The 54,569-nt window shown below is 65.4% G+C and carries 45 protein-coding genes, 11 tRNA genes and 1 other RNA gene; 42 read left to right on the plus strand and 15 right to left on the minus strand.

Features of this window, described 5'->3' with window-relative positions; all coding sequences use genetic code 11:
* Positions 1-303: 303 nt before the first annotated feature.
* From ABE423_RS10775 to ABE423_RS10795, 5 genes are all read left to right on the plus strand, one after another.
* Entirely contained in the window at positions 304-1,308 is a 1,005-nt protein-coding gene (locus ABE423_RS10775; RefSeq protein ID WP_032129081.1) for an isocitrate dehydrogenase, read from the plus strand.
* A 131-nt stretch (positions 1,309-1,439) separates the two neighbouring features.
* Positions 1,440-1,850: a hypothetical protein gene (locus ABE423_RS10780; protein WP_049400918.1), complete on the plus strand. Its 411-nt coding sequence runs from the start codon at positions 1,440-1,442 to the stop codon at positions 1,848-1,850.
* A 161-nt stretch (positions 1,851-2,011) separates the two neighbouring features.
* Positions 2,012-2,755 (plus strand): cysteine hydrolase, encoded by a 744-nt coding sequence (locus ABE423_RS10785; protein WP_110711216.1) that lies wholly within the window; start codon positions 2,012-2,014, stop codon positions 2,753-2,755.
* Between the two features lie 53 nt (positions 2,756-2,808).
* Positions 2,809-3,717 carry a LysR family transcriptional regulator gene (locus ABE423_RS10790; RefSeq protein WP_346485997.1) on the plus strand — a complete coding sequence of 303 codons (909 nt, stop codon included), beginning with the start codon at positions 2,809-2,811 and terminating at the stop codon, positions 3,715-3,717.
* A 25-nt stretch (positions 3,718-3,742) separates the two neighbouring features.
* Entirely contained in the window at positions 3,743-4,492 is a 750-nt protein-coding gene (locus ABE423_RS10795; protein WP_346485999.1) for a sulfite exporter TauE/SafE family protein, read from the plus strand.
* A gap of 60 nt (positions 4,493-4,552) precedes the next feature.
* Here ABE423_RS10795 and ABE423_RS10800 read toward each other — a convergent pair whose 3' ends face one another.
* The gene (locus ABE423_RS10800) at positions 4,553-5,311 is read right to left on the minus strand and encodes a Bax inhibitor-1/YccA family protein (RefSeq protein WP_049461430.1); all 759 of its coding nucleotides are present in this window, start codon (positions 5,309-5,311) and stop codon (positions 4,553-4,555) included.
* A 180-nt stretch (positions 5,312-5,491) separates the two neighbouring features.
* Here ABE423_RS10800 and ABE423_RS10805 point away from each other — a divergent pair.
* The 4 genes from ABE423_RS10805 to ABE423_RS10820 all read left to right on the plus strand — a co-directional run bounded on the left by ABE423_RS10805 (position 5,492) and on the right by ABE423_RS10820 (position 7,428).
* Positions 5,492-5,568 (plus strand) — tRNA-Pro (locus ABE423_RS10805).
* Positions 5,569-5,607: 39 nt separating this feature from the next.
* Positions 5,608-5,684, plus strand: a tRNA-Arg gene (locus tag ABE423_RS10810).
* Between the two features lie 217 nt (positions 5,685-5,901).
* On the plus strand, positions 5,902-6,855 hold the full coding sequence (locus ABE423_RS10815) for a hypothetical protein (RefSeq protein ID WP_346486001.1): 954 nt from the start codon (positions 5,902-5,904) through the stop codon (positions 6,853-6,855).
* 144 nt (positions 6,856-6,999) lie between these two features.
* Complete coding sequence (locus ABE423_RS10820) at positions 7,000-7,428, plus strand: hypothetical protein (protein WP_346486002.1); 429 nt, start codon at positions 7,000-7,002, stop codon at positions 7,426-7,428.
* 8 nt (positions 7,429-7,436) lie between these two features.
* On the opposite strand, the gene ABE423_RS10825 is transcribed toward ABE423_RS10820, so the two are convergent.
* The gene (locus ABE423_RS10825; protein ID WP_346486004.1) at positions 7,437-7,859 is read right to left on the minus strand and encodes a hypothetical protein; all 423 of its coding nucleotides are present in this window, start codon (positions 7,857-7,859) and stop codon (positions 7,437-7,439) included.
* On the opposite strand from ABE423_RS10825, the gene ABE423_RS10830 reads away from it, so the two are divergent.
* Both ABE423_RS10830 and ABE423_RS10835 read left to right on the plus strand, forming a co-directional pair.
* Positions 7,860-8,030, plus strand: coding sequence for a hypothetical protein (locus ABE423_RS10830; protein WP_346486006.1), 171 nt, complete (start codon positions 7,860-7,862; stop codon positions 8,028-8,030). It abuts the gene before it with no gap.
* Positions 8,031-8,759: a hypothetical protein gene (locus tag ABE423_RS10835; protein WP_346486008.1), complete on the plus strand. Its 729-nt coding sequence runs from the start codon at positions 8,031-8,033 to the stop codon at positions 8,757-8,759.
* 393 nt (positions 8,760-9,152) lie between these two features.
* Here ABE423_RS10835 and ABE423_RS10840 read toward each other — a convergent pair whose 3' ends face one another.
* Both ABE423_RS10840 and ABE423_RS10845 read right to left on the minus strand, forming a co-directional pair.
* Positions 9,153-9,581: a hypothetical protein gene (locus ABE423_RS10840; RefSeq protein WP_049400913.1), complete on the minus strand. Its 429-nt coding sequence runs from the start codon at positions 9,579-9,581 to the stop codon at positions 9,153-9,155.
* A 75-nt stretch (positions 9,582-9,656) separates the two neighbouring features.
* A complete protein-coding gene (locus tag ABE423_RS10845; RefSeq protein WP_071228867.1) occupies positions 9,657-10,577 on the minus strand; it encodes a hypothetical protein in 921 nt (306 codons plus the stop codon).
* Between the two features lie 435 nt (positions 10,578-11,012).
* Here ABE423_RS10845 and ABE423_RS10850 point away from each other — a divergent pair, with 435 nt between their 5' ends.
* From ABE423_RS10850 to ABE423_RS10920, 15 genes are all read left to right on the plus strand, one after another.
* Positions 11,013-11,237, plus strand: a complete 225-nt coding sequence (locus ABE423_RS10850) for a hypothetical protein (protein WP_149908921.1) — start codon at positions 11,013-11,015, stop codon at positions 11,235-11,237.
* A 168-nt stretch (positions 11,238-11,405) separates the two neighbouring features.
* Positions 11,406-11,482: transfer RNA gene (locus ABE423_RS10855), tRNA-His, on the plus strand.
* Between the two features lie 79 nt (positions 11,483-11,561).
* A tRNA-Lys gene (locus ABE423_RS10860) sits at positions 11,562-11,637 on the plus strand.
* A gap of 198 nt (positions 11,638-11,835) precedes the next feature.
* Positions 11,836-11,911, plus strand: a tRNA-Lys gene (locus ABE423_RS10865).
* 246 nt (positions 11,912-12,157) lie between these two features.
* Positions 12,158-12,646 (plus strand): hypothetical protein, encoded by a 489-nt coding sequence (locus ABE423_RS10870; protein ID WP_346486011.1) that lies wholly within the window; start codon positions 12,158-12,160, stop codon positions 12,644-12,646.
* Positions 12,647-12,663: 17 nt separating this feature from the next.
* A tRNA-Leu gene (locus ABE423_RS10875) sits at positions 12,664-12,748 on the plus strand.
* Positions 12,749-12,937: 189 nt separating this feature from the next.
* Complete coding sequence (gene tig / locus ABE423_RS10880) at positions 12,938-14,233, plus strand: trigger factor (protein WP_049400909.1); 1,296 nt, start codon at positions 12,938-12,940, stop codon at positions 14,231-14,233.
* 76 nt (positions 14,234-14,309) lie between these two features.
* On the plus strand, positions 14,310-14,936 hold the full coding sequence (clpP, locus tag ABE423_RS10885) for an ATP-dependent Clp endopeptidase proteolytic subunit ClpP (RefSeq protein ID WP_004146318.1): 627 nt from the start codon (positions 14,310-14,312) through the stop codon (positions 14,934-14,936).
* Between the two features lie 126 nt (positions 14,937-15,062).
* On the plus strand, positions 15,063-16,352 hold the full coding sequence (gene clpX / locus ABE423_RS10890; protein WP_032129320.1) for an ATP-dependent Clp protease ATP-binding subunit ClpX: 1,290 nt from the start codon (positions 15,063-15,065) through the stop codon (positions 16,350-16,352).
* Between the two features lie 142 nt (positions 16,353-16,494).
* Positions 16,495-18,945, plus strand: a complete 2,451-nt coding sequence (gene lon, locus ABE423_RS10895; RefSeq protein WP_049422624.1) for an endopeptidase La — start codon at positions 16,495-16,497, stop codon at positions 18,943-18,945.
* A gap of 217 nt (positions 18,946-19,162) precedes the next feature.
* Positions 19,163-19,435, plus strand: a complete 273-nt coding sequence (locus ABE423_RS10900) for an HU family DNA-binding protein (RefSeq protein ID WP_004146343.1) — start codon at positions 19,163-19,165, stop codon at positions 19,433-19,435.
* 11 nt (positions 19,436-19,446) lie between these two features.
* Positions 19,447-19,521, plus strand: a tRNA-Val gene (locus ABE423_RS10905).
* 26 nt (positions 19,522-19,547) lie between these two features.
* Positions 19,548-19,624, plus strand: a tRNA-Asp gene (locus tag ABE423_RS10910).
* A 106-nt stretch (positions 19,625-19,730) separates the two neighbouring features.
* Positions 19,731-19,807 (plus strand) — tRNA-Asp (locus ABE423_RS10915).
* 182 nt (positions 19,808-19,989) lie between these two features.
* Positions 19,990-21,945 (plus strand): peptidyl-prolyl cis-trans isomerase, encoded by a 1,956-nt coding sequence (locus ABE423_RS10920; protein WP_346486014.1) that lies wholly within the window; start codon positions 19,990-19,992, stop codon positions 21,943-21,945.
* A gap of 173 nt (positions 21,946-22,118) precedes the next feature.
* On the opposite strand, the gene ABE423_RS10925 is transcribed toward ABE423_RS10920, so the two are convergent.
* Positions 22,119-23,318 (minus strand): lytic transglycosylase domain-containing protein, encoded by a 1,200-nt coding sequence (locus ABE423_RS10925; protein WP_253143535.1) that lies wholly within the window; start codon positions 23,316-23,318, stop codon positions 22,119-22,121.
* Positions 23,315-24,079, minus strand: a complete 765-nt coding sequence (gloB, locus tag ABE423_RS10930) for a hydroxyacylglutathione hydrolase (protein ID WP_032129324.1) — start codon at positions 24,077-24,079, stop codon at positions 23,315-23,317. The genes ABE423_RS10925 and gloB overlap by 4 nt, the downstream gene beginning before the upstream one ends.
* A gap of 11 nt (positions 24,080-24,090) precedes the next feature.
* On the opposite strand from gloB, the gene ABE423_RS10935 reads away from it, so the two are divergent.
* From ABE423_RS10935 to dnaQ, 3 genes are read left to right on the plus strand one after another with little or no spacing between them, the layout of a single operon-like run.
* Complete coding sequence (locus tag ABE423_RS10935; protein ID WP_049400387.1) at positions 24,091-24,735, plus strand: methyltransferase domain-containing protein; 645 nt, start codon at positions 24,091-24,093, stop codon at positions 24,733-24,735.
* Positions 24,736-24,748: 13 nt separating this feature from the next.
* The gene (rnhA, locus tag ABE423_RS10940; RefSeq protein ID WP_032129326.1) at positions 24,749-25,201 is read left to right on the plus strand and encodes a ribonuclease HI; all 453 of its coding nucleotides are present in this window, start codon (positions 24,749-24,751) and stop codon (positions 25,199-25,201) included.
* 4 nt (positions 25,202-25,205) lie between these two features.
* Entirely contained in the window at positions 25,206-25,937 is a 732-nt protein-coding gene (gene dnaQ / locus ABE423_RS10945) for a DNA polymerase III subunit epsilon (RefSeq protein ID WP_049420978.1), read from the plus strand.
* A 69-nt stretch (positions 25,938-26,006) separates the two neighbouring features.
* Here dnaQ and ABE423_RS10950 read toward each other — a convergent pair whose 3' ends face one another.
* On the minus strand, positions 26,007-26,711 hold the full coding sequence (locus tag ABE423_RS10950; protein ID WP_032129328.1) for a PP2C family serine/threonine-protein phosphatase: 705 nt from the start codon (positions 26,709-26,711) through the stop codon (positions 26,007-26,009).
* Positions 26,712-26,875: 164 nt separating this feature from the next.
* Between ABE423_RS10950 and ABE423_RS10955 the strand changes: the two genes are divergently transcribed.
* Together ABE423_RS10955 and ABE423_RS10960 are read left to right on the plus strand one after the other, a co-directional pair.
* Positions 26,876-26,966, plus strand: a tRNA-Ser gene (locus ABE423_RS10955).
* A 278-nt stretch (positions 26,967-27,244) separates the two neighbouring features.
* Positions 27,245-27,649, plus strand: a complete 405-nt coding sequence (locus ABE423_RS10960) for a DUF6165 family protein (RefSeq protein WP_046982834.1) — start codon at positions 27,245-27,247, stop codon at positions 27,647-27,649.
* A gap of 18 nt (positions 27,650-27,667) precedes the next feature.
* Here the strand turns inward: ABE423_RS10960 and ABE423_RS10965 are convergent, their stop codons facing one another.
* Entirely contained in the window at positions 27,668-28,714 is a 1,047-nt protein-coding gene (locus tag ABE423_RS10965) for a glycosyltransferase family 9 protein (protein WP_049421589.1), read from the minus strand.
* A gap of 20 nt (positions 28,715-28,734) precedes the next feature.
* On the opposite strand from ABE423_RS10965, the gene ABE423_RS10970 reads away from it, so the two are divergent.
* The 3 genes from ABE423_RS10970 to ABE423_RS10980 are packed head-to-tail and all read left to right on the plus strand — an operon-like array spanning position 28,735 to position 30,637.
* Entirely contained in the window at positions 28,735-29,484 is a 750-nt protein-coding gene (locus ABE423_RS10970; protein WP_049400634.1) for a 3-deoxy-D-manno-octulosonic acid kinase, read from the plus strand.
* A complete protein-coding gene (locus ABE423_RS10975; RefSeq protein WP_049421588.1) occupies positions 29,484-30,251 on the plus strand; it encodes an MBL fold metallo-hydrolase in 768 nt (255 codons plus the stop codon). Before ABE423_RS10970 ends, ABE423_RS10975 begins: the two co-directional genes overlap by 1 nt.
* Positions 30,248-30,637: a nuclear transport factor 2 family protein gene (locus tag ABE423_RS10980; RefSeq protein ID WP_253143536.1), complete on the plus strand. Its 390-nt coding sequence runs from the start codon at positions 30,248-30,250 to the stop codon at positions 30,635-30,637. Before ABE423_RS10975 ends, ABE423_RS10980 begins: the two co-directional genes overlap by 4 nt.
* A gap of 78 nt (positions 30,638-30,715) precedes the next feature.
* Here ABE423_RS10980 and ffs read toward each other — a convergent pair.
* Positions 30,716-30,812: signal recognition particle sRNA small type (gene ffs, locus ABE423_RS10985), an RNA gene on the minus strand.
* 300 nt (positions 30,813-31,112) lie between these two features.
* Between ffs and sugE the strand changes: the two genes are divergently transcribed.
* Together sugE and ABE423_RS10995 are read left to right on the plus strand one after the other, a co-directional pair.
* Entirely contained in the window at positions 31,113-31,430 is a 318-nt protein-coding gene (sugE, locus tag ABE423_RS10990; protein WP_346486019.1) for a quaternary ammonium compound efflux SMR transporter SugE, read from the plus strand.
* Positions 31,431-31,789: 359 nt separating this feature from the next.
* Positions 31,790-42,670, plus strand: coding sequence for an autotransporter-associated beta strand repeat-containing protein (locus tag ABE423_RS10995; RefSeq protein ID WP_346486021.1), 10,881 nt, complete (start codon positions 31,790-31,792; stop codon positions 42,668-42,670).
* Positions 42,671-42,727: 57 nt separating this feature from the next.
* On the opposite strand, the gene ABE423_RS11000 is transcribed toward ABE423_RS10995, so the two are convergent.
* Positions 42,728-43,171, minus strand: coding sequence for a GNAT family N-acetyltransferase (locus ABE423_RS11000; protein WP_012510207.1), 444 nt, complete (start codon positions 43,169-43,171; stop codon positions 42,728-42,730).
* A gap of 120 nt (positions 43,172-43,291) precedes the next feature.
* Here ABE423_RS11000 and ABE423_RS11005 point away from each other — a divergent pair, with 120 nt between their 5' ends.
* Positions 43,292-44,086, plus strand: coding sequence for an isocitrate lyase/phosphoenolpyruvate mutase family protein (locus ABE423_RS11005; protein WP_346486023.1), 795 nt, complete (start codon positions 43,292-43,294; stop codon positions 44,084-44,086).
* A gap of 278 nt (positions 44,087-44,364) precedes the next feature.
* Here the strand turns inward: ABE423_RS11005 and ABE423_RS11010 are convergent.
* Positions 44,365-44,457, minus strand: a tRNA-Ser gene (locus ABE423_RS11010).
* 144 nt (positions 44,458-44,601) lie between these two features.
* On the opposite strand from ABE423_RS11010, the gene dnaX reads away from it, so the two are divergent.
* The 4 genes from dnaX to ABE423_RS11030 all read left to right on the plus strand — a co-directional run bounded on the left by dnaX (position 44,602) and on the right by ABE423_RS11030 (position 48,150).
* The gene (gene dnaX, locus ABE423_RS11015; protein WP_346486025.1) at positions 44,602-46,656 is read left to right on the plus strand and encodes a DNA polymerase III subunit gamma/tau; all 2,055 of its coding nucleotides are present in this window, start codon (positions 44,602-44,604) and stop codon (positions 46,654-46,656) included.
* A 6-nt stretch (positions 46,657-46,662) separates the two neighbouring features.
* Positions 46,663-46,983: a YbaB/EbfC family nucleoid-associated protein gene (locus ABE423_RS11020; protein WP_004154630.1), complete on the plus strand. Its 321-nt coding sequence runs from the start codon at positions 46,663-46,665 to the stop codon at positions 46,981-46,983.
* Between the two features lie 141 nt (positions 46,984-47,124).
* Positions 47,125-47,724 (plus strand): recombination mediator RecR, encoded by a 600-nt coding sequence (gene recR, locus ABE423_RS11025; RefSeq protein ID WP_032127775.1) that lies wholly within the window; start codon positions 47,125-47,127, stop codon positions 47,722-47,724.
* A 66-nt stretch (positions 47,725-47,790) separates the two neighbouring features.
* Positions 47,791-48,150, plus strand: a complete 360-nt coding sequence (locus tag ABE423_RS11030) for a histidine triad nucleotide-binding protein (protein WP_014646179.1) — start codon at positions 47,791-47,793, stop codon at positions 48,148-48,150.
* Between the two features lie 98 nt (positions 48,151-48,248).
* Here ABE423_RS11030 and ABE423_RS11035 read toward each other — a convergent pair whose 3' ends face one another.
* Genes ABE423_RS11035 through ABE423_RS11050 form a run of 4 tightly spaced genes read right to left on the minus strand, consistent with a single transcriptional unit; the run spans position 48,249 to position 52,615 of the window.
* Positions 48,249-48,776, minus strand: coding sequence for a Slp family lipoprotein (locus tag ABE423_RS11035; RefSeq protein WP_032127773.1), 528 nt, complete (start codon positions 48,774-48,776; stop codon positions 48,249-48,251).
* Complete coding sequence (locus ABE423_RS11040) at positions 48,773-50,722, minus strand: DUF3488 and transglutaminase-like domain-containing protein (RefSeq protein WP_253143541.1); 1,950 nt, start codon at positions 50,720-50,722, stop codon at positions 48,773-48,775. Before ABE423_RS11040 ends, ABE423_RS11035 begins: the two co-directional genes overlap by 4 nt.
* Positions 50,715-51,638: a DUF58 domain-containing protein gene (locus tag ABE423_RS11045; RefSeq protein ID WP_185749964.1), complete on the minus strand. Its 924-nt coding sequence runs from the start codon at positions 51,636-51,638 to the stop codon at positions 50,715-50,717. The genes ABE423_RS11040 and ABE423_RS11045 overlap by 8 nt, the downstream gene beginning before the upstream one ends.
* Positions 51,639-51,661: 23 nt before the next feature.
* Entirely contained in the window at positions 51,662-52,615 is a 954-nt protein-coding gene (locus ABE423_RS11050) for a MoxR family ATPase (RefSeq protein WP_032127770.1), read from the minus strand.
* Between the two features lie 42 nt (positions 52,616-52,657).
* Between ABE423_RS11050 and ABE423_RS11055 the strand changes: the two genes are divergently transcribed.
* Positions 52,658-54,493, plus strand: a complete 1,836-nt coding sequence (locus tag ABE423_RS11055) for a glycosyltransferase family 39 protein (protein ID WP_253143542.1) — start codon at positions 52,658-52,660, stop codon at positions 54,491-54,493.
* Positions 54,494-54,569: the final 76 nt, after the last annotated feature.

Raw genomic sequence — 54,569 nt, forward strand, 5'->3', positions numbered from 1 at the left:
TTTAATTCTTACCCCCCCTTTGGCGTGTGGTCCCCCCCCGGCCCCCGCCACTACCGGACGTGCGGGGCGCCTTCCCCGTGATCCCACAGCCCAGGAGCCCCCTTGTTGTTCAAGGGGGCGCGCCGACAGGCGCGGGGATAAGGTGGGATGCGCGGGCAATTCTGCCTGAGCCGGGCACTGGGACCATGGTCTATTTGGGACCTCGGCCCCGGCTCAGGCATAATTGCCGGTGAAACTTCCTTTGCGCCGGCGTTTCCGGGCACGTCCGGACGGCGTTTTTCCCCCTGTTCGGAACATCGATCAATGACGCAGAAAATTACGGTCATCCGCGGCGACGGCATTGGCCCGGAAATCATGGACGCCACCCTGTTCGTGCTCGACCAGCTCAAGACTGGCCTGGAGTACGAAGACGCCGACGCCGGCCTGGTGGCCCTGGAAAAGCACGGCGACCTGATGCCGGCGGTGACCCTGGAATCGATCGCGCGCAACAAGGTCGCGCTGAAGAGCCCGCTGACCACCCCGGTCGGTGGTGGCTTCACCTCGATCAACGTCAGCCTGCGCCGTCACTTCGACCTGTACGCCAATGTGCGTCCGGCCCACACCTTCCCGAACACCAAGTCGCGTTTCGACAACGTCGACCTGATCACCGTGCGTGAGAATACCGAAGGTGCCTACCTGGCCGAAGGCCAGGAAGTGTCGGCCGACGGCGAGACCGCCTTCTCCGGCACCCGCATCACCCGCAAGGGCTCCGAGCGCATCGTGCGCTACGCCTTCGAGCTGGCCAAGAGCACCGGCCGCAAGAAGGTCACCGCCGTACACAAGGCCAACATCATCAAGTCGACCTCGGGCCTGTTCCTGAATGTCGCCCGTGAAGTGGCTGCGCAGTACCCGGACATCGAATTCCAGGAAATGATCGTCGACAACTGCTGCATGCAGCTGGTGATGCGTCCGGAACAGTTCGACGTGATCGTCACCACCAACCTGTTCGGCGACATCATCTCCGACCTGTGCGCCGGCCTCGTCGGCGGCCTGGGCCTGGCCCCGGGTGCCAACATCGGCAAGGACGCGGCGATCTTCGAAGCCGTGCACGGCACCGCGCCGGACATCGCTGGCCAGGGCAAGGCCAATCCGTGCGCGCTGCTGCTGGCAGCCGCGCAGATGCTGGACCATGTCGGCCAGCCGGAAAATGCCGAGCGCCTGCGCAAGGCCATCGTGGCGACCATGGAAGCCAAGGATTCGCTGACCGGCGACCTGGGCGGCACCGGCACCACCATGAGCTTTGCCCAGGCCATCGCCAGCCGCCTGTAAGCGGCCGGCGTTCCGGCTGGAGATCGTCTCGGCGATGCCCAGTCCGGGCCTGCATGCGTTGAAGACGGGCCGTCCTTGTACGGCCCGTCTGCGTTTTCAACTGCGGTTTTTCACCGACAGGATTTTTTCAGATGCCTGAGGCGGCCGTGTGGGTCGTGGCGGCCGTTGCCGTCTATGCTGTCGGCGTGGCCATCTACGCCATCTTCTACTGGCCGTGGTCCCGCGCCCAGCGCGCGCTGCGCCGCCTGCGGACGCAGGGGGCGCCCCTCCGCAGCATGCAGGAGAGCGAGGCGCGCATCCTGCGGTTGATCGAATTTCCGGCAGGGTCGCCTGTGTATCTGCTCGAAGGCAGCTGTGCCGAGTTCGTGATCAGGAGCAGGATCTCTCCGGCCCAGCATGTGCAGACCCTGGCCGGCGTCCCAGTGAAGTATCCGGCGGGCCTTGCACGTGCCGTGCGCGCGGGCAGCAATACCGCCGAAGTGGTGCTGGGTCGTGACCACGCGATGATCGTGCGACTCAATGGGGTCAAGCTGGCCCAGTAGAGTCGAGCCATGCTCGACTGCTCCTGCGTAGTCGAGCATGGCTCGACGCTACAAGGACATTCTGTGCGAAATTTGCACAGATCATGTGCTTTTACATGGCTGGTTCGTGCGCCGTCCGCTCCGCATCATGTGCCCACTTTCCACCGCACAGGAGCTTGAACATGAACCTCACCGCCTTTGGTCTGGCCAGCCTGATCGGCATGGCCACCGTTACCCCCGTCACCGCTGCCGAACCGGCCCATCCCACCATCCGCCACATGGCTGGCGCACCCGTTGTGGCTTCGCTGGATGCGGCGAAGACCGCCGTGCTGGTGATCGACTTCCAGAACGAATACTTCGACGGCAGCGCTGCGCCGGGCTTCGCCGGTGGCCGTATGGTCATCCCCGATGGCGTGGCCGCACTGCGGCAGGCGAAGCGGGTGGTCGAGTTCGCCGATGCCCACGGCATCCGCGTGATCCATGTGCAGCACGTGTTGCCGGCGGGTGCGCCGCTGTTCGCGCAGGGCAGCGTCAATGCCGCCTTCCATCGCGACCTGCAGCCGCGCAAGGGCGAGACCGTGGTGCAGAAGGACAACGTCAGCGTGTTCGCCGGTGACTCGGCCGCAGTGCTCGACCAGGTGCTGAAGGATGCCGGCATCGACACCCTGATCGTCACCGGCCTGCAGACCCATGCCTGCGTGGCCGGTGCCGCCCGCGATGCCGCAGCGGCACCGCGTGGCTACCGTGTCATCGTGTCGTCCGATGCAACTGCCAGCCGTGATCTGGATCTTGCCGGAGGCCAGCGCATCGGTCATCGCGCGCTGCATGACGCCTCGCTGGCGCAGATTGAAGACACCTTCGGCGACGTCCTGGGCACCGATGCAATCCTGGCCCTGCCGGTACGCAAGGCCGGCGACGGCGCTTGATAAGCTGACGGGGCCCGCACGCCGCGGGCCCCGCCACCTGGAGCTGCCCGCCGATGGACCATTTCGCCGCCCTGCGTGCGCTGCGCGCCATCGTCGATGCAGGCAGTTTCACCGCCGCCGCCGAACGACTGGGTACCACCCATTCGGCGATGTCACGGCAACTGCGGCAGCTGGAAGAACATCTGCAGGTTCGACTGCTCGATCGCAACAGCCGTCGGCTGTCACTGACCGAAGCCGGTCGCGACTACTACCGCGAGGCGGCAGCGCTGCTGGATCGCCTGCAGGAAGCGGATGACCGCGCACGCGCAGGGCAGGCGCAGCCCAGTGGCATCGTGCGGATCAGCGTGCCGCAGGTGGTCGCCAGCCAGGAGTTGCCGCATTGGCTGCCGTCGTTCCTGCAGCGCTACCCGCAGGTCGCGCTTGACCTGTCGGCGGATGATCAACTGGTCGATGTCGTCGGTGGCGGCTTCGACCTGGCGCTGCGCATCGCGCCTTCCTTGCCGGACAGCCAGCTGGTCGCGCGCGAGCTGGCCAGCTGCCCACGCATCCTGGTCGCCGCACCGGCCTATCTGGCGCGGCACGGTCTGCCCCGGCAGGCTTCGGACCTCGCACAGCACACGCTGCTGGGTTTCAGTCCCACAGCGGCGATGTCGCCCTGGCAGCTGCAGGGGCCACGCGGTGCCGCCGCGAGCATCGAGGCGGGGCAGCGCCTGCGGGTGGATGCGACGCCAGCGTTGTATGCCGCTGCGTTGGCTGGCATGGGCATCAGCCTGTTCACTGCGCTGACCGTGCAGGAGGACCTGCGTGCCGGCCGCCTGATCCGCGTGCTGCCCGCCTGGCACGCCGGACAGCGGCGCTACTTCGCGCTGTATCCGCACGCGCGGGCGCTGGCGCCGAAGGTGCGTGCGCTGGTCGAGCACCTTGCGGCGCACTACGCTGCACAGGTGGGCGCGGCGGGGTAGTCGCGCGGCAGCAACCGAGGTGGTGATGGAGTCGGTGTATCTGCTGGTCGCGCTGGGCGCGATCGTCGCCGGATTCGTGCAGGGCCTGTCCGGCTTCGCCTTTGGCATGGTGGCGATGTCGTTCTGGGCGTGGGGACTGGAGCCGCGGCTGGCGGCGACGCTTTCGGTGTTTGGTGCGCTGGTCGGGCAGCTGGTCGCAGTGTTCACCGTGCGCCGCGGTTTCAACCTGCGCCTGCTGCTGCCGTTCGTGCTGAGTGGGCTGGCCGGCATTCCGCTGGGCGTGACGGTGCTGCCACAGCTGGACATGGACTGGTTCAAGGCGCTGCTGGGTGGCTTCCTGGCGCTGTGGTGCCCGGTGATGCTGATGGCGCGCTCGTTGCCTCCGGTCCGCGTCGGCGGCCGTATCGGTGATGCGATTGCTGGCATGGCCGGTGGCGTGCTCAGTGGCATCGGCGGCTTTGCCGGGCCGGTGCCGACGTTGTGGAGCACCCTGCGAGGCTTCGGCAAGGACGAGCAGCGCGCGGTCATCCAGAACTTCAACCTGGCGATGCTGGCGGTGACCATGGCCACCTATGTCGGCAGCGGCCTGGTGAGCCGGCAGATGTTGCCGCACTTCGCCATCGTGGCACCGGCCATGCTGGTGCCGACCCTGCTGGGCGCGCGGGTCTACATCGGCATCAGCGAGGCACGCTTCCGGCAGGTCGTGCTGGGCCTGCTGACCGCGTCAGGCATCGCGTTGCTGGCGTCGTCGCTGCCGGTACTGCTGGCGCGCTGAGGGAAGAACGAAAAAGGGCGCCACGAAGGGCGCCCTTTGTCGTCTACGGCATGTTTCGGCTCAGCGCTGCTGGATCTTCGACAGCAGGCGCAGGAATTCAACGTACAGCCAGACCAGGGTCACCATCAGGCCGAATGCGCCATACCACTCCATGTACTTCGGTGCACGCTGGGCGACACCGGTTTCGATGAAGTCGAAATCCAGCACCAGGTTCAGCGCGGCCACGACCACCACGAACAGGCTGAAAGCAATGCCCAGCCAGCCGGAGTCGTGGATCACCGGCACGTCGATGTTGAAGAAGCCCAGCACGAACGAGGCGAGGTAGAGCAGGGCGATGCCGCCAGTGGCGGCGACCACGCCCATCTTGAAGTTCTCGGTGGCCTTGATCAGGCCGCTGCGGTACGCGAACAGCAGCGCGAACAGGGTGCCAAAGGTCAGCAGCACCGCCTGGAACACGATGCCCGGGAACTTGGCGTTGAACACGGCCGAGATGGCGCCCAGGAACAGGCCTTCCACCAGCGCGTACATCGGTGCGGTGACCGGCGACCACTCCTTCTTGAACACGGTGATGAGCGCCAGCACCAGGCCGCCGATGGCGCCGCCCATGGCATACAGCTTGGCTCCGGCCATGACCTGGCCGTAGTCATCGATGGTCTGGTTCCAGGCGAAGGCGGCGGTCAGCACGGTCAACAGCAGCAGGAAGCCGGTCTTGTTGACGGTACCGTTGAGGGTCATGGCCTGGTCGGGGCTGGTCACCACCGAGCCACTGGCGAGGTCGAGGAAGGTGGACTCGGAAAGAGCCGGGTTGCCGCTGCGCATACGCGTTCTCCGTGCGAATGAAGGTCAGGACGGCCATCCGGCCGATGGGCGTGAGCATAGCCGATGACTGCTTTCGGCGTTGTGGCAGGCGCCGGATCTGCGCATCCTGCGTTGACAGTTCCCAATGCGCTTGGCGACAATGACCAGCTCCCCGGGCATGGCCCGAGGGGATTGCAAGACCGGGGTATAGCGCAGTCTGGTAGCGCGCCTGCTTTGGGAGCAGGATGTCGGGGGTTCGAATCCCTCTACCCCGACCAATCCCACATCACGTCGGATTGGACACCGTTCCGGTTCGGGCGCCCGTAGCTCAACTGGATAGAGCACCGGCCTTCTAAGCCGGCGGTTACAGGTTCGATTCCTGTCGGGCGCGCCATTGAAATCAATGGTTTACTCTGTCTTTTATATCCATCCTGACCGCTATCCGGAAATGGCTCCGGAAATAGGCGGTGGTCCAACATGCGCACCTGAGCGTCGAACAGTGCTTGGAACACTGGCACGGCACCAGCTAGCTCTTGAAGTTAAGGTTCGTTCATATCGGTCTCGCTCTGTGCGAAAATCCTGCGAGATGATCTACGGACAGGGGCAGAGCAATGCAGAAGGATGAGCGAGACGTCTTCTTCTTTGATGTTGTTACGGAGACGAAGAGTAGAAAATACAAGGGATTGGCGCCTTTCCCGCACGAGAAGCTGGCGCAGACCGTCCTCAAGTTCTTCACCGCAAACAAAGCTTACGTCGTCAATTCGAAGAAGCAGGTCTTCTACATAGCCGATATGACGGTTAGTGCCAGCCGCTGTGAAATGCTGATCGGCTTTGCAGATCCTGAGGCGGCAGACCCTACGTTCACTGACTGGCTAAAAGGCGCTAGGCGGGTTGAAAACAAGGTCGGTGACGAAGGCCTTGAGCACACCGCGCACATTATTTGGGAGTATGGCAACGCTAAAAACTCCGCACCATGCCCCTTCTTACTTGAGTCGGCGCCTGGCATTCCTGCGTCCAAAGTTGTCGTGTTCTTGAATAAAATGTTCCGTGCTTACAGCAAGGTGTTCAAGGATTTTTGGGTGGATGATCCTGTTGGAAAGAAGGACGCTGCAGGAAACTTTTTGAAGGTTAAGGCGTACCCTAGTGTTGAACTGCTGGGTCATCCCTCTTCCGAATTTATCAAGGATCTGAAAAGCGGTGAGCTCCAGCAGGTTGAGTTGTATACCCAGAAAAAGAAAGGGGCGAGCTGGGATGCGGCTAATAAAATTATTGAAGAGCGCTCCGCTGTGATTCTCAAGCCCAATCCGAATAAGCTTTTGGACAAAGCGAAGGCCCTGTTGGATTCGGTTCTTCCTGGCAAGGCGAACGATTATGAGTTTGCTAGGATCAAGTTTAAGACTGATACGAACGTGGACCGTACAGTGAGCGTGATGTCTAAGAATTACGGGCTCTTATCCGCCGGCTTGTATGTTAGAAAGGAACGGCTTACCGGTCTGGGGAATTTGCCTACAGCCTTCGCGCAAATTAACCCGGTTATCATTGGATTGATGCGAAAACTGGTTTGAGGTGTTGATATGTTTTCCCTAATATTCTCGCCGCTCGCGTATCTCAGGATAAAACACGAATCTAAGTGGGTGTTCGACTGGTTCTATCCAGGTATATTTTCGGCCGGGACCAGCGTTCTTCTATGGGTTCTCGGGCGCCCTGGCATGATCGCTGGTGCGTCGGGTTTGTTGGATAGGCTGATTATAGTTTTTTCAGTTTTGCCGGGATTCTATATTGCGGCTCTTGCGGCAATCGCCACTTTTAATCGACCTGACATTGACACTGTGATGCCCTCTCCGTCACCAACGTTGAAGGTCGACATTGGTGGGCATCAGAACGAGATAGGATTGACCCGTCGCAGGTTTCTCGCTTACCTGTTTGCCTTCTTGTGCTGGGAGAGCTTTGCTCTTTTGATCGTTTGCGTCTTTGCAGGCCTGACCGCTCAGGGTTTTTTCAGCGTTCTTGGCTCGCTAGCGGCATATGGTAAATGGGCATTTATTTTTTGTTTGCTTTGTCTATTCTGGCAGTTGGTCTTTGCAACGGGTCTGGGCCTTTACTACCTTGGTGATCGTCTAAATCGCCCCGCGTATTGATGGCCGGGTTAGCGGTCGTCGGAGCCGGACTCAGGAACTGTAGGCAGCGAGTGGTCGTAGACGTGCATCATCGCGTCGGTTTTGTGGCCGCTCGCCTGCTTCTTATCCCCCTTGGTGTCGGTCACTCCTCTGTGTTTCAAGCTGTGTAGGCCGAACCGATCATCTTGGCTCAGGATCCCGTCTTTCACCGCGTTGCGCATCATGCGCCCCCAGGCAGTCTGCCAACCATCCTCGGTCAACCGCTCGCCGTCCTCGCTGACGAACAGATAGCGGCCCTCGGCCCGGATCGGAATTACTCCCCCCTTCTTTTCCCATATCGCCGCGCGCCGCGCCCGCAGCATCGCGATGGCCTCCTCGGTTTCTGCGCCCTTGCGCACCAGGTTGTCGCGGCTGCCCTTTCGGCGGTTCGTGCGTAGCACCTCGCCGTCCACGTGTGCGTCGGTCAGGGCATCACCGGCAGCTACGGCTTCGGCGGGTTCGACGGCCAGAGCTATGCGGATATCAAGGCCAAGGGCGGCCTGTTCCGCAGCGACAAGAAGTGGACGCAGTTCGGCGCGCTGGATCCGGGCATCGATCGCACGTTCGATATGGCCGCGCGCTAGGTGCGTGGTGCTGCGACCGATCTGGCCAAGCAGTTGGGTGTGGACCTTACCCAGAAGCTCGGCAGCGTGAAGGTTGACCTGGGTAAGCTCCAGTTGTCGGCGGACTCCAGCGAGGCCAAAGCGCAGCTGGAGGCTTACCTCAGCGACATGACCAATCGGTTGTATACCGAGGCGGTCAAGGCGGCGGGGTTCGGTGGCCAGCACGATGGCTACTTCGAGTCGGCGGACGTGTTCACCGCGCTCAGTGCGTCGATCGCGCTGGCAGTGTGCAATGCCGATGAGCTGGGCCGAGCACTCAACGGGCTGGAGGTCGACAAGGTCAACAAGGCGGTCGACTACTTCCAGGACCTGGCCGGCGTCGCCGGCACGGACTTGGCCACCCAGGTGCAGAAGGTGACCGGGCTACTCGGCAACTACGCCAGCCTCATGGCCGACGTGAGCACGCAGCTGATGACGGCCAACCTGACGCAGTACCAGTCGCAGGCGCTGTCGATCGAACGCACCTACCGCCAGCAGGTGAAGTCGGCCAACGACTACGCCAGCCATGAGCAGCAACTGCGGCAGAGCGCCGATGAATCGCTGGCGCGCGCAGTGTCAGAGGTTGCGGCCGGTAGGGTCGGGCAGCAACCGTCGCAAGCACGGATGCTCCAGAAAACTCCAGGCCTTGCCCTTGTGCCGCAATGGCCCGCCTCCCCATGCTCCAGAAATGAAGTCACACCAAGTCCTTGATTCGCATCTAGAGTCAGACAGACTTCTAAGCCGGCGGTTACAGGTTCGATTCCTGTCGGGCGCGCCATTGGAATCAATGGTTTAAGTGCTCACATCCGTGAACATTGGTTCCCATTCGATGGCTGCACGACCCTGGGTGGCGAGCATTCCACCTTCCTCTTTTCCGATGAAAGATACCCTTTGCATGGGGTGCAGTCGCACGACGTGATGTCATTCCGGTTGCGGTTGACCGGCGTCTGACGTCGATCGGCTCACTCCGCAGGTGCTTGAGCAGCGCCGCCTGGGGTGGGGCAATGCGCCCGGCAACGAAAAAAGGCCAGCGCTATGCGCTGGCCTTTCTCATGTCGCGATGGTCGCGATGGGTGCACTCTGGTCGAGTGCACCCCGGATGGATCACATCTGTTCCAGTTCGCCCACCCGCACCTTGCCGCCACCGCCGCAGTTGCCGTGGCAGCCGCCGCTGATCGGGCCGCTGCCGCCGCCACCACCACCACCGCCGCCACCACCACCGCCGCCACCACCGCGGGAGTTGGGCGGGAGGACGGTCGAAATCACTTCGCCGGAGTCGAAACCTGCACCTCGCCACGTGTAGTTGACGCAGGAAATACCGTTGCAGACGGTCAGGACATCGCCGGTCTGGACGCGCGTCTGGGCTGTCCAGACCGTGGTCCGGCCGGCATTGAGATTCTTGACCTCTTGGGAAAGCTGCTGGTTGGTCACCGGATCGGGATACGGGGTTGTCAGCGTGCATCCGGCGGTGCAGTTGATGACGCCAGGAAGCTTTTTCGCTTGAAGGCTCCCGGCCGCCATGAACAGCAGCACGCCTGCAATGGCGGGAATGGAGTTTCTACCAAGCGAAGGGATAATCCCAATCAGTCTAGCTTTCACAATAGGTCCTTATCGTGGGATGCAACAGTTCTTGAAGATTTCGTTCGATGAGATGCGGGCTTTCTCTTTCTCTTGGCTGCTCAGGTTTTTCTCATGGTTGGCAATGTCATCGGTGGTGGCAAAACGTGGGTCCAGCCGGTTGAGGACGCGGGTGTACGCCAGGGCCGCAACGGGATCCGCAGGAACGATGCCGCCATAGGTGTAGGCCATCGCCATGTCGCTGATGACATTGACGTTCCCTTGTGATTCCAGCTCGCGCAGATATCCGGTGGCGGTGTCCTTCCACGCCTCGAGCGCCGCGGGATCACGGATTGCGTCATCAAGCGAACCGATGACTTTCTCCGGCGATCGCGAGTAGGCGCGCATCGCTTCCTGCGAGCCCATGGCGGCGGCCTTCGAAAGCCAATCGGCGTGATAGATGTCCTGATCCAGAGCCAGCGACTCACACTCTTTGAGGATTCGTTCCGACCGCTCCAGGAACCAGTTGCCGGCCCCGACCGTGGTGGCCGAATCCGCCAGCTTGTCAGCGCGATCCGAGATGAAGGTCTGGCATTGCTCGATGGTTCGATAGATTTCGTAGGTTGCCGTGGCATCTCCGGATTCGGAGCGCAGCATCAGTTGCTTGACGTGGGCGAGCGCGTCACCGGGAGGCCGGAACTCATTGCCTCTTACGATTTCGTAGGCCTTGGGGCCCACGGCCTTGTACGAGCCCGGCGGGATTTTGTTGTCCCGCTCAAGCCTTTGCGCGGCCGCCGCACCTGACGCCGGAAGCTGCCTTCCCTGGTCAGGCCGTTCATCGAGGCTGCCACTCTTCCCGGATTCCTCTGCCGTGGCATCCGCAGTTGCCTGCTGCCGGTAGCCGGACATTGCAACGGCTGCCACTGCCAGCACGGCTGCCAGCGCGACGAATCCGATTAGCCGCTTGCTCATCTATTGATCTCACCTTCATTGCAGGAACCGGCATGGTTGCAAACGCGCGCCCTGCGTTCCATGTCCTGCAGCTAACGTTGTATGAATGGATCTCCCCCATCCCTAGTTGAGACTCATTCACGATTTGTTCACTAAGCGTTCATGCTCTCGGGGCGTGCCCGACGGCGGGCGGGCTGTTCGCCAGCGCCTGACATCCGGTGCGTGCGGCACGCGCCTTCTCTAGCTCGGGATGGATGCAGATTCGAACGGCGTGGGTGAGGTGAAGCAGGTGCTGGTCGAAGTACATCGGCGGCGCAGGCGCCAACGGCGGCTTACCTTCTGCCGCGGTGCTGTCGCCTTGCGGGCGTTTGCTGGCCTGCTGATGGGGGTGACGGCCGAACGCAACGCGTCGTTCGATGTGATCGAAACGATGTCGCCGATGGACAGTTGCGACCGATGTTCTGGGCCGACGATGAGCGCTTGCACGCGCAGGGTGTGCAAGCGATTACCCGTCGAGTGCTTCTTGGCAGGACGCAGTCGCGCAACGTGATGCTTCAGTTGCTCGACGGAGCGGGCCAGCCACGCCTGCAGCTGCAGGTCACGCCGAAAGGGGAGGCCACGCTGTCATTCCTGGATGGGCATGCGGACATCGCGCGCGTGACCTCGGCGGAGCAGCATTGATCTCCTGTTCCGGCCCCTGCACATCAATGTGAAGAAGTGCTTGCAATTCCTTCGCGACTCCCGGAAAATGCCGGACTCGCTTCGGGGGACGGACTTCTGGTTCCACCCGCTAGCAAAGCATCAAGGTCCAGCGTCAGCGTCATCGGCGGTGGAGCGAAAGTTTCAGTGGTGGCTGTAGCTCAGTTGGTTAGAGTACCGGATTGTGATTCCGGTGGTCGGGGGTTCGAATCCCCTCAGCCACCCCACTGATTCAACCGCATCGGCGCAGCCGAAACGGTATTGCAATAAACAGAAAGCACGCTACAATGTGCGTCTGAGTTTCACGGGCCGTTAGCTCAGTTGGTAGAGCAGTTGACTCTTAATCAATAGGTCCAAGGTTCGAATCCTTGACGGCCCACCAAGACAGAAGCCACCTGGTATCCCAGGTGGCTTTTTTCTTATAAGTGTGACTCCCATCGTTCCGATGGATCACAGGTTGCAGAGCCCCGCCTGATCGTGGATCTGCAACGCAGCGGGACCGCAGTGCTGGTTTCAACGATGTTGAAAAAAGTGCTTGCACCCACCGAGCGGATCGGGTCATAATTCGCGCCCCGATTTCGGGCTGTTAGCTCAGTTGGTAGAGCAGTTGACTCTTAATCAATAGGTCCAAGGTTCGAATCCTTGACAGCCCACCAGACAAAAGCCACTTGGTCATCCAAGTGGCTTTTTTCTTGTCTGCACGCCGGGTTGCGCTTCATCCACGCATGGCGTGGATCTGCTGAAACGGCGCATGGCGTGAATCTACTGAAGCGATGCTGAAATCAGGGACATACGCGTCATCAGTGTTTTCAATGCTGTGCGCTGCTTCTCACCGCATCGCGTCCTGTATCGCACCCAATGGATCTTCCGCGCCGATGGCGCATGCACGAAGGAAGATGTTGATGGCTGATATCAATCGATTGCACCGCACGCTGTGGGTTCCCTTCGCGTTGATGGCGCTGGCTGCCTGCGCGCCAGCCAATGATCCCGCGAAGACCGTTGAACGCGATGCGGGCACGGAGAGCACTCCGGCGCGCCCGGTGGGTGACGCCATGCAGATGCGGCCGGCTCAGCCTGCGGAAGCGGAGGTCCTGCCTGACGCGGTGGATGTGCAGCGCAATGCGGACGGTTCGGTGGATGTGCGCAAGGCCATGCCGGAGTCGGTGGCTCTGCGGCGCACCGATGACGGGGGGCGTGGAGATCCGCAAGGGGGAGGCGCCCGCCGAACATGCCGGCATGGCGCCGGCCCGCGCTGTACCGCAGCAGTAAGCCGCAGTCGTCCTGGCGGGTGGTGCGCCCGCCGGGGCGGCAGCGATGCAGGGGCCGCGCGCATCGCGGCAGATTCAGTTTTGTGCAGGCCTTCCGCTTCCAGCCCCCGCCTGCGACAATGAACGCCTGAGCCGGCCACGCGAAAGTGGCGGAATTGGTAGACGCCCTGGATTTAGGTTCCAGTGCCGCAAGGCGTGGGGGTTCGAGTCCCCCCTTTCGCACCAGTGCCGGCCTGTCCCCGCCCTGATCGGGCCATCTGCGCCCCCTTGACCGGCACGCGCTGGCAGTGCAGGCCGAATTGGGCGAAACTAAAGGGCTGCGGCAAGCAGGCGCGTCCCAGACGTCGTGTCCTTACAACCGTTTCATCCCAATCATCGAGCCGGGGGCGTGGGCCACCGGTGGCAGGAGTCAACATGCAAGCTTCGATCGAATCCACCGGCAACCTGGAACGCCGCCTGAGCTTCTCGCTGCCGGAAGAGCGTCTGCAGAGCCACATCGTCGGCCGCCTGGGCGAAATCGCCCGTACCACCCGCATCAAGGGTTTCCGTCCGGGCAAGGTGCCGGCCAAGGTGATCGAGCAGCGCTTCGGCGCGCAGGTCCGTGGCGAGGCGCTGGACGGCCTGCTGCGCGAAACCTTCGATGCCGCCGTGCGTGAGCACGACCTGCGCATCGTCGGCAGCCCGCGCATCGACAAGGGCGACGAGGGTGAATTCTCCTTCGTGGCCACCGTGGAAGTGGTGCCGGACTTCGGCGATATCGACGTCAGCAAGCTGACCGTCGTGCGCCACAGCGCCGAGATCACCGACGCCGACATCGACCAGATGATCGAGAACCTGCAGAACCAGCGTCGTACCTGGGCCCCGGTCAGCCGTGGCGCGCAGGACGGTGACCTGGTCGCGGTGGAAACCTGGTCGCAGGCCGGCGAAGAGCGCCTGCCGGCCGAGGGCACCGAGAAGGGTTCGATCGTGCTCGGCCAGGGCATGATGTTCGACACCATCGAAAAGGGCCTGGTCGGCCTGGCCAAGGGCGAAGAAAAGACCCTGGACGTCGAGTTCCCGGCTGACTGGCGCGTGCCGGTGCTGGCCGGCAAGACCGTGCAGGTGACCGTCAAGGTTGCCGAAGTGTCCGAGCCGGTCGTGCCGGCGGTCGACGAAGCCTTCATCAAGAGCTTCGGCGTGAAGGGCGGCGACGTCGAGCAGTTCCGCAGCGACATCCGCGCCAACCTGGAGCGCGAGCTGAAGGGCGCTCTGATGAACCGCCTGCGCCGCGAAGTGGGCGAGCAGCTGATCGCCGCCTACTCGTCGGTGGAAATGCCGCCGCGCCTGGTCGAGAACGAAGCCCGCGCCATGCTGGCCCAGCAGGTCGAGCAGATCCGCCGCAACGGCCAGAACGTCGGCGAGATCCCGGCCGATGCCCACGAAGGCTTCAAGGAAGCGGCCGCCAAGCGCGTGCTGGTCGGCCTGCTGGTCGGTGAAGTGGCCCGCATCAACGACCTGCGCCTGGAAGCCAAGCGCCTGAACGAAACGATGCGCCTGATCGCTTCGACCTACGAAGAGCCGGAACAGGTCATTGAGATGTACCGCAACGACCCCCAGCTGATGTCTGGCCTGCAGAACCGTGTGATGGAAGAGCAGGTGATCGACTGGATCGCCGAGCGTGCCCAGCACACCGAAGAGAAGCTGTCGTTCCAGGACGCGATCCGCCAGTAAGCCCGGGCGGATCACCGGATGCCCCGCGCCTTTGCCGGCGCGGGGTTGTTGCCCCCCAAGATAGGTACCTCACGTAATGGACAACCGAACCAAAGCCCTGAACCTGGTTCCGATGGTGGTCGAGCAGACCAGCCGCGGCGAGCGTGCCTACGACATCTATTCGCGCCTGTTGAAGGAGCGCCTGATCTTCCTCGTGGGCCCGATCGACGATCACATGGCCAACGTGGTGGTGGCGCAGTTGCTGTTCCTGGAGTCGGAGAACCCGGAAAAGGACATCAACATCTACATCAACTCGCCGGGTGGCGTGGTCACCGCCGGCATGGCGATCTACGACACCATGCAGTACATCAAGCCGAATGTGAGCACCACCTGCATCGGCCAGGCCGCCTCGATGGGCGCCCTGCTGCTGGCCGCGGGCGAAGCTGGCAAGCGCTATGCGCTGCCGAACTCGCGCGTGATGATCCACCAGCCGCTGGGTGGCTACCAGGGCCAGGCCACCGACATCGACATCCACGCGCGTGAGATCCTGACCCTGCGTTCGCGCCTGAACGAGGTGCTGGCCAAGCACACCGGCCAGTCGCTGGAGACGATCGCCCGCGACACCGAGCGCGACAACTTCAAGAGCGCCTTCGAGGCGCAGGCCTATGGTCTGGTCGACCAGGTCCTGGAGCGTCGTCCGGACGAGTCGATCCAGGCCGGCTGACCGGCCATCACGGGGCCATGGAGGCCCCGTTCCTGCAGGGTCGGGCGGGACTGGTGTCCCCTCGGCCCTGTGCTATTCTCGAATCGAACCCCCGTTCAGCGGGTGGGGTAACTGGGTAAGCGAAGCATGAGCGAAGACCGCCAAGGTCGTTCCACGGACACCGGCAAGATCCTCTACTGCTCTTTCTGCGGCAAGAGCCAGCATGAAGTGCGCAAGCTGATTGCGGGTCCGAGCGTATTCATCTGCGATGAGTGCGTGGAGCTGTGCAACGACATCATCCGTGAGGAACTTGAGGAAAAGGCGCAGTCGGCGCGCAGTTCGCTGCCCAAACCGCGCGAGATCCTCGAGGTCCTCGACCAGTACGTGATCGGCCAGAACCGCGCCAAGCGCACGCTGGCCGTGGCCGTGTACAACCACTACAAGCGCATCGAGAGCCGGCAGAAGAACGACGACGTCGAACTGGCGAAGTCGAACATCCTGCTGGTCGGCCCGACCGGTTCGGGCAAGACGCTGCTGGCCGAGACCCTGGCCCGCCTGCTCAACGTGCCGTTCACCATGGCCGACGCCACCACGCTGACCGAAGCCGGTTACGTGGGCGAGGACGTGGAGAACATCATCCAGAAGCTGCTGCAGAAGTGCGACTACGACGTCGAGAAGGCGCAGCAGGGCATCGTCTACATCGATGAAATCGACAAGATCTCGCGCAAGAGCGAGAACCCGTCGATCACCCGCGATGTGTCCGGCGAAGGCGTGCAGCAAGCCCTGCTGAAGCTGATCGAAGGCACCGTGGCCAGCGTTCCGCCGCAGGGCGGCCGCAAGCACCCGCAGCAGGAATTCCTGCAGGTGGACACCAAGAACATCCTGTTCATCTGCGGCGGCGCGTTCGCCGGGCTGGACAAGGTGATCCAGGCCCGTTCCACCGACGTCGGCAGCATCGGCTTCGGCGCCAAGGTGAAGAGCAGCGAGCGCAAGCAGGAAGTGGGCAAGGTGCTGGCCGAAGTCGAGCCGGAAGACCTGATCAAGTTCGGCCTGATCCCCGAGTTCGTCGGCCGCCTGCCGGTGGTGGCGACCCTGGAGGAGCTGGACGAGCCGGCCCTGATCAGGATCCTGACCGAGCCGAAGAACGCCATCACCAAGCAGTTCAAGAAGCTGTTCGAGATGGAGAACGTCGAGCTGGAGTTCCGTCCGGACGCGTTGTCGGCCATCGCCAGGAAGGCGCTCAAGCGCAAGACCGGTGCACGCGGCCTGCGCACCATCGTCGAATCGGTCCTGCTGGACACCATGTACGACCTGCCGTCGCAGGAAAACGTCAGCAAGGTGGTGGTGGACGAGTCGGTGATCGAGCACAAGTCCGAGCCGTACCTGATCTACCAGACCCCGGCGGCCCCTGAACAGAAGGCCGCAGGCGCCGAGTGATCCTTCCAGGTTGTTGATTGGAAAGGATTTTCAAGGAATGTCTTGCATCTGAAAGCCGATGGCCCCATAACGGGGCCATCGGCTTTTTTTGTCTCCGGAAGATGCCCTCCCGGAGGCGGTTTTCCCCTTCCCTGGAGCCCCCATGGCCCGTTCCCCAAGTGAAACCCTCGACCTGCCGGTCCTGCCGCTGCGCGACGTAGTGGTGTTCCCGCACATGGTCATCCCGCTGTTCGTCGGCCGTGACAAGTCCATGCACGCGCTCGAACAGGCAATGGAAGCGGACAAGCGCATCCTGCTGCTGGCGCAGAAGTCGGCCGAGACCGACGACCCGCATGCGGCCGACCTCTACCAGGTCGGTACGCTGGCGCAGGTGCTGCAGCTGCTGAAGCTGCCCGACGGCACCATCAAGGTGCTGGTCGAAGGCCTGTCGCGCGTGCAGGTCACCCACGTCGACGAGCGTAACGGCTCGCTGCACGGCCAGGCCGTGGAGATCGACGCCACCGACGAGCGCGAAGCACGCGAGGTGGAGGCGATCGCCCGCTCGCTGATGTCGCTGTTCGAGCAGTACGTGAAGACCAACCGCAAGCTGCCGCCGGAGCTGCTGCAGACGCTGTCGGGCATCGATGAGCCGGCCCGCCTGGCCGACACCATCGCTGCGCACATCAGCGTGCGCCTGGCCGACAAGCAGCGCCTGCTGGAAACGCTGGCCGTCGGTGACCGCCTGGAGATGCTGGTCGGCCTGGTCGATGGCGAGATCGACGTGCAGCAGATGGAAAAGCGCATCCGCGGCCGCGTGAAGTCGCAGATGGAGAAGAGCCAGCGCGAGTACTACCTCAATGAACAGATGAAGGCCATCCAGAAGGAACTGGGTGACCTGGACGATGCACCGGGCGAGCTGGAAGAGCTGGCCCGCAAGATCGCTGAAGCCGGCATGCCGAAGGCGGTTGAAGCCAAGGCACGCAATGAACTGAACAAGCTCAAGCAGATGTCGCCGATGTCGGCCGAAGCGGCGGTCGTGCGCAACTACCTGGAGTGGCTGCTGGGCGTGCCGTGGAAGAAGCGCAGCAAGGTGCGCAAGGACCTGAAGGCCGCGCAGGACACCCTCGACGCCGACCACTACGGCCTGGAGAAGGTCAAGGAGCGCATCCTTGAATACCTGGCGGTGCAGTCGCGCGTGAAGCAGATGAAGGGCCCGATCCTGTGCCTGGTCGGGCCGCCGGGCGTGGGCAAGACCTCGCTGGGCCAGTCCATCGCCAAGGCTACCAACCGCAAGTTCGTGCGCATGTCGCTGGGCGGCGTTCGCGATGAAGCCGAGATCCGTGGCCACCGTCGTACCTACGTTGGTTCGATGCCGGGCCGCATCGTGCAGAACCTCAACAAGGTCGGCAGCAAGAACCCGCTGTTCGTGCTCGACGAGATCGACAAGATGTCGATGGACTTCCGTGGCGATCCGTCGTCGGCGCTGCTGGAAGTGCTCGACCCGGAGCAGAACAACGCGTTCAACGACCACTACCTGGAAGTGGACCTGGACCTGTCCGAAGTGATGTTCGTGGCCACCTCGAACTCGCTCAATATTCCCGGCCCGCTGCTGGACCGCATGGAAGTGATCCGCATCCCCGGCTACACCGAGGACGAGAAGCTCAACATCGCCACCCGCTACCTGGTGCCGAAGCAGATCAAGGCCAACGGCCTGCAGCCGGAAGAACTGGAGATCGGCAGCGATGCGATCCAGGACATCGTGCGCTACTACACGCGCGAATCGGGCGTGCGCAACCTGGAACGCGAGATCGCCAAGATCTGCCGCAAGGTGGTGAAGGAGATCGCGCTGGCCGGCCCGCAGCCGGTGAAGGCGAAGAAGGGCGCGAAGAAGTCCAAGGCGCTGGTGAGCGTGTCCAGCAAGAACCTGGACAAGTACCTGGGTGTGCGTCGCTTCGATTTCGGCCGCGCCGAGGAAGAGAACGAGATCGGCCTGGTCACCGGCCTGGCGTGGACCGAAGTCGGTGGCGATCTGCTGCAGATCGAATCGACGCTGGTGCCGGGCAAGGGCCAGCTGATCCTGACCGGCCAGCTCGGCAACGTGATGAAGGAATCGGCGTCGGCGGCGTTGTCGGTGGTGCGTTCGCGCGCGGTCGGCTTTGGCATCGACAGCGACTTCCTGCAGAAGCACGACGTGCACCTGCACGTGCCCGATGGCGCCACGCCGAAGGACGGACCGAGTGCCGGTGCGGCAATGGTCACCTCGCTGGTGTCGATGCTGACCAAGGTGCCGGTGCGTGCCGACGTGGCGATGACCGGTGAGATCACCCTGCGTGGTCGTGTCACCGCCATCGGTGGCTTGAAGGAGAAACTGCTGGCCGCACTGCGCGGTGGTATCCGCACGGTCATCATTCCGGAAGAGAACCGCAAGGACCTTGCAGACATTCCGGCCAACGTCACCCGCGATCTGGAGATCGTGCCGGTGAAGTACATCGAAGAAGTCCTGGACCTGGCGCTGGAGCGCCCGCTGGCACCGAAGAAGGCGCGCAAGAGTGCGCAGCGTGTCACGGTGCGCAGCAAGGCCAAACCGAGTGGAAGCGCGCGCGTCAAGCATTGACGCGCGCTGTCCGATGGCCCGAAACCCGCGTCGTTGCTGGCTTTCCAGCTTGCGTGGGGGTAGGGCCACTGGTATAAAAGCAGCACTCGCGAATGAGTGATCGCTGTCAGCGATGACTGAATCGGCGAACCGTTTCCACATGGCGGCCGCATGCAGAAGGCGTGCGGTTGCTTCCCTGTCGAATAAGCGGAACCCACCGCCAAAGGAGTTGTAGAGAATGAACAAGACCGAATTGATCGATGCCGTTGCTGAAGCTGCCGACCTGACCAAGGCCGAGTCCAGCCGCGCTGTCGATGCCGTCGTTGCTGCCGTCACCAAGGCGCTGAAGGACGGCGATGCGGTCACCCTGGTTGGCTTCGGTACCTTCCAGGTCCGCGACCGTGCTGCCCGCACCGGCCGCAACCCGAAGACCGGCGACACCATCAAGATCGCTGCTTCGAAGAATCCGTCGTTCAAGGCTGGTAAGGCCCTGAAGGATGCTGTAAACTAAGCGGCTCGCTGGGGTGCTTAGCTCAGCGGTAGAGCGTCTCCTTTACACGGAGAGGGTCGGGGGTTCGAAACCCTCAGCACCCACCACAGCACCGCGGTAAAAGTTTGAGTGTGGAGCGGTAGTTCAGCTGGTTAGAATGCTGGCCTGTCACGCCGGAGGTCGCGGGTTCGAGTCCCGTCCGCTCCGCCATTGCAGAATTCTTAAGTCCCTGTGAAAAAACTTTGAAAAAAGTGTTCATCGGGCTGGGTTTCCAGGGAGTCTTCGGATATACTGGGCGCCTGCAAAGTTTCAGCGCGGAGCGGTAGTTCAGCTGGTTAGAATGCTGGCCTGTCACGCCGGAGGTCGCGGGTTCGAGTCCCGTCCGCTCCGCCAACTTTAAAAGCCCTCGGCGCAAGCCGGGGGCTTTTTCTTTGTGCCCTGCGGCAGGCCTGCCGAGGTGCTGACGGCACAGGTCCGCGGAGATCGGCGCAGGCCGCGCCGGCGCTGCTTTTGGTCCCTGCGACGAAGCGGGTTACACTGCCGGGCTCGCCAATCAGGCCTTGTGATTCCTCACCATGCTGCAGAAACTCCGCGACAAGACCTCAGGCTGGATCGTCACCGTGATCCTGGGGCTGCTGATGATTCCGTTCCTGTTCGTGATCGACAACAGCTACCTGGGTGGCGTTGGCGCACAGAACGTGGCCAAGGTTTCCGCGCCTCCGACCTGGTGGCGTTCGGCACCGTCGTGGTGGCCGGTGCGCATGCTGTGGCAGCACCACGAGATCAGCGCGCAGGATTTCCGCACCCGCTTCGAGCAGGAGCGCATGCGTGAGCGCCAGCAGCAGGGCGAGAACTTCGACCCGCGCGCGTTCGAAAGCACTGAAAACAAGATGGCCGTGCTCGATCAGCTGATCGACGAGCAGGTCGTGCGCCTGGTGGGCGAGCAGGCCGGTGTTGTGATCGGCGATGGCGCGGTGCGCGAGTACATCGCCACCATCCCAGCCTTCCTCGATTCGAACGGCAAGTTCAACGAGAACAACTACCGCCTGGCCTTGGCCGGTGGCAATCCGCCGCGTACCCCCACGCAGTTCCAGGAGCTGGTGCGCGAGAGCCTGCAGCAGTCGGTGATCCCGTCGGGCCTGCAGAATTCGGGCTTCGTCACCCAGGCCGAGACCGAGCGCCTGCTGAAGCTGCTGGGTGAGACCCGCGACGTCGAACTGGCCGCGCTGCCGGAGGTTCCGGCCGATACCGCGCCGGTCACCGATGAGCAGATCAAGCAGTGGTACGACAGCCACGGCAAGGATTTCCGCCAGGCCGAAAGCGTGTCGCTGGAATACGTCGAGATCAATGGCGCCAACCTGCCGGCACCGACCGCGGCCGACGAAGCGACCCTGCGCAAGCGCTATGAGGACGAGAAGGCGAAGTTCACTTCGCCGGAACAGCGCCAGGCCGCGCACATCCTGATCACCGGTGACGGTGCCGAAGCCAAGGCGAACAAGATCGCCACCGAAGCCAAGGCGGCGGGTGCCGACTTCGCTGCACTGGCCAAGGCCAATTCGGAAGACCCGGGTTCGAAGGACCAGGGCGGTGATCTGGGCTGGGTCGAGCGTGGCGCGATGGTCAAGCCGTTCGAAGACGCCCTGTTCGCCGCCAAGGCGGGTGACGTGATCGGCCCGGTCAAGACCGACTTCGGCTACCACGTCATCAAGGTCGCCGCGGTGCGTGGCGGCGAAGGCAAGTCGTTCGAGGAAGTGCGTGACACGCTGGCCGCCGAGCAGCTGAAGGCCGACGGCGAGCGCGGCTTCAACGAGCTGGCCGGCCACCTGGTCGATGCCATCAACAAGAGCCCGAGTGATCTGGCTGCTGCGGCCAAGGAAGTAAACCTGCCGCTGCAGACCCTGGGCCCGATCACCCGCGCAACCGCCAGTGGCATCGCCACCGATCCGGCTGTGCTGCGTGCGGCCTTCTCCGAAGTGCTGGTGCAGGATGGTACTGCCAGCGACCCGATCGCCCTGGGCGGTGCCACCAACCACAGCGTGGTCATCCGCGTGGCCGCGCATACCCCGGAGCAGGCGATGCCGCTGGACAAGGCGCGTGAGCAGGTGATCGCCGCGATCCGTGCCGACCGCCAGCGCCAGGCCAGCGACAAGGCCGCCGATGCCGTGCTGGCCAAGCTGAAGGCGGGCGCCACCCTGCAGTCGCTGGCCGCCAGCGAGAAGCTGCAGCTGAGCCCGATGCCGGGCCTGCCGCGCAGCCAGCCGGTGCCGACCCCGGAAATCAACCGCGCGATCTTCAGTGCGCCGGTGCCGGCGGAAGGCAAGCCGAGCTACGGCAAGGTCGACGTCAACGGCCACGCGCTGCTGTTCGCCGTGAACAAGGTCAACCCGGGCGACATCAAGGAAGTGACCGCCGAGCAGCAGAAGCAGCTCAAGGATCAGCTGAGCCAGATCGACGGCATGGCCGCAGCCAAGGCCTACGTCGAGGCGATGCGCAGGAAGTTCGTGATCCAGACCACCGAAGAGAACCTGTAAGCCTCGCGGCGGGGCAGGATCGAAGAAGGCCCGGCAATGCCGGGCCTTTTTTTGTGCTTGCGGCTATGTAGAGTCGAGCCATGCTCGACTGCTTTTTGCGCCGACCATCCCGCGAGCGGAAGTCGAGCATGGCTCGACTCTACAGAGAGCAGATACCGCGGTGTTGGGGGCCGTCAGTCTTCCACGCGCAGCACTGCGCCGGGCTTCAGCACGCTGCTGCCACTCAGGCCGTTCAGCGACAGCAGGGCCTTTACCGGCATGCCGTAGCGGCGGGCGATGGTCCAGGCCGACTCGCCATCACGCACGGTGTGGCGGCGGCTGCGCGGGCGGTCGGCGATCGCGGCCACGGTCTTGGCCACCTGCGGCGTCGGCGTGGTCGTGGCAACCGGTGCAGTGCTGGCCACCAGCGTGGTCGCGGCTTCCGTCACCGTCGCATTAGCGGCCGAGACCGGGGCCAGGACCCGGGTGGTTCCCGAGGCGCGGTTGCCGGCGGCCAGGGCCGGGTTGAGGCGGGCGATCCTGGCGGGGTCCAGGGCGCGCTGTGCGGCCCACTGCTGGACGCTGGTGCCGGCCGGCAGGGTGTGGTCCTTCAACACCGGCACGGTGCGGTCCAGCGAGGCCATTACGCGAGGCTGGTCCTCCACGTCTTCCAGCACGCAGGCCAGGGCATGCAGCTTCTCGACATAGGCATGGGTAACCGGCGACAGCCCCGGCAGGGCTGCCGGCTTGGCATTCTGCGCGTTCATGCCGGCCTTGCGCATGGACTGCAGCACCCGGTACTCGCCGGCGTTGTAGGCCATGGTGGCCAGTCGCCAGTCGCCGCCGAACATGCCGTGCAGGGTCTTCAGGTAGCGCACCGCGGCCTGGGTGGAATCAACCGCCGACAGGCGGCCGTCGTAGCCGTTGGCCATGGGTACGCGGTGGTTGCGCGCCGTGGTGGCGATGAACTGCCACAGGCCGGTCGGGCCGCTGCCATTGCGGGCATTGGGCCGGTAGCCGCTTTCCACGAAGGGAATCAGCGCGAACTCGGTGGGCAGGTCGGCCTTGCGCAGCTCTTCGACCACATAGCCGAACAGCACCAGCGCATCGTCATCCTGGTTGGCCAGGCGCGAGGGGGCGTGGGCGAACTGCTTCTGCCAGCGCGGGCTGGTAGCCTCGGCATCGCAGCTGGGCTCGGCCAGGCCGTCGCGGAAGCTGGTGAAGATCTCCTGACCATTGCGCACCGAGGGCGCAGGCAGCGCGGACGGATCCAGCGGCAGCGCCGCAGCGGCGGTCAGGTTCTGGCTGATGCCGGCGCCCAGCGACTGTGCGCCCGCGGTTCCGGCCAGCCCCAGGGCAAGGCCCAGGGCCAGCGGCAGACTTCGGCGCATCATGCGCGGAAGCCGTCTTTCCAGTGCCGGAGACCGGCCATCACGTCGACGTCGTCCACGACGTCACGGCCCAGGTGTGCCGACACCGACGCACGGATCGGTGCAGCGTGCACACGCAGGAAGGGATTGCAGTCGAATTCGTTGGCCAGGGTTACCGGCAGGGTGGAACGGTCATCGCGGCGCATGGCCAAAGCCTCCTCTTGGCGCTGCCACAAGGCAGCGTTGGCGGGGTCGACATGCCGCGCGAAGACGGCATTTGACACGGTGTACTCATGAGCGCAACAAAGCAGCAGTTGCGCGGGCAGGGCACCCAGCTTGCGCATCGACGCCAGCAGCTGGGACGGCGTACCTTCGAACAGGCGTCCACAGCCCAGGCTGAACAACGAATCTCCGCTGAAAAGATGTTCAGCAGTGTGAAACGCGATGTGGCTGCGGGTATGCCCGGGCACGGATAGTACGTGGAACGTCCGGCCCAGTGCCTGAACGCGTTCACCTTCGCCGACCCGCTCGGTGGCCGTGGGAATGCGTTCCTCGACCGGCGCGATGACCCGTACGCCGGGGAAACGCGCCTGCAATGCCGGCACGCCACCGATGTGGTCGTCGTGGTGATGGGTGAGCAGGATCGTGTCCACGCGCAGGCCCTGATCGGCCAGCGCGAGCACTGGCGCGGCATCGCCGGGGTCGACGACCACGGCAGCGCCCTCGTTGTCGATCAGCGTCCAGATGTAGTTATCCGCAAATGCGGGCAGGGCAGTCAGTCGCATAGAATTGGACCATGCCCGCGCTGCAGAGCACCCGTCAAGCGAGCCAGACCCCGTGGTTCGACAGTGAACCGGCGGAGGCCTTGCGCGTGCTGGAGCGGCAATTGCTGCTGCCGCAGCTGTCGGTGCTGCCGGCGCAGCCCTGGCTGTGGATCGCACCAAGTGCGGCCTGGCTGGACGATGCACAGCTGGGCGGACGCGGTCTGCGCCTGTTCCGGCAGGGGCAGGGCTATGCCGGCGACACCCGTTGTGCGCTGCCGCTGCCGCTGGCCAATGAAAGCGTAAATGCGATCGTGCTGCAGCATGTCACCGCGGCCGATGCCGACCGGCTGCTCGACGAGTGCGAGCGCGTACTGATGCCGGGCGGCCATCTGTGGCTGAGCAGCCTCAATCCGTTCAGTCCGTATCGCACGCGATGGCGCCAGCATGGACTGGTGGTGCGCACGCCACAGCGGATCCGCCTGCTGCTCGGCCGTCATGGGCTGGAATGCGACGATATGCGTTACCTGGGCCCGCTCTGGCGCGGTGCGGGCAGCCGTCGTCCCGGAGGTTGGGCGCCGCTGCGCGCGGCCTGCCTGTTCCATGCGGAAAAACGTACGCTGGCCCTGCCTGGGCCGAAACCGCTGCCGGTGCGCTGGCACGGCACCGTAGCTACCTGATTCTGGAGTTGTATTGAAAACCATCGAAATCCACACCGACGGTTCCTGCCTTGGCAATCCCGGCCCCGGCGGCTGGGCTGCGCTGCTGCGCTACAAGGGCCACGAGCGCGAACTGAGCGGTGGCGAGGCGCACACCACTAACAACCGGATGGAGCTGATGGCGGCCATTTCCGGGCTGGAGTCGCTGACCGAGCCGTGCAACATCGTGCTCTATACCGATTCGCAGTATGTGCGGCAGGGTCTGACCCAGTGGATGCCGGGCTGGATCCGCAAGAACTGGAAGACGGCTGGCGGCGATCCGGTAAAGAACCGCGAGCTGTGGGAGCGCCTGCAGGCGGCCACGCTGCGGCATCAGATCGACTGGCGCTGGGTGAAGGGTCACTCCGGCGACCCGGACAATGAGCGGGTGGATACGCTGGCCCGCAACGCGGCGATCCAGATCCGCGACGCCAGCCCGGTAAACTGAGCCCATGCGTCAGATCATCCTCGATACCGAAACCACCGGCCTGGAGTGGAAGAAGGGCAACCGCATCGTCGAAATCGGCTGCGTGGAGCTGTTCAAGCGCCGCCCGACCGGCAACAACTATCACCAGTACATCAAGCCGGACTGCGAGTTCGAACAGGGCGCGCAGGAAGTCACCGGCCTGACCCTGGAGTTCCTCGATGACAAGCCGGACTTCGCGCAGATCGCCGACGAGTTCCTGGCCTTCATCGATGGCGCCGAGCTGATCATCCACAACGCGGCGTTCGACCTCGGCTTCCTCGACAACGAGTTGTCGCTGCTGGGGCCGCAGTACGGGAAGATCACCGACCGCTGCGCCGTGATCGATACCCTGGTGATGGCGCGTGAGCGCTTCCCGGGCCAGCGCAACTCGCTGGATGCGCTGTGCAAGCGGCTGGGCGTGGACAACTCGCACCGTGCGCTGCACGGCGGCCTGCTCGATGCGCAGATCCTGGGCGACGTCTATATCGCGCTGACCTCGGGCCAGGAAGAAATCGGCTTCGGTCTGGGCGATGACGATGGCGGTGCTGCCGGTGCGGCGCTGCAGGCCTTCGACACCAGCAAGCTGCTGCCGCGCCCGCGCGTGGTGGCCACGCCGTCGGAGCTGGAAGCGCATGCGGCGCGACTGGAGCGGCTGCGCAAGAAGGCTGGCCACGCGCTGTGGGATGGCCCGAAGGTGGAAGAGCCCGCCAGCGCGTAATGCCTGGGATGGGGTAGTGCCGGCCGCTGGCCGGCAGCGCCGCATCCACGCATGGCATGGATCTACCGGTTAGTGGCAGCGCACCAGGATCACGCTGATGTTGTCGCGGCCGCCGCCGTCGAGCGCGGCGGCGACCAGCGTGTCCACGCATTCCTGTGCGCTGGCATCCTCGAAGGCGAGGGTGCGGGCAATGCTGCGGTCGTCCACTTCCTCGGTCAGGCCGTCACTGCACAGCAGCAGCTGCATGCCCGGGCGCAGTTCGCCGCTGGTGGTGGCCACGTTCAGATGCGCCGGATCGGTCACGCCCAGCGCCTGGGTGACCACGTTGCGGTGCGGATGCGCACGCGCCTGTTCGGCGGTCAGGTTGCCCTGCGCGACCAGCTCCTGCACCACGCTGTGGTCCTGGCTGAGCTGGGCCAGCTGTCCGTCGCGCCACAGGTAGGCACGGCTGTCGCCAACCCACGCCACTTCATAGCGGTTGCCCTGTACCCGTGCGGCGACCACGGTGGTGCCCATCGGCAACGTGTCGTTGCGCCGGCGCGAGGCGCGGATGATCTCTTCGTCGGCGGTGCGGATGGCCTGCGCCAGCGGTGCGCCGCGGCGGATCTCGCGCACGATGGTCTCGCGCGCCAGCGCGCTGGCCACTTCACCGCAGGCGTGCCCGCCCATGCCGTCGGCCACCAGCCACAGGGCCAGCTCACTGTCACCGTAGTAGGTGTCCTCGTTGAGCTCGCGGCGCATGCCGGGGTGGGTGAGGTGTCCGAATTCGATCATGGGCGCTGGGGCGGGGTGTTGCTGGGGAGACAGGCATCATCGGGTGGCTGCGCGCATCCGGCAAGGCATGCGCTCAGGAAATTTTCACTTCGTTGGCCGGAATGACTTGTCGTCGGCCTCACTTCCTCGTATGATGCGCGTCCCCGGTCCGCCGGGGACCACCCGGAGAGGTGGCAGAGTGGTTGAATGTACCTGACTCGAAATCAGGCAGGCGTTTATAGCGCCTCGGGGGTTCGAATCCCCCCCTCTCCGCCAGATTAAAGAAAAAGGGCTGCCGAAAGGCAGCCCTTTTTCTTTAATCTGGCGCGGGACGCGCCGCGCTCTGCGCGTCGCCCCACACGTTGCTGCGCAACCTGTGGGCCCCTCCCTTTGCCGGCCTCTCCCCGCCCCTGTCGGGGCAGGTGCATCAGTAGATCCACGCCATGCGTGGATGCTGTTCCTGCTGGCAGGCTCATCCACGCATGCCGTGGATCTACCCATTCCATCGCGAGCTGCGGGTTAAACTGCCTGCATCACCTGCTGGAGCTTTCCCCATGACTGCTGAAATCCTCGTCCCCGTTTCTTTCGGCGAGCTGCTGGACAAGATCTCGATCCTGCAGATCAAGTCCGAGCGCATCAGTGACGAGGGCAAGCTGGCCAACGTGCGCAAAGAACTGTCGGCGCTGGAGCAGACCTGGATGGCACACCCGGCGGCGGTGAAGGACATCGCCAAGCTGCGTGCCGAGCTGAAGGCGGTCAACGAGCAGCTGTGGGACATCGAGGACGACATCCGCCTGAAAGAGAAGGCGCAGGCGTTCGACCAGGGTTTCATCGACCTGGCGCGCAGCGTCTACCTGCGCAATGACGAACGCGCGCGCATCAAGAAGGCGATCAACCTGGCGCTGGGTTCGGCGTACGTGGAAGAGAAGTCCTACCAGGATTACGCGCAGCGCGCGTAATCCGGGGCAGCCTGCTGCTCACCCCAGGTGGTCGGCGACGTAGCGTTCGAACGCAGCGATACCGTCTTCCACGGTGATCAGTTCCATCACATCGTCGAACTCGATCTTGGTGCCCCACTTCAGATCGGTGGCCTGCTTGGCCAGGTACTTGCGCGCGGCATCGTCGTAGCGGTCCACGCAGTAGCGGCGGTCGGAATAGGGACCGCTGCGGTTCGGGTTGCTGGCCGCGTGCAGGCCCAGTACCTTGGCGCCCATCGCGTTGGCGATGTGCATCGGGCCCGAGTCCGGGGTCATCACCAGATTGGCGCGGGCCAGCAGCGCCGGCAGCTGCTTCAAGGTGTCCTTGCCGACCAGGTCAAGCGCCGGTGTGTGCAGCTGCGCCTGGATGGCATCGGCCATGCTGCGCTCCAGTTCGCTGCGGCCTCCGCACAGCACCACCTGCCAACCGCGCTGTGCGGCGTGGTTGGCCACGGCGGCGTAGCGGTCTGCATACCAGTTGCGGCGCACGTGGCTGGAACAGGGCGAGATCATCAACACCGGGCGGCCATCGTCCTGCCATTGCGCGGCAGCCCACTCATACGCGGACTGTGGCACCGCCAGGTCCCAGCTGACCTCGGTCTGGCGCAGGCCAAGGGGTTCACAGAAACTGCCGATGGCATCCAGCACATGGATGCCGGGGCGGTCGGGGATGCGTTCGTTGATGAAGAGACCATGCAGGTCCTTCGAGCGGCTGCGGTCATAGCCGATGCGACGCTCTGCGGGAATGAAGGCCGACAGCAGGTTGGCGCGGAACGCCACCTGCATCTGCAACAGCGCTTCGAAGCGCCCCGGCGGCAGCTGCCTGCGCAGTTCCTTGACCCCGGCCATGCCGCTCTTCTTGTCGTAGGCATGGAAGGTGACACCGGGCAGGCCGTCGAGCAGCTTGTGGCCGGCCTTGTCGATGATCCAGTGGATCGGCGTATCCGGGCGCGCAGCCTGCAGGGTGCGCACCAGGGGCACCACGTGGGTGACATCGCCAAGTGCGGACAGGCGCAGGAGGCACAAGGAGGAGGACGCTGATGCCATGTGTTGTTAGACTCAATGAAATGGTCGCATTCGACGCCAATGAAGCGCTGACGCCATGCCGCGAGGGTCGCGGCATCGGGGCCATTCTGTTCGACCGCGAGCGGCTGCGGCAAGCCGAGATCGGCCTGTTCTCGCCCCAGCACTGGGGCAGCAGGGCTCGGCCGGTGGGCGAGGGCGGTCGTGGCAGCGCCTGGTTCGTCGATGCGCCGTTCGGCGCCAGCGTGCTGCGCCACTACCTGCGCGGTGGCCTGGCGGCGAAGATCAGCCATGACCAGTACCTCTGGCGCGGCGCGGACCGGACGCGCAGCTTCGCCGAATTCCGGCTGATGCGCGCGCTGCGCGAGAAAAAGCTGCCGGTGCCCCGGCCACTGGCGGCGTTCTACATGCGTGAGGGCCTGCGCTACCGGGCTGCGATCCTGATGGAGCGGATCGAGGGTGTCCGTTCGCTGGCCGACCGCGCGCTGGTCGCGGGCCGGGGCGCACCGTGGGAGGAGACCGGGCGGCTGATCGCCCGCTTCCATCGTGCCGGCCTGGACCATGCCGACCTCAATGCGCACAACATCCTGTTCGACGGCAACGGCCACGGCTGGTTGATCGACTTCGACCGCGGGGTGATCCGCATCCCGGCGACCGCCTGGCGCGAACGCAATCTCAAGCGCCTGCTGCGCTCGCTGATCAAGCTGCGCGGCGAGCGCAGCATGGAAGACGTGCAGAAGGATTACGCGCGGCTGCGCCGCGCCTATGACATGGCCTGGAACCGGGGCACCTGATGGACTGGTCGTTGCGTTTCCTCGGCGTCGGCAATGCGTCGGCGGTCGAGCTGGGGTCGCCGATGTCGGTGATCGAACGGGACGGTCGGCCGTGGTTGACCATCGACTGTGGCGGCGAAGGCCTGACCGCGTTCAAGGCGCACTACGGGCACATGCCGCAGGCGCTGTTCGTCACCCATGTGCACCTGGACCACGTAGCGGGCTTCGAGCGGCTGTTCGTCGATACCTTCTTCAACGCGCACCGGTGCGGCAAGGTGCGCCTGTACGTGCCCGCCACGGTGGTGCCGCTGCTGCACAAGCGCATCGGTGATTATCCGAATGTGCTGGCCGAGGGCGGTGCCAACTTCTGGGATGCGTTCCAGCTGGTCGTGGTGGGCGAGGCGTTCTGGCACGAGGGCGTGCGCCTGGAAGTGTTCCCGGTGCGCCACCACTGGCCGGAGACGGCCTATGGCCTGCGCCTGCAGGGCGCGCTGACCTGGAGCGGCGATACCCGGCCGATTCCGGAGATGCTGGCCCGCTTCGCCAACGACAATGAACTGATCGCGCACGACTGCGGCCTGCATGGCAACCCGTCGCACACCGGCGTGGACGACCTGGAGCGCGAGTACAGCGCCGAACTGCAGGCGCGGATGATGCTCTACCACTATGCGAGCGCGGCCGACGGCCAGGCGCTGGCCGCGCGGGGGCACCGTGTGGCGCAGCCGGGGCAGTGCGTGCCGCTGGCCAACCCCACTGCACCGCACGTGCTGGTGCAGGATCCGCCGTGAGCGGTGCTGGCCAGCCCGCCGACGCGGCGCTGGCTGCCGAGCTGGAGGCGCTGGAACGCGCGCTGCATGCGCCGCAGGTGCGGGCCGATCGCGAGCAACTGGCGGCACTTCTGGACGAGGATTTCAGCGAGATCGGCAGTTCCGGGCAATGCTACGGCCGTGATGCGGCGTTGCAGGAGATCCCGCTGGAGCGCGCGCAGGTGCTGATCGAATCGGAACAGTACGCGGTGTGGCTGTTGGCCGAGGATCTGGCCCAGGTGCGCTACCGCAGCCGCTATCACGTTGATGGCCAGGCCCAGGGCTGGGTGTTGCGCAGTTCGCTGTGGCGACGGCATGCGCAGGAATGGAGGGTGGTGTTTCACCAGGGCACGCCCGCGGCGGGGTAGTGGTGGGCGATGCCCGGTGAAGGGCGCCAGCCAAGGCTGGCATCTACCAGAGGCGGGGCGTCGCCGGAAAAGGCGGTGGCCCCGCCGGCTGACCTCGGCGCCCGCGTCGATCGATACCGTTGCTGCCTTCCGGCCCTGGCGGGATTTTCGACCTAGCGTCGCGAGGGGCCGACGGGGCCACCATAGAGACGTTGGCCGCCCAGTGGGCGGCCGGTTCACGGATCAGGGGAAGCAGCGCGCGATGCGCCGGAGACCACAGCCGGACTGCACATCGGCTGGCCGATGGCAGACGGCAACTATAGCGCAGGCAGGTACATCGACGCCAGCTTCGTGCACTGAATCGGCTGTAACCCGCGTCTGCCGGCAACGCCCCGCGCCGACCGGCGTTGCTAGAATGCCGGCCAGGAGGAACGACCTCCCCCGCATCGGGAATCAATGACCAGGACGGCCTGGCCCTACCAAGAGGAGGGCTGTCATGGCCTGGATCTATCTGTTGTTCGCCGGCCTGCTGGAAATCGTCTGGGCCGTGTCCATGAAGCAGTCCGAAGGCTTCACCAAGCTCACCCCTACCGTGGTCACCATCATCGGCATGATCGCCAGCTTCTGGCTGCTGGCGGTGGCCATGCGCAGCCTGCCGCTGGGCACCGCCTACACGATCTGGACCGGCATCGGCGCGGTCGGTGCGTTCGTGGTCGGCATCGTCTTCTTCGGTGAGCAGGTCAGCCCGATGCGGATCGGTGCGGCGGTGCTGATCGTTTCCGGCCTGGTGCTGATGAAACTCTCGAGTAGCTGAATGCATTTAGTTGGGCGGAGAAAGGAATCTCCGCCTGCTGCAGGTATATGCATTTTCGGCAAAACCATTTTGTCCGCCCGTTTTATTTGACGTGCGTCATGAAAATAACGAGCGTGATTCACATGCCGCTGGCGCCATCGGCCGCACAGTGCCGCCATTCGTCATGCGAAATCGGGGAGTTTTCGCCTTGACGGACACGTTGACCTGCCTTTTCCAGGTGCGGTCGCGTGAAGATGTGAAGATTTTCAGAAGTTAATGAAGCCAGGCCTTGTTCCCGTGTCGGGAGCCGGGGTGGGCCGCATTGTCTTCAAAAAAAGCCTGCCTGCAGTGCCATCCGGTCTTTTCATGGAGATTTACCGATGAACCGCATTTACCGTCTGGTTTTCAATCGCGCCCTCGGCGTAATGCAGGTTGCTTCGGAGGTCACCCAGAATCCCGGCGGAAGCGCGGTCTGCGCAGGGCGGGTGCCGCGATTGCGGGCGCACCAGTTGGCGGTGGCATTGGCTGCCACGCTGGCCAGTGGTTCGGCCTTCGCAGCGTGCACTGGCACCACGACCGTCAACTGCGACAGCTCCACCAACATCAACAACTACGTCAACCCGACCAGCGGCCTGACGTTGAACATCGCCAATGGCGCGGTGTTCAGCGTGCCTCTGCTGTTGGGCGGCAATGCGGTGACGTTGAGCGGCAGCAACACCACGGTCAACAACGCCGGCACGATCGATCCGTTCCTGACCGGTGGTCTCAGCCTGGCCGCGGCCGGCCTGGTGGTCGGCAACAACACCGCCGGTGGCAGCGCGATCACGGTCAACAACCAGACTGGCGGCCAGATCAAGGGCATCTTCAACATCGGCACTTTGCTGGGTTTCGGCGGCCAGGCGGTCACCGCGCAGAATGCCGCAGGTGGGACCACCACGCTGGTCAATGATGGTTCGATTGGAATGTCGCTGCTGGGGATAGGGCAGCTTGCGGATGCGACGTCGGTGGTGACCTATGGCGGAGCACAGGCCAACGTGACCAACCGTGGCAGCATCACCGGTCGTGTCGGCCTGGGCGCTTCGACAGGCAATACGTTCACCAATTCGGGCACGATCTCGGGCAGTGTGCATCTGGGTGATTCCACCGGCGGCAATACTTTCACTGCCGTGGCAGGGTCCACCGTGGTTACCGGTGGCGGTAGCGCACCTGCAGGCCTGCTCGCCGGCGTAACCGGGGTCAAGGTCGCAGCGGCGGGCACGGTTGATGCAGGCATCGGCACCGGTGCCGCCAACAACACCCTGGTGCTGCAGGACAACGCCAGTAACAACGGGCCTGCGTCGAGCATCGGCTGGACCAACTACATCGGCTTCCAGAAGCTCACCGTCAACAGCGGCACCTGGAACCTGCAGGGGCCGTGGTCGGGCACGGGCGCGATCACCCTCGGTGGCGGCGTGGTGAACTTCAACAACAACGCCGCATTCGGTTCCGGCCTGTTTACCGTCACTGGCGGCTCGATCGCGGCCAGTGGTGCAGGCCTGTCGCTGGGCAACAATTTCACCCTCAATGGCGGGTTGAACCTGGGCGGTGCCCAAGGCTTCGGTTTGAGTGGCGTGCTATCCGGTACCGGTGGGCTGACGGTCAACAACACCGGCATCGTCACCCTGGGCGGTGCGAACCTGTTCAGCGGTGGCGTCAACCTCAATGCTGGCGGCCTGGTGCTCGGCAATGCCGGTGCGCTCGGCAGCGGCAGTCTGACCGTCGGTGGCAACGCTTCGCTGGATACCTCGGCCAACTTCAATCTGGGCAACAACCTCGTCATCAACGGTGGCGGCACGCTCAACCTGCTGGGCAGCAACGCGCTGGGCCTGAATGGTTCGATCTCCGGCGCTGGCGACCTGGTCAAGGCGGGTCCGGGTACCCTCACCTTGAATGGTGCCAACCTGCTTACGGGCTCCTTCGCGGTCACCGGTGGTGCGCTGGCATTGGGCGCCGGTGGCAGCCTGTCACCGACAAGTGCGATCTCGCTGAGCGCAGGTACCAACCTCGATCTCTCGGTTGCGGCCAGCCAGACCATCGGCTCACTCGCCGGATCCGGTGCGCTCAACCTTGGCGCGCGCAGCCTCACGTTGGGTGGCCTGAACACCAGCACCAGCTTCTCCGGCGTCATCGGCGGTGTCGGCGGCGCGCTGGTCAAGGTCGGTACGGGTACCCAGACCCTGTCGGGCGCCAATACCTTCACAGGTGGCGTCACGCTCAACGGCGGTGGCCTGCTGCTGGGCAATGCAGGCGCGCTGGGTACTGGAACACTTAGTGTTGGCGGCAACGTGTCTCTCGATGGCACCGGGGCGCTCGCTCTCACCAACGCGGTCAATCTGGGCGCGGGCGGCATCCTCAATCTGTCCGGGAACCAGGCGTTGACCTTCAACGGCGTCGTCGGTGGTACCGGCAGCCTGGTCAAGAACGGTGCGGCCACCCTGACCCTCAACAACGCCAACACGTTTGGTGGAGGACTGTCGCTCACGGCTGGTGGGCTGGTCCTCGGCAACGGCGGTGCGCTGGGAACCGGTGCACTGAGTGTCGGTGGTGTGGCAACGCTTGATGCCAGCACGGCGCTGAGCGTGGGCAATGGCATCAACCTGGGGGCCGGCGGCTCGCTCAGCGTGCTGGGCAGCAATGCGCTGACCCTGGGCGGCGTCATCAGCGGCACCGGCAGCCTGGTCAAGAACGGCGCTGCTACGTTGACGCTGGGCGGCGCCAATGCGTTCACCGGTGGATTGGCGATCAACGCAGGCAAGGTCGCGCTGGCCAGTGGCGGCAGTCTCGCAGCCACCGGTGCAGTGAATCTGGTCAATGCAGGGACGGAGCTGGACATCTCGCTCGGCGGCAACCAGACCATCGGCGCGCTGTCCGGCATCGCCGGCAGCACCGTGACGCTGGGCGGCAGCACGCTCACCTTTGGCGACGCCACCAACCAGACCTTCGGCGGCGTGATCGGCGGTACCGGTGGCCTGGTCAAGCAGGGAACGGGCACGCAGACGCTCAGCGGCGCCAATACCTTCAGTGGTGGCCTGAACCTGGCGGCCGGTGGCCTGCTGCTGGGCAACGGCAGTGCACTCGGTACCGGCGCGTTGACGGTCAGCGGCAATGGCTCGCTCGACGCAACCGCAGCACTGAATCTGGGCAATGCCATCAACCTTGGCGCGGTGCTGACCCTGCCCGGCAGCCAGAACCTGACCCTGGGCGGCAACATCACCGGCAGCGGCAGCCTGACCAAGAACGGCGCCTCGCTGCTGACCTTGAACGGTACCAATGCGTTCAGCGGCGGCCTGAACCTCAATGCCGGCAGCCTGCTGCTGGGCAACAGCGGTGCACTCGGCACGGGCGCGTTGAGCGTGGGTGGCAATGCATCGCTCGATGGCAGCACGGCACTGAACCTGACCAACAATGTGGCGCTTGGGACGGGGGCCTCGCTGTCGTTGCCGGGCGCGCAGGCGATCACGCTTGGCGGGGTGGTTTCCGGAGCCGGCGGCCTGGTCAAGAACGGTGCCACCACGCTTACCCTCAACGGTGCCAATACCTTCGGTGGCGGGCTGGTGCTCAACGGTGGTGGCCTGATGCTGGGCAACGCCGGCGCGCTGGGAACCGGTCTGCTTGCAGTGGGCGCCAACGCCACCCTCGACAGTTCGGTGGCATTGAACCTGGCCAACGCCATTGACCTGGACGCTGGTGCGCAGCTGAGCCTGACCAGCAACCAGAACGTCGCACTGGGCGGGCTGGTGTCGGGTACCGGCAGCCTGATCAAGACCGGCACCGGTGTGCTGTCGTTGAACAACAGCAACACCTTCAGTGGTGGTCTGGCGCTGAACGCGGGCGGTCTGTCGGTCGGCGCCAACGGTGCGTTGGGTACCGGTGCACTGAACATCGGCGGCAATGTTTCTCTGGATGCGAGCGCCCCGGTTTCGCTGGTCAATGCAGTGAACCTGGGCGCCAATACGCTGACCCTGCCGGGCAGCAGCAATCTCACTCTGAGCGGTGTGGTGAGTGGTGCCGGTGGCCTGATCAAGGACGGCGCCTCGACGCTGACCTTGTCCGGTGCCAATACCTTCCTCGGTGGCGCTACGGTCAACGCAGGTACGCTGGCACTCGGCGCAGGTGGCAGTCTTGCCGCCATCGGTGCGGTGGACCTCGCCGGTGCCGGCGCGACGCTGGACATCTCCGCAGCGGGTGCCGGGCAGACCATTGGCGCGTTGAACGGCGCGGCAGGCAGCCATGTGGCATTGGGCACGCAGACCCTTACTTTCGGTGGCGCCAGCAATGGCAGCTTTGCCGGTGCCATCGATGGCAGCGGTGGGCTGATCAAGGTCGGTGCTGGCGTGCAGACGCTGTCCGGTGCCAATACCTTCAGTGGCGGTGTCGCGCTTGATGCCGGTGGCCTGATCCTCGGGAATTCGGGGGCGCTGGGCACGGGCACACTGGGCATCGGCGGCAACGTCAGCCTGGACGGAACGACGGCACTGAACCTGGCCAACGCCGTGAACTTCGGTGGGGGTACGCAGCTGACGCTGGGCGGCAGCAGCGATCTCACCCTTGCAGGCGTGGTGGCCGGCAGCGGCAGCCTGATCAAGAACGGTGCAGGCCTGCTGACGCTCAACAACACCAATACCTTCGGTGGCGGCCTGACCTTGAACGGTGGTGGCCTGGTGGTCGGCGCGAACGGCGCACTCGGTTCCGGCACGCTGGCGGTGAATGCCAGCACCACGCTGGATGCGGGTGCTGCAGCGACGCTCGGCAATGCGGTCACGCTGGGCTCGGGTGTCGCACTGACATTGCCGGGCAGCAATGCGCTGACGCTGTCGGGTGTGATCGATGGCAACGGCAGCCTGATCAAGAACGGTGCCACCACGCTGACGCTGTCCGGTGCCAACACCTATACCGGCGGTACCACCATCAACGCCGGTACGCTGGCACTGGGAACAGGTGGCAGCCTTGCCGCGGCGGGTGATGTCACGCTGGGCGCAGGCGCTGGCTTCGATATCTCCGGTGCCGGCAGCAGCCAGACCATCGGCGCGCTCAACGGTGCGGGCGGAAGCACGCTGGCGCTGGGTGGCAATTCGTTGACCTTCGGCACGGCCGGCAATGCTGCCTTCGACGGCGTGATCAGTGGCGGTGGTGGTCTGGTCAAAGTGGGCGCGGGCGTGCAGACGTTGTCTGCTGCCAACACCTTCGGCGGCGGCGTCACGCTCAATGCCGGCGGCCTGCTGCTGGGCAACGACGCGGCGCTGGGCTCTGGCGCGCTCACCGTCGGCGGGACGGCCACGCTGGACACCACCGGCCTGGCAGCACTGACCAACAACATCGCGCTCAACGCAGGTCTGACCGTACTGGGCACCAATGCACTGACGCTCAACGGGGTGATTTCCGGTACCGGCAGCCTGACCAAGGATGGCGTCGCAACGCTGACCTTGAATGGCATCAACACCTATACCGGTGGTACCAACATCAACACCGGCACACTGGCGCTGGGTGCCGGTGCAAGCCTGGCGGCGAGCGGTACCGTGAACCTCGCCACCGGCGCGACGCTGGATCTGTCGGCCGGCAGTGGCACGCAGGTGTTCGGCACCCTGGTCGGCAACGGTACGGTCAACCTGGGCGCCAATTCGATCGAAGTCGGCGGGGCGACCAATGGCACCTTCAGTGGCTCTATCGCAGGTACGGGTGGCCTGACCAAGGTCGGTGCGGGCATCGAGACGCTGACCGGTGCCAACACCTACACCGGCGGCACCTTCATCAATGCCGGCACACTGGCGATCGGTCCGGGTGGCAGCCTGGCGGCCACCGGTGCAGTGACACTCACCGCAGCGGGAACCGGCTTCGACATCTCGACGTCCGGTGCCAGCCAGACCATTGGTTCGCTGGCCGGCGTGATCGGCTCCACGGTCAGTCTGGGGGCGCAGTCGCTGATCCTCGGCGGCAACGGCAACAGCGTGTTCGACGGCGCGATCTCCGGTACCGGCGGCCTGGTCAAGAACGGCACCGGCATCCTGACGCTGGGTGGCGCCAACCTGTTCAGTGGCGGCCTGGCGCTCAATGGCGGCGGCCTGGTGGTCGGCAACAACGCCGCGCTCGGCAGCGGTGCGCTGACCGTGGGTGCCAACGCTACGCTGGATGCTTCGATCGCGGCCAACCTGGCCAACAACATCGCGCTGGCATCGGGCGCCAACCTCGACCTGCTGGGCAGCAATGCGCTCACCCTGGGCGGCATGGTTTCCGGTACCGGTGGCCTGATCAAGAACGGTGCGGCCACCGTGACCCTGACCGGTGCGAATACCTACACCGGAGGCACCACCATCAACAGCGGCACGCTGGCCATCGGTGCTGGTGGCAGCCTGGCCTCGACCGGTGCGGTGGACCTGGCCGGTACCGGTACCCTCGACATCTCGGCCGGCAACCAGAGCATCGGTTCGCTTGCCGGTGTGGCCGGCAGCACCGTGGCGCTGGGTGGTAGCGCGCTGACCCTGGGCGGCACCGTTGACAGTGCCTTCAATGGCGCGATCACCGGCAACGGTGGCCTGATCAAGAACGGTGCGGGCGTGCAGACCTTCAACGGCGCCAGCACCTTCAGTGGTGGTGTAACGCTCAATGCAGGCGGCCTGGTGGTCGGCAACGATGCAGCTCTGGGTACCGGGGCGGTAACGGTGGGTGGCAACGGCACGCTCGATTCGAACACTGCGGTGACGCTGGCCAACAACTTCGTCCTCAACGCCGGGCTGACCGTGCTCGGCAGCAACAACCTCACCCTCAACGGCAACCTGAGTGGCACCGGAGCGCTGACCAAGGACGGTTTGGCGACGCTGACCTTGAACGGTACCAATACCTATACCGGTGGCACCTTCATCAATGCCGGTACGCTGGCATTGGGCGCCGGCGCGAGCCTGCATGCCAGTGGCATCGTCAATCTGGCTTCGGGCGCGACCTTCGATCTGTCGGCGGGCAGCGGCACGCAGCAGTTCGGCACCCTGGTCGGCAACGGTACGGTGAACCTGGGGGCAAACACCTTGACCATTGGCGGTCCCGCCAATGGCACGTTCAGCGGTTCGGTGGGTGGTACCGGTGGGCTGATCAAGGAAGGCACCGGGACCCAGACCCTGACCGGTAACAATACCTTCACCGGTGGCACCACCATCAATGCGGGCACGCTGGCGATTGGCGCCGGTGGCAGCCTGGCATCGAATGGTGCGGTGACATTGGCCAATGCCGGTACGGCGTTCGACATTTCTGCCGGGGGTGCGCAGAGCATCGGGTCGTTGGCTGGTGTTGCCGGCAGCACGGTTGCGCTGGGCGGCAGCACGCTGACCCTCAATGGCGTGGGCAACACCACTTTCGCCGGTGACATCACCGGCACCGGCGGGCTGGTGAAGAACGGGGCGGGCGTGCAGACCCTGATCGGCGCGAATACATTCAGCGGCGGCGTGGCGCTCAATGCCGGTGGCCTGACGCTGGGCAATGGTGGTGCGCTGGGTACCGGTACGCTGACGGTGGGCGGCAACGCCATGCTGGATGGCACCACTGCGTTGACCGTGGGCAACAACGTGCAGCTGGCCAGCGGCACGCTGACCCTGGCGGGCAGCAACGCGCTCGCGCTGAATGGTGTGATCAGTGGTGCGGGTGGTCTGCTCAAGGATGGCGCCGCGACCGTCACTCTCGGCGGTGCCAGCAGCTATGCCGGTGACACCACGATCAACAGTGGCGTCCTGGCAGTGGGTGCCGGTGGCACCCTGTCGGGTGCGAGCACGGTCAATCTGACCGGTGCCGGCACGCTGGACATCAGTGCCGGTGGCAATCAGAGCATCGGTGGCCTGGCCGGCGTGACCGGCTCCAGCGTCGTGCTGGGTGGCGCAACCCTCACCACCGGCGGCAACAACGGCAGCACCGCCTTCGCTGGCGTGTTGAGTGGCAGCGGTGGCCTGGTGCAGAGTGGCACCGGCACGCTGACCCTGAGCGGCGACAACGTCTATACCGGTGGCACCACCATCAACGGTGGCAGCACGCTGCAGCTCGGCAACGGTGGCAGCACCGGTTCGGTGCTGGGCGACATCACCAACAACGGCAGCCTGGTCTACAACCTGGGCACCACGGCAACCGTAGGCGGTGTGGTCAGCGGTGGCGGTGGCCTGACCCAGGCTGGCAGCGGAACGCTGGTGCTGACCGGCAACAACACCTACACCGGCGGTACCACCATCAATGCAGGCGGCACGCTGCAGGTCGGCAATGGCGGTGCGACCGGGGCGATCGTCGGCGACATCACCAACAACGGTGCGCTGGTCTCCAACGTGGCGGGCAACACCACGCTGGGCGGCACCATCAGCGGCAGCGGTGGCCTGACCCAGGCCGGCGCTGGCACGCTGACTCTGACCGGCAACAACACCTATACCGGCGGCACCACCATCAATGCCGGTGGCACGCTGCAGGTCGGCAATGGCGGTGCGACCGGTGCGATCACCGGTAATGTCGCCAACAACGGCAGCCTGGTGTTCGACGTGGCGGGCAACACCACGGTCGGCGGCGCGATCAGTGGCAGTGGTGGCCTGACCCAGGCCGGTGCCGGCGTGCTGACGCTGGTCGGCAACAACACCTACACCGGCGGCACCATCATCACTGCCGGTGGCACGCTGCAGGTGGGCAATGGTGGAGCGACCGGTTCGATCGCTGGCGACATCACCAACAATGGTTCGCTGATCTCCCACGTCGCGGGCAACACCCTGCTGGGCGGCACCATCAGTGGTACGGGTGGCCTGACCCAGGCGGGCAGTGGCTCGCTGGTGCTGACCGGCACCAACACCTACACCGGCGGTACCACCATCAATGCCGGCGGCACGCTGCAGCTGGGCAATGGTGGTGCGACCGGCTCGATCGTCGGCGACATCACCAACAACGGCACGCTTGTGTCCAACGTCGCGGGCAACACCACGCTGGGCGGCACCATCAGCGGCAGCGGTGGCCTGACCCAGGCCGGCAGCGGCACACTGACCGTGACCGGCAACAACACCTACACCGGCCCGACCACCATCACTGCCGGTGGCACCCTGCAGGTGGGCAATGGCGGCGCGACCGGTGCGATTGGCGGCAGCGTCACCAACAACGGCAGCCTGATCTTCAACGTGGGTGGCAACACCACCGTCGGCGGCGCCATCAGCGGCAGCGGTGGCCTGACCCAGGCCGGCAGCGGCACGCTGATCCTGGGCGGCAACAACACCTATACCGGCGGCACCACCATCAACACCGGCGGCACGCTGCAGGTCGGCAACGGCGGCGCGAGCGGATCGATTGCCGGCAACGTCAGCAACAACGGCAGCCTGGTGTTCAACGTCGGTGGCAACACCACCGTCGGTGGCACCATCAGCGGCAGCGGTGGCCTGACCCAGGCTGGCAACGGCACCATTACGCTTATCGGAAACAACACCTATACCGGTGGCACGACCATCAATGCGGGCGGCACCGTGCAGGTTGGCAATGGCGGCGCCAGTGGCTCGATCACCGGCAACATCACCAACAACGGTGGGCTGATCATCAACACCGGTGGCAGCACCACGCTGGGCGGCAGCATCAGCGGTGGCGGCAGCATCGTGCAGGCCGGTCCGGGGGGCCTGAACCTTGGCGGCAACAGCGGTGGTTTCAGCGGTACCGGCCAGGTCACCGGCGGTGGCCTGAATGTCACCGGCAACATCGGCGGCCAGTGGACCATCGGCAGCGGTACCACGCTGTCCGGCACCGGCACCATCGGGGGTACCGGTGGTGGCGTGACGGTATCCAGTGGCGGCGTGCTGTCGCCGGGTAATGGCCCAGGCAATGGCAGCGGTGCGGGCAATGGCACCGGCACGATCACGGTGGGTGGCAACCTGACCTTGTCGCCGGGCAGCACGCTGGGCATCGATCTGGGTGCCACCGGCAGCGACACGGTGCAGGTGGGTGGCAGTGCCAACGTGGGTGGCAGCAGCGTGCAGGTGAATACCATCTCGCCGAGCACCAGCTACCAGCAGGGCCAGCAGTACACCGTGGTCAATGCGGGCGGTGGCGTGAGCGGGCAGTTCGCTTCGGCCAAGACGCCGTCGGCCTTCCTGACCATCACCCCGGTCTACACGGCGAACACGGCCAATCTGCAGATCGATGTGGCGCAGACCGCAGCCTTCACCACGGCGGCGAAGACGCGCAACCAGTACAACACCGCCGCAGCACTGGACAGCCTGCCGCAGAGTGGCTCGGCACTGGGGCTGTACAACACGGTGTTGATCTATGACGCCGCCACCGCGCGCAGCGCATTCGACCAGCTGTCCGGTGAAGTGCATGCCGCCAGCCGCGCTGTGCTGCTGTATGACAACTATCTGGAAGAAGGCATCCGCCAGCGCCTGGGCAGTGAGCTGCCGACCGTGCGTGGCGAGCGCGCGTCGGCCTGGCTGGCCGGCAGCGGCAAGGTGTTCAAGCAGGATGGTGATGGCAACGGCGATGACATCCGCTCCAACCGCAATGCGCTGATGGCCGGCGTGGACTGGCAGCTCGGGGAGCACGTGGTGCTGGGTGCAGCGGCCGGCAACGAACGGCTGGATACGCGCCTATACGATCGCAGCTCGCGGGCCCGCCTGCGTGGCAACACCTTCGGCCTGTATGCGCAGGGCCAGTGGAACAACGGCTTTGCGGTCGGTGGCAGCGTGTCGCGCGGCGACTACCGCACGCGCACCACGCGTGAGGTGCCGCTGCTGGGCCAGACCCTGTACAGCCGCCAGGATTCGGATGTGACCATTGCCCAGGTGGAAGGCAGCTGGACCTGGAGCCACGGCAGGACCCAGCTGCAGCCGTACGTGCAGTTCACCAAGCACTGGGTCGACAGCGATCGTGCGGTGGAACAGGGCGGCAGTGCTGCGCTGGAGCTGGAAGGCGGCAAGGACACGCTCAATGTCAGCACCGTGGGCGTGCGTGGGCGCTGGGACGTGGGCAGTGGCGAGCGCTTCCCGGCGCAGCTGACGGTCGGCCTCGGCTGGCAGCATGCATCGGGCGACACCGACGTGGCCAGCCGCAACCGCTTCGCGGCCGGCGGCAATGCGTTCGATGTGTACAGCGCGGTGATGGCACGCAACGCGCTGGTCAGCCAGCTGGGCGTGGCGGTCGGCCTGGGCCGCAACAGCCAGCTGTCGATGTTCGTGCAGGGCCAGCACGGCGACGGTCGCCGCGACGTCGGCGGGCAGATCAACCTGCGCGTGGGTTTCTGAGGGGAGTGGGCCAGCGGTAGATCCACGCTCCGCGTGGATGGCACCGGGGCGGGAGCGCTAGAGCTCCCGCTCCATTTCCACAGCGTCGATCCCGGCGCCGTGGCCATCGGGCACCACACGTGTCACCCGGAAGCCCAGGCCGGCGTAGAAGCCCTGGGTGTGCTGGCTGGTGCTGAGCGTGATGCGATTGATCGAGGGATCCGCTTCGGCCTGGCGCAGGCGCGCCAGCGCCAGTTCGCGGCCCAGTCCATGCCGGTGCAGCGCGCGCTGCACCATGCCCCAACAGAAACCGGCACTGCCATCGCCGCGGCGCGACAGGCCGCCACAGGCCACGATGCTGCCATCGCGTTCGATTACCTGGAATGCACAGCCCATTGCCTGCTCACGCAGGAAGCGTTCGAAGTCGCTCCGCTCTTCCGGTGCGAAGTAGGTGGGCACGTTGCTGTCGAAGATCGACAGGCAGGCGGTCATGTCGCTGCAGCAGTAGGGGCGGGGTGTCATGAAGGAACGTCATGGTTGTGGGCACATTGTGCGCGAGGTCCGTGCCATTGATGTCTGAACATGGCGAGCCCGGAAACCGGTTCGGGCGCAGACTGCAGGTCCCCGTCATCAGGAGGTTCCATGTCCAACGCTCACGCCAGTTTCGTACAACTCCACCAAGGTGCCAATTTTTACGTGCTGCCCAACGTATGGGATGCCGGTGGCGCCCGCCTGGTCCAGCAGCAGGGGGCCCGCGCGGTGGGAACATCGAGTGCTGCGATGGCGTGGTCCTGCGGTTATGCCGATGGCGGTGCGCTGCCTGATACCGCGCTGCTGCAGCGGGTGTCCGAAATCGCTCGTGTGATCTCGTTGCCGGTCACGGTCGATATCGAGGACGGCTACAGCGATGTTCCCGATGCGGTCGCTGCGCGGGTGCTGCGCCTGGTGGAGGCGGGTGCGGTCGGGATCAACATCGAAGACGGCGCCGGCAGTCCTGCGGCGCTGGTGGACAAGATCACTGCCATCCGCTCGGCGCTTGGCGGGCGATCGCTGTTCATCAATGCACGCACCGATGTGTATCTGCGCAGCCTGGCCGAAGGTGATGAGGCCGTCAGGATGAGCATCGATCGGCTGCAGGCCTATGCACGTGCTGGTGCCGACGGCGGCTTTGTGCCGGGGCTGCGTGCGCTGGACGAGGCTGCTGCGGTTGCCAGCGCCGTGCCGCTGCCCCTCAACCTCATGTGGCTGCCTGGAATTGCGTCGCCTGCTGCGCTGTCGCAGGCCGGCGTGCGGCGGCTGAGTGCAGGGCCCGCGCTGTTCATGCACGCGTGGGCGGCGATGGCTGCGGCGACCACGGATTTTCTCGGCGGCGCGATGGCGATGCCCGAGGGCGCACCGGGGTATGTGGCCTTGAACCACCTGTTCAGCGAAGGGTGAGGGTGCTGGGGACGGGGGCAGCGGTAGGCTGGGGCATGGGCGGATAGTCGATTCGACCGCGCCGAGGCATCCACGCATGGCGTGGATCTACTGATCCATCTGGAGGAACAAGCCCCTCTGTTGAGGGGCTGCCCCGACAGGGGCGGGGAGAGGCAGGCAAAGGGAGGGGCCCAAAGGTTGCGCAGCAACGTTTGGGGCGAAGCGCGCGCAGCGCACTTCGCGTCCCGCGCCAGATAACTGAAAAAGGCCGCCCCTGGGGGCAGCCTTTTTCAGTTATCTGGCGGAGAGAGGGGGATTCGAACCCCCGAAGCGCGGTTTAGACGCTTACACACTTTCCAGGCGTGCTCCTTCAACCACTCGGACACCTCTCCGGATCCCTGCCATCGGCAAACGCCTCAGCAGGGGCGCAGATTCTAGCGGGCTGCGCGGCACTTCACAAGCACCCCGGTCAGGAACCTGCGAAGGACGTGCCGGAGGCGAGGGGGCTGGACAGGCATGGCACAATGGAACATCCGATGGAAAACGGTGGCCTGATGTCCTATCTCGTCCTTGCCCGCAAGTGGCGTCCGAAGCGTTTTGCCGAGCTGGTGGGCCAGGAACACGTGGTCCGTGCGCTCAGCAACGCGCTGGACAGCGGCCGGGTCCACCATGCGTTCCTGTTCACCGGTACCCGCGGCGTGGGCAAGACCACCATCGCGCGCATCTTCGCCAAGTCGCTGAACTGCGAGCAGGGCACCAGCGCAGACCCATGCGGCCAGTGCGCGGCCTGCCTGGACATCGACGCTGGCCGCTACATCGACCTGCTGGAAATCGACGCCGCGTCCAACACCGGTGTGGATGACGTGCGCGAGGTGATCGAGAACGCGCAGTACATGCCCTCGCGTGGCAAGTACAAGGTCTACCTGATCGACGAAGTGCACATGCTGTCCAAGGCGGCGTTCAACGCGCTGCTGAAGACGCTGGAAGAGCCGCCGGAGCACGTGAAGTTCCTGCTGGCCACCACCGACCCGCAGAAGCTGCCGGTCACCGTGCTCAGCCGCTGCCTGCAGTTCAACCTCAAGCGCCTGGACGAGGATCAGATCCAGGGCCAGATGACCCGCATCCTGGCGGCTGAGGAAATCGAGGCCGACGGCAGCGCCATCGTGCAGCTGGCCAAGGCCGCCGACGGCAGCCTGCGTGACGGCCTGTCGCTGCTGGACCAGGCGATCGCCTACGCCGGCGGCGCGCTGCGCGAGGACGTGGTGCGCACCATGCTGGGCACGGTCGACCGCACCCAGGTGGCAGCGATGCTCGATGCGCTGGCCGAAGGCGATGGTCCGCGCCTGTTGCAGGTGGTGGCTGCGCTGGCGGAGTTCTCGCCGGACTGGAGCGGCGTACTGGAAGCGCTTGCCGAAGGCCTGCATCGCATCCAGGTGCAGCAGCTGGTACCGGGTGCCGCAGCGGCTGCCGAAGGCCTGGACGCGACGGTGTTCGCCGAACGCCTGCGTCCGGAAGTGGTGCAGCTCTGGTATCAGATGGCCTTGAACGGCCGTCGTGACCTGCCGCTGGCGCCTAGCCCGCGCGCGGGCTTTGAAATGGCTGTGCTGCGCATGCTGGCGTTCCGCCCGGCCGCGGCGGTCCCGCCGGTGCCGAAGTCGGTGGACGGTGCAGGCAATGCGCCGGGTGGCAATGCTGCCGGTGGTGGCAGCGGTACGGGTACCCACGAAGCGACACCGGTTGCTGCCGCCACTTCGGCAAGCCCGGCCGTAGTAGCGCAGGTGGCCGCTCCGGCGCAGGCCGCGCCGCGCGAACCTGAACCCGAACCTGAGCCGGCCCCACGACCCGAACCGGACCCGACCCCGGAGCCCGAGCCGGTTCCGGTGGAAGAGCCCGTGTCACCGCCGCCGGTGAAGGCCGAAGCAGCGGCACCGGCATCCGTTGAAGCCGAAACGGGCGACGACCTGCCGCCGTGGGCCACCGACGAAGCCGAGGCGCGTGACGAGGCGCTGGCGGCCGAGATGGCTGGGCCGGACGCTGCCATGGTGGCGCCCTGGCATGAACCGCCAGCTCCCGTCGCGGCTCCCAGCGAGCCTGCGCCGCTCGAGCGCCCGTTCCGCACTGAAGGCATTGCCATCGCGCCGGCCGAGCCGGCCCCGGCACGTGATGCCGTGCCGCAGGAAGGTGTCAGCGATCTGGCCAGCGCCGAGGATTGGCTGGATCTGGTCGCCAACAGTGGCCTGAGCGGCCCGTCGCGGCAGTTGGCCGCCAACGCCGCCTTCATCAGTTGCCAGCACGGGACCTTGAAACTGGGTCTTTCGCCCGGATTTGAATATCTGCGCTCGGAGCGCGCGCTGGCCGCCCTGGGCGAGATGCTGGAGAAGGCCATCGGCCAGGCGCCGAAGATCGTGGTCGAGACCGTGGAAACCGAACACGTTCCGGCCGAGACCCTGCACCAGCGTGCCGATCGCCAGCGTGGCGAGCGGCAGCAGGTGGCAGAGGCTGTTTTCATGGACGATCCGGAAGTGCAGGTGCTGATCCAACAGCACGGCGCCCGGGTTGTTTCCGATTCCATCCGTTCTTTTGACGAGTAGGACACTATGCGCGGCAACATCGCCCAACTGATGCAGCAGGCCCAGAAGATGCAGGAAAACCTGCAGAAGGCCCAGGAAGAAATCGCCAAGATCGAAGTGACCGGCAGCGCCGGTGGTGGCATGGTCAGCGTGACCCTGACCGGCGCCAAGGAATGCCGCAAGGTGCGCATCGACCCGTCGCTGGCCAGCGACCCGGAGATGCTGGAAGACCTGATCGCCGCCGCCTTCAACGATGCCTCGAACAAGATCGATGCCGAGTCGAAGTCGAAGATGGGTTCGGCCACCGCCGGCATGCAGCTGCCGCCGGGCATGAAGCTGCCGTTCTGATTTTCAGCGTGGCACCCGTGTAACCGGGTGCCACGGATCCCGTAGAGTCGAGCTTGCTCGACTGCTCCAACCTTCAGTCGAGCATGGCTCGACTCTACAAACAGCCGTCGAGCCTGCTCGACGCAATGAAAGCCTGCCGCCGTGTCCGCACCCCTGCTTGAACAATTGATCGACGCACTGCGGGTGCTGCCTGGCGTGGGCCAGAAGACGGCGCAGCGCATGGCCTACCACCTGCTCGAGCGCGAGCGCGAAGGTGGCCAGCGCCTGGCCGAAACCCTGGCGCTGGCGGTGGAGCGCATTGGCCACTGCGCGCAATGCCGCGATTTCAGCGAAACCGAGTTGTGCCCGACCTGTGCCAACAGCAGCCGCGAGCGCAGCCAGCTGTGCGTGGTCGAATCACCGGCCGACCGCTTGGCCATCGAGAACGCCACCGGCTTCCGCGGTGTCTACTTCGTGCTGCAGGGACGGCTGTCGCCGCTCGATGGCATCGGCCCGCGCGAGCTGGGCCTGGAGCAGCTGGAGCGGCGGCTGGCCGAAGGCGAGGTGCAGGAGCTGATCATCGCCACCAGCGCCACTGTGGAGGGGGAGGCCACCGCGCATTACCTGGCGCAGCTGGCGCGCGCGCGCAAGGTGCAGCCCAGCCGCCTGGCGCAGGGCCTGCCGCTGGGCGGCGAACTGGAATACGTTGATCGTGGCACGCTGTCGCACGCGTTCGGGACGCGCAGCGAATTCCGCGATTGAGCAACGGCCGGCATGGCCGGGCGCGGGCGGCCTACAATGCGGGAGACATCCCCGCCGAGGCCGACCATGAGCAACGAAACCCTCTTCAGCAAGATCATCCGTCGCGAGATCCCGGCCACCATCGTCTACGAGGATGACGAGGTGCTGGGCTTCAAGGACATCGCACCGCAGGCGCCGGTGCACGTGCTGTTCATTCCGAAGAACGAGATCATTCCGACCCTGGATGACCTGCAGCCGTCGCAGGCGCACCTGATCGGCAAGCTGGCGCTGGCTGCCGCCGAGTATGCGCGCCGCGAGGGCTTTGCTCAGGACGGCTACCGCATCGTGATGAACTGCCGCGAGGATGCCGGGCAGACCGTGTTCCATATCCACATGCACCTGCTGGCCGGTGCGCCGCTGGGGCACTTCGGTACCCCGGGGCGTTGAAGCCCCTATCCACGCATGGCGTGGATCTACCGTATCCCGGCGTGGATGGAAAAGGCCGCCCGAGGGCGGCCTTTTCCGTCATGCCTGTGCGGTGATTATCACCACCAGCCCCAGCGACCATAGCCGCCCCAGTACGGGCCATACGGGCTCGGGCCCCACGGGCCATAGGGATAGGGCACCACGTCGACCTGACGCTGTTCCGGCCACAGGTAGATCACATCGGCCGACAGCTTCGGCAGGCGGTAGTCGTATTCGCCGATGCGGGTGTTCTGGTAGCCGTCGATCTTGCCGATGAAGGTCACGTCACGACCGGCTTCGAACACCGCCGGGTCGTAGAAGCCGGCACGGCAGGCGATGAAACGACCGTCGCTGGCATCGGACGAAGTGGTGTTCGGGCGGCCACTGCCATTGAGCGGGCGCGAGATGATCTGGAAGCAGGTCTCGCCCTGGCCGGGCTTGGTTTCGATGATGCGACCGCCCCAACGGACCGGCGTGCCGACCTGCTGGGTAGCGACTGAATCGCGAGGGGAGACCAGGCTGAACTGTCCCTGCAGCGGCTTGGGGGCCGTGGCGCAGGCCGACAGGGCCAGCGTGGCCACAGCGGTGAGAAGGAACTTGGTGTTCATGGGGAGGCTCCGGAAGTCGGGCGATGCCTGCGCAGGTCCCGCAATAATGAAGCGAGGTCGGTGCAAGTTCCAGCGTAACGCGCATCAGCGAAACGCTGGCTGAGCGCGAGCAGGGCCGGGTCAGGACGCTGCCGGTGTACGCGCTGTGCCCAGTCCTGGGCGGTTTCGTGCGGTTCACGGGCCAGGCCGAGGCGGGCGTAGCGCCGTCCGAGCCGGTGCCAGGCGCGCAGCAGCGGGTCGCGTTCGCGCTCGCCACGGGCCAGCAGCCAGGCCATCCACGCCAGCGCCAGCAGTGCGGCCACCACGAAGCCAGCGACCAGCTGCCCGGGGCCCAGATCGTCCAGCCCGAACGGCTTGAGCAGCTGTTGCTGGCGGCGCGCATCGAATGACAGCACCAGGTCGTTCCAGCCGCGGCGCAGCCAGTCGCCCAGCTCGCCCAGCTGCAGCCAACGCTGCTGCAGTGGCGTGTCCGTGCCGGCCTGCAGGCGGTCATCCAGTGTGTCCAGGATGCGTTCCGGTGCCACGGCTGCGGTCGGGTCGACCCGGACCCAGCCGCGCTGCGGCAGCCACACCTCGGCCCAGGCGTGGGCATCCATTCGCCGCACTACCCAGTAGTCGCCGATGCGGTTGCGGGTGCCGCCGGCGAAACCGGTCACCACCCGCGCCGGGACGCCGGCGTTGCGCATCAGCACCACGAAGGCCGAGCTGAAGTGTTCACAGAAGCCGGCCTTGTAGCCGAACAGGAACTCGTCGATCGGGTCGCGTCCCGCCGCAGGGGTGTCCAGCGTGTACGAGAAGTCGGTGGTGATCCACTGCAGCGCGCGGCGCACGATGGCCTCGTCATCGCTGCCAGCCTCCTGTCGCCATTGCTGCGCCAACGTGGCGGTGCGCGGGTTGAAGCCGGTCGGCAGCTGCAGCGTCGCGCGGCGCAGATAGGGCGACAGCGTGCTGTCGAAACGCAGTGGAGGGGCTGAATGCAACCGCCAGCGGCTGAGCGAGGCCAGCGGGCGTTCGCTGCTCAGGCTCATGTCCGCATCCAGCATGCTGCCTGCAGGCGCGCGGCTGGGCAGGTCCAGCGCCACCAGCTGGCGGCGTTCGGTCGGCTCGTAGTCGATCTGGTAATCCCAGCCCTGTGTACTTGCTTCAACCACCGCAGCAGGCCGCCGCGCGCTGGCGCGGTCGCGTGTCCAGCGCCGTCCATCGAAGGCGGTCAGTACAGGGCCGCGCCAGTAACGCTGCGCCGGCTCGGGTGGAATGCCGAAGAACTGCACGCGCAGCGCCGGGCTGTCGTCGGCCATCAGGTCCAACCACTGGCCGGGCTCCATGCTGTCGGACAACCCCGGCGTACCCACGGCGCGCTCGGGAACACCCCACAGTGGCGTGGCCAGGCGCGGGAACAGCCAGAAACAGGCCAATGCCAGCGGCAGGCCGATCGCCAACAGGCGGCCGACACCATGCAGCTGCCCGCGCAGTGGCAGGCGGCCGGCATGACCTTCATCCTGGGCCAGGCGTTGCAGCGCGATCAGTGCGCTGCCCCCGGCCAGCGCGGCCAGCGCGGTTGTCAGCGGCCCCTGGTCGAGCAGGAATGCTGCAAAGGGCGAGAACAGCGCGAAGCCGAGCAGGCTGCGGGCATCACGCAGGCTGCGCAGCTCGCTGGACTTGATCGCCAGCATCGCGGCCAGCAGTGCGCAACCGGTATCGCGCCCGGGGCGCACCATGCCCATCTGCCAGACGATGGCGCCGAGCATGCCCAGCACCAGCAGCAGGCGTACCGGCATCGGCAACACTGTCCGCCACGACAGGGCGGCGGTGATGATCGCCGCCAGCGCGATCACACCAGCCAGCAGTGGCGGCAGCTGCAGCAGCAACGGCAACAAGGCCAGCGCCGCGCTGGCCAGGGTCCAGTTGCGGGCATTGCGGTCGAGCAGGGCCGGGGTCTCAGTCATGCGGCATCAGCGCCAGCGCGCGCAGGCACAGGTGATGGTGGCTGGCGCCCTGACCGGGCCCGAACGGCGGGTGTGCAGGCAGCAGCAGGGTGTAGCGGCGGCCCTCGCGCTCTGCCACATCCACCCAGCGCGCCAATCGAGCGATGCGTGCTTCATGGCCCAACGGCGCCAACGAGCGCCAGTCGAGGATCACTTCGATGCCGACCGGCTTTTCGTACTCGCGCACCAGCAGGCTGTCGCGGCGTGCCGAGTGCTTCCAGGAAATGCTGCGCGGCGCATCGCCGGCCCGGTAGGGGCGTAGCTGATGCAGTTCCTCGCCGCTGGCATGGGCGCGGGTGTGCAGCGGATCGCTGCCGCTCTCCGGCAGTGCAGGCGCCACGGCTTCGGCCAGCGGGTAGACCAGCAGCGGCTGTTCCGGCCACACCCACGACCACGCCCGCACCAGGCCCAGCGGCTGGGTGGTGGACAGTCGGATGCGCGGCAGTTCCAGCCAGCCACGGCGTTCGCTGGGAACGTCCAGTTCCACTTCGCCACGGCCGTGCGCAGGCAGCGAGGTCCAGGCGTTGCTGTCACCCAGCTGCAGATGCAGGCCGTGCCGCGCACGCGGGTCACGCAGTGAGAGGTCCACGCGCAGACGCAACGGTTGCCCGGCCGCTACCGGCTCGGCGGAGATCGCATCGATCTGCACGCCGGACAACTGGAGATGCGCGGCAATGGCACTGGCGATTGCTGCTGCCGCGAGCAGCAGGGCCAGCAGCAGCGCCGGGTTGTTGTTGTAGTTCAGTGCGCCCAGCAGCATGGCCGTCAGCAGGGTGGCAACGAACAGGCCGAAGCGGGTGGGCAGCACATAGATGCGATGGCGGTCCAGCCGCCTCGGCAAGGCTTCGGGCCTGCGTGGCCGAGCCAGCAGCTGCATGCGTGCCCAGCGTGTGGCCACGCTCAGTCCACCGCGACGGTCTGCAGGATCGCGCGCGCCAGTGCCGGACCCGAACTGGATTCGGCTTCCGCCACCAGTCGGTGACCGGCCACCGCCACGAACAGGGTCTGCACGTCTTCGGGCACCACATGGCCGCGCCCCAGCAGCAGGGCATGTGCCTTGGCCGCGCGCAGCAGCGCCAGGCCCGCACGTGGCGACAGGCCCACGCGCACACCGGCATGCTGGCGGCTGCGGGTCAGCAGCGCCTGCACATAGTCGATCAGCGCGTCGCTGGCATGCACCTGGTTCACTGCGTCGCGCAGCGCGCGCACCTGGGTGTCATCCAGTTTCGGTACGGCACGCGCGATCAGGTCGCGGCGATCGCTGCCGCGCAGCAGCTCGCGCTCGGCCTGCGCGCTGGGGTAACCCATCGCCAGCCGCAACAGGAAGCGGTCCAGCTGCGAATCCGGCAGCGGGAACGTGCCGGACAGATCCACCGGGTTCTGCGTAGCGATCACGAAGAAAGGATCGGGCAGGGCATGGGTCTGTCCATCCAGGGTGACCTGTTGCTCGGCCATCGCTTCCAGCAACGCGCTCTGCGTGCGCGGTGGTGCGCGGTTGATCTCGTCGGCCAGCAGTACGTGGGTGAACACCGGGCCGGGGTGGAACTGGAACTGACGGCTGCCGGCTTCATACACCGACACGCCCAGCACATCGGCGGGCAACAGATCGGAGGTGAACTGCACGCGCTGGAAGCTGAGGCCGAGGCTGCTGGCCAGCGCATGCGCCAGCGTGGTCTTGCCCAGGCCGGGCAGATCTTCAATCAGCAGGTGACCGCCGGACAGCAATGCGACGAACGCCAGCCTGACTTCCGGCACCTTGCCCAGTACCAGTGCGTTCACCTGATCCTGTGCCTCCCGCAGGGCCTGACGCAATTGATCGGTTAGCATGCTGGGGTTGGGGGACGAAGCTGGCATGATCGTCTCAGATCTGGAATCCACTCGATTATCCATAGAGCAATGCAAGGCGAACAGCGCGCACGGACGATATTTCTCTGGTTATGGACGCTGGTCACAGCGGCCAAGCTGATCGTTGCCGCGCGCTTGCCGCTGTTCGTCGACGAAGCGTTCTATTGGCAGGAAGGCCAGCATCTGGCCGCGGCCTATTCGGATCTGCCCGGGTTGACCGCCTGGCTGGCCCGCCTGGGCGTGGAGCTCGGCGGTCATCACGTGCTTGCGCTGCGCCTGCCGTTCCTGGCCATCGGTGCGCTGTTGCCGCTGCTGGTGGTGCGCACGGCCACGCGCTGGTTCGGCAATGTGGCGGGTTGGCAGGCGGGCAGCCTCACGCTGTTGATGCCGTTGTCGGCGACGCTGGGCCTGCTGGCGGTACCCGACGTGCCGATGGCGCTGGCGGCGGTGATCTGCCTGCACGCCGGTGCGCGCCTGCTGCACAACGTGGATGCCTCCTCGGCGATGAAGCTGGCGCTGGGCCTGCTGATCGGTGCGCTCAGCCACTACCGTTTCATCGGTGTCATCGGCGTCGGTTTCATCGCGCTGCTGGCATTGCCGCAGGGGCGGCGCATGCTGGCCGATCCGCGCGTGTGGGTCGCACTGGCGGTGGGCGTGCTGGCATGGCTGCCACTGCTGGCGTGGAATGCGGACAACCACGATGCCGGTCTGAAATTCCAGGTGGTCGAGCGTCATCCCTGGGCCTTTGAATGGGGCGGGCTGTGGTTCCTGGTGATCCAGCCGATGCTGGTGACGCCGATCCTGTGCATGGCGATGTGGAAGGTGGCGCTGGCAGGAACCCGGAGCGGTGGCGGTGCGCGCGTGCAGTGGCGCTATTTCGGCCTGGTGGGCGGCGTATCCACGTTGGGCATTTTCGTGCTTGGCTTCTTCACTGACGTCGAGCGGATCAGTTTCCATTGGCCGCTGCCGGGCTACCTCGCACTGCTGGTGGCGGTGCCGGTAGTGCTCAACGGCTGGCCGCGCTGGCTGCGCCGCACCGGCTGGTGGCTGGCAGGCGCGGGCATGGTGCTGGCGTTCGGCTACTACCTGATGGCATCCACGCCGGCACTGCGCGAGCAGATGGCCGGCAGCAAGTACTACCCGCGCAATTTCGCTGGCTGGCAACCACTGGCCGTAGCGGTCCATGAAGAGCTTCGGCAGATGCCGGAAGGGACGCGCGTGCTGGCCGGCAACTTCAAGGTCGGCGCCGAACTGGGCTTCCAGCTGGGCAATGGCAACATCGAGGTGCTGCCGCATCCGCTCAATGACAAGCATGGCCGCACCGCGCAGCTGGCACAGTGGGGCCTGCTGCATGAGGGCGAGCGCACGGCGCCGATGCTGCTGGTGCTGTCACCCAGCGACCAGCGCTATCGCGAACTGCTGGAGCGCTATCACGCCATCTGCGATCAGGTGGGGCCGATGCCGGCGCCACGCGTGGTCAGCAGTGATCACGGGTTCCAGCGCTTCCTGTTGTTCCGCCTGCCGGTGCAGCGCGCGGAAGGGCCGTGCGTGACGCCGGCGATGGCGTGGCTGGATGCGCCTTCCAATGGCGAGAAGGTGTCCGGCACGTTCGCGATCAAGGGCTGGGCGTTCAAGGATGGCGTCGGCCTGGCACGCGTCGAAGTGCTGGTCGATGGCCGTTCCATCGGTGACGCCCGCTATGGGCGTGTGTTCGACGTGCGCCCCGTGTGGCCGGACAGCACCGATCCGCAGCACCCGGCGGTGGGCTTCGACGCATCGCTGGATACCACCACGCTGGCGCCGGGCAGGCATTGGCTGGGCCTGCGCCTGTATGGCCGCGATGGCAGCGTGGAAGAGTGGCAGGAGCAGCCGTTCGAAGTTCGTTGAGTCCTGCTTTTGTAGAGTCGGGGGGGGGGGGGGGGGGGATGTAAAAAGGCAAGAACAACGGAAAAAAGAAACAAAA

The organism is Stenotrophomonas sp. TWI1409 (assembly GCF_039673015.1).
In the GTDB taxonomy this organism is placed as follows: Bacteria; Pseudomonadota; Gammaproteobacteria; order Xanthomonadales; family Xanthomonadaceae; genus Stenotrophomonas; species Stenotrophomonas maltophilia_A.

What these genes read in the sequence shown, in the direction of transcription:
- ABE423_RS10775 (WP_032129081.1), top strand. Translation starts at nt 304, where the DNA reads ATGACGCAGAAAATTACGGTCATCCGCGGCGACGGCATTGGCCCGGAA.
- ABE423_RS10780 (WP_049400918.1), top strand. Translation starts at nt 1,440, where the DNA reads ATGCCTGAGGCGGCCGTGTGGGTCGTGGCGGCCGTTGCCGTCTATGCT.
- ABE423_RS10785 (WP_110711216.1), top strand. Translation starts at nt 2,012, where the DNA reads ATGAACCTCACCGCCTTTGGTCTGGCCAGCCTGATCGGCATGGCCACC.
- ABE423_RS10790 (WP_346485997.1), top strand. Translation starts at nt 2,809, where the DNA reads ATGGACCATTTCGCCGCCCTGCGTGCGCTGCGCGCCATCGTCGATGCA.
- ABE423_RS10795 (WP_346485999.1), top strand. Translation starts at nt 3,743, where the DNA reads ATGGAGTCGGTGTATCTGCTGGTCGCGCTGGGCGCGATCGTCGCCGGA.
- ABE423_RS10800 (WP_049461430.1), bottom strand. Translation starts at nt 5,311, where the DNA reads ATGCGCAGCGGCAACCCGGCTCTTTCCGAGTCCACCTTCCTCGACCTC.
- ABE423_RS10815 (WP_346486001.1), top strand. Translation starts at nt 5,902, where the DNA reads ATGCAGAAGGATGAGCGAGACGTCTTCTTCTTTGATGTTGTTACGGAG.
- ABE423_RS10820 (WP_346486002.1), top strand. Translation starts at nt 7,000, where the DNA reads ATGATCGCTGGTGCGTCGGGTTTGTTGGATAGGCTGATTATAGTTTTT.
- ABE423_RS10845 (WP_071228867.1), bottom strand. Translation starts at nt 10,577, where the DNA reads ATGAGCAAGCGGCTAATCGGATTCGTCGCGCTGGCAGCCGTGCTGGCA.
- ABE423_RS10850 (WP_149908921.1), top strand. Translation starts at nt 11,013, where the DNA reads ATGTTCTGGGCCGACGATGAGCGCTTGCACGCGCAGGGTGTGCAAGCG.
- ABE423_RS10870 (WP_346486011.1), top strand. Translation starts at nt 12,158, where the DNA reads ATGGCTGATATCAATCGATTGCACCGCACGCTGTGGGTTCCCTTCGCG.
- tig (WP_049400909.1), top strand. Translation starts at nt 12,938, where the DNA reads ATGCAAGCTTCGATCGAATCCACCGGCAACCTGGAACGCCGCCTGAGC.
- clpP (WP_004146318.1), top strand. Translation starts at nt 14,310, where the DNA reads ATGGACAACCGAACCAAAGCCCTGAACCTGGTTCCGATGGTGGTCGAG.
- clpX (WP_032129320.1), top strand. Translation starts at nt 15,063, where the DNA reads ATGAGCGAAGACCGCCAAGGTCGTTCCACGGACACCGGCAAGATCCTC.
- lon (WP_049422624.1), top strand. Translation starts at nt 16,495, where the DNA reads ATGGCCCGTTCCCCAAGTGAAACCCTCGACCTGCCGGTCCTGCCGCTG.
- ABE423_RS10900 (WP_004146343.1), top strand. Translation starts at nt 19,163, where the DNA reads ATGAACAAGACCGAATTGATCGATGCCGTTGCTGAAGCTGCCGACCTG.
- ABE423_RS10920 (WP_346486014.1), top strand. Translation starts at nt 19,990, where the DNA reads ATGCTGCAGAAACTCCGCGACAAGACCTCAGGCTGGATCGTCACCGTG.
- ABE423_RS10925 (WP_253143535.1), bottom strand. Translation starts at nt 23,318, where the DNA reads ATGATGCGCCGAAGTCTGCCGCTGGCCCTGGGCCTTGCCCTGGGGCTG.
- gloB (WP_032129324.1), bottom strand. Translation starts at nt 24,079, where the DNA reads ATGCGACTGACTGCCCTGCCCGCATTTGCGGATAACTACATCTGGACG.
- ABE423_RS10935 (WP_049400387.1), top strand. Translation starts at nt 24,091, where the DNA reads ATGCCCGCGCTGCAGAGCACCCGTCAAGCGAGCCAGACCCCGTGGTTC.
- dnaQ (WP_049420978.1), top strand. Translation starts at nt 25,206, where the DNA reads ATGCGTCAGATCATCCTCGATACCGAAACCACCGGCCTGGAGTGGAAG.
- ABE423_RS10950 (WP_032129328.1), bottom strand. Translation starts at nt 26,711, where the DNA reads ATGATCGAATTCGGACACCTCACCCACCCCGGCATGCGCCGCGAGCTC.
- ABE423_RS10960 (WP_046982834.1), top strand. Translation starts at nt 27,245, where the DNA reads ATGACTGCTGAAATCCTCGTCCCCGTTTCTTTCGGCGAGCTGCTGGAC.
- ABE423_RS10965 (WP_049421589.1), bottom strand. Translation starts at nt 28,714, where the DNA reads ATGGCATCAGCGTCCTCCTCCTTGTGCCTCCTGCGCCTGTCCGCACTT.
- ABE423_RS10970 (WP_049400634.1), top strand. Translation starts at nt 28,735, where the DNA reads ATGGTCGCATTCGACGCCAATGAAGCGCTGACGCCATGCCGCGAGGGT.
- ABE423_RS10975 (WP_049421588.1), top strand. Translation starts at nt 29,484, where the DNA reads ATGGACTGGTCGTTGCGTTTCCTCGGCGTCGGCAATGCGTCGGCGGTC.
- sugE (WP_346486019.1), top strand. Translation starts at nt 31,113, where the DNA reads ATGGCCTGGATCTATCTGTTGTTCGCCGGCCTGCTGGAAATCGTCTGG.
- ABE423_RS10995 (WP_346486021.1), top strand. Translation starts at nt 31,790, where the DNA reads ATGAACCGCATTTACCGTCTGGTTTTCAATCGCGCCCTCGGCGTAATG.
- ABE423_RS11000 (WP_012510207.1), bottom strand. Translation starts at nt 43,171, where the DNA reads ATGACACCCCGCCCCTACTGCTGCAGCGACATGACCGCCTGCCTGTCG.
- ABE423_RS11005 (WP_346486023.1), top strand. Translation starts at nt 43,292, where the DNA reads ATGTCCAACGCTCACGCCAGTTTCGTACAACTCCACCAAGGTGCCAAT.
- dnaX (WP_346486025.1), top strand. Translation starts at nt 44,602, where the DNA reads ATGGAAAACGGTGGCCTGATGTCCTATCTCGTCCTTGCCCGCAAGTGG.
- ABE423_RS11020 (WP_004154630.1), top strand. Translation starts at nt 46,663, where the DNA reads ATGCGCGGCAACATCGCCCAACTGATGCAGCAGGCCCAGAAGATGCAG.
- ABE423_RS11030 (WP_014646179.1), top strand. Translation starts at nt 47,791, where the DNA reads ATGAGCAACGAAACCCTCTTCAGCAAGATCATCCGTCGCGAGATCCCG.
- ABE423_RS11035 (WP_032127773.1), bottom strand. Translation starts at nt 48,776, where the DNA reads ATGAACACCAAGTTCCTTCTCACCGCTGTGGCCACGCTGGCCCTGTCG.
- ABE423_RS11040 (WP_253143541.1), bottom strand. Translation starts at nt 50,722, where the DNA reads ATGACTGAGACCCCGGCCCTGCTCGACCGCAATGCCCGCAACTGGACC.
- ABE423_RS11045 (WP_185749964.1), bottom strand. Translation starts at nt 51,638, where the DNA reads ATGCAGCTGCTGGCTCGGCCACGCAGGCCCGAAGCCTTGCCGAGGCGG.
- ABE423_RS11050 (WP_032127770.1), bottom strand. Translation starts at nt 52,615, where the DNA reads ATGCCAGCTTCGTCCCCCAACCCCAGCATGCTAACCGATCAATTGCGT.
- ABE423_RS11055 (WP_253143542.1), top strand. Translation starts at nt 52,658, where the DNA reads ATGCAAGGCGAACAGCGCGCACGGACGATATTTCTCTGGTTATGGACG.